The following is a 56293-nucleotide window of genomic DNA, read 5'->3' on the forward strand; positions in this document are numbered from 1 at the left end:
CCCCCCCCCCCGCCGATAGTCTGGCAAGGTCCAGCCCGGCGTCGGCGAACAGGCGCTTGGCCGCATCGCCGGAAATCCAGCCCTGCAGGGCCAGGCTCGTCAGGTCTTCGGGCCTGCGCACGATGTCGTAGTTCTCGCCGCCCGGACTGACGACGACGTTCCAGCCATAGCCCGCGGCTTGCGTTTCGTGCACGATCAGCGCGCCCACCGCGCCCTGCCGCGCGGCTTCCTCGAACTTGTAGGTCCAGCGTCCGTAGTAGGTCATCGTTCGGCCGCCGAACCTGCCTGCCGCCGGCTCGCCTTTCTTCGCCGCGAAGTCGGGGTCGTTGACGAGGAAGACGGCCAACTTGCCCTTCAGGTCCACGCCCTTGAAGTCGTCCCAGCCGCGTTCGGGCGCATCCACGCCATAGCCGACGAAGACGACGGGCGCGTCCTCGATCGTGGCCGCGTCGTCGGGGCGCACGGTCGAGATGTAGAGGTCCCTGGCCTGCTCCACCGGCATCGCGCCCTTGGGGCCGGCAAAGGCCAAGGTGCGCGCCTTTTCCAGTTTGGTGTGGAGCAGCGGGACGGTCTGGACCCAGCGCCCGTCGGGTCCGGCGGGCTGCAGGCCGAGGTCCTGGAACCGCGCGATCAGGTAGCCGATCGTGCGGTCCTCGCCCGCGGTGCCGGGCGCGCGGCCTTCGAAGGTATCGGAGGCGAGCGTCTTCACGTCGGTCGCGATGCGGTCGGCATCGACCGAGACTTTGGCGAGGGCAGGGTGGGAACTGGCAGCCAGTGCGGCTGCGGCGAGAACGGGGGGAAGTTTTCTCATGCCCCCATCTTAGGTTGGCCGCCCCATGAGGCAAGCCGCCCCCCCAAGGCAAAGCGGGCCGGGTAAAGCCGACCGGGCAAAGCCGACCGGGCAAAGCGGGCCGGGCAAAGTGGGCCGACGGGGAGCGCGCGAGGGGCAACGCCCCGCGACCGGCCCGAGTTGATCGCGCCTCATGATCGCGCGGGGGGATTGCCGCAGGGGGCATCCCTGCGGCGGGGGAGAGCGGAATTGCGTGGAGCCGAAGCCCGCGGCCCCGGCTGCAGGTCCGAAGGCAGGGAACCTTGCTGCGTTCCCTGCTTCCGGATCGGGCGCCCGCCCAGGACAATCGGGGCGGGGCCTCGATCAGCGCCCGGTCCTCAACGGGCGGCGATGGCAATGGAGGTGGTGAGCGCGGCCAGACGGCTCGGATCGTCCCTGGCGGCCAGGCGCGCGGCCATGATGGAATCGCGATCCGCAAAGGCGCGTTCCAGCGACTCGCTGCGGCAGGTGCGGGTCACGGCCACCTCACGCGGGATGCGGGCATCGGGTTGGCCGCAGACCGTCTTCACCGCAGAGGTGATGCGCATGTTCAGCCGGTCGATGCCCTGCGGGGTATCGAGGTTGAGGTCGTTGAAGCGCACTTCGCGATAAGGCAGCATGGACCAGCTCGTGTCCTTCACGACGACCTCGGCGAGTGACGGGGTGGCGATGGCGAACGCGATTACGGCAAGGGCGGCGGCATGGATCCTCTTCATGGTTCATCTCCTGACTCTGTGTAGCGCAGGGCAAGAACCGTCAGGTCTTGCGACCTGCGGCGCGGGGAGTTCCAGGCGACCCGGAAACGCGATGCTGAGGCAAATTGCCCGACAAGACGTGCGCGCCGCGTGAAGCGATCACTACGGCGCTGTAATCATTTACAGAATTCTGAACCCCTCGACTCACCCCCGTATTGAAGGACTGGTCGGCAATAAAATTACTTGGGATTACTATTGTTTGTAAAATTCGACTCGTCTTCTTGGTGTCCGGCGAAATCTTTACGCGCATTCGGGCGGGCGGGGAAGGGGGCGACTCACTTGTTTGTTCGCTTGCCTCCTGCGTGCGGCAGGCCGCTTGCGTGTAAACCGCGAAATCGCGGCGAGGGGAAAGGCAGTCTGTGCCAGTAGGTTGGATGGGGCGCGCACTGGTTTCGAGCCGCTGCGTCAAGCTGGATTCCCGCCTGCGCGGTAGCGACGCGAGCGGCGCACGTTCGTTCAGCCAATGGGCACCTTTTCGGAATTGTGACCTGGAACCTGCATCATAGCCGTCATCGCGCGAATGGCGGCTACGCGCCCTTGTCGCCGTTCAGGGGGCGATCCAGATTTACTCGGAAGCAGACATCCGTTTGTCCGATTGTTGCCTAATGTCTATTGGGCCAATCTCGTTGGGATTTCGGACGGGAAAATTGGATGGCTCAGGAAGAAAGCGACGAGTTTGATCGTCTCATGATGGCTCTTGGGAGTATTGTCGTCATGTGGGGCATGGTTGAGGATATGGTTCGTCAGTTCCTCCGTGACGTGGTCATGGAGGACGCGGAGGAGCCTGAAATCGAACGGATCATCATCAGCCAAACGTCATTCAGGAGCCAGTTGGATGTTCTCAAGAAGGTCGCCCATGTTCGCTGGCCGAACAGTGAATGGTTCGATGCCGTCAACGAGCAAGTGAAAGCTCTCAAAGGACCCCTTCAAGACAAACGCAATCGCTTCATTCATGACCTGTGGGAGAAAAATGAAGCCGGTCAGATGGTCAAATTCATCAGGGGGAAGGATGAAGCTGCTGTTCAAAAGAAGGAGGGCGAATGGCATCTGAAACTCACTGGTGAAGTGGCTGTACCTGTCGCTGAGGTGGAAGCCTTCTTTGAGGAAATCGCCGATACCCTTGAGGCGTTGCTTGCCCTGAAGTCCCAATATGTCGAGAAGACCTACAAAGCGAAAGCTGCTGCCATCATTTCGCGGATGTATGGCGAGTTGGCCGAGAAGGTGCATGGGAACGCGCAGGATGATGAGGGGGCCAAGTGAATTGCCTCTATCTATTCAAGGCGCAGTGATTGGCAGTTATTCACCACTTTCAATCCGAAAGTCGACATTCCGAAATCGGCCCCAATTGTTGTCAGGGAGTAGTCTTCTTCCCAGCGGCGAGCAGCCGCTTGGATTTTGCGGGGATACTTTTCTTGATGCCTAATGCCTTCTGGCCGACGATAAAAGCGCGATGGAGGAACACCTCTAGCGATGAGAGCAGTTCGGAAACCTCCTGACAGTCGGGCTCCCAGCCGCGATGCGCAGCCGCATTACCCGCATCCGTAACAACGCCGAGGATGTCCCGCTCAGTTTGCCCGATCCACCCTCCGTCGCGCAGCTCGTTCAGTTTCTCATCAAATGTCTTGGCCGGGTCGATGCCGAGGACTTCGGTTGCACGGTCCAGTGCCGTTCTAAGTCCTATCGCCGTGAGAATGTGTGCCTGGTTGTCGTGCGCTACGTACATCTGGCTCAGGATATTGTGCAGCTGGGGGTCAGCCTTTTGCATGGCGTCAAACCATACCGGCTTCGTCTTGGCCTCTGGCTTCGGATAAGTTTGTATCTCCCTCGGATGCTCATACTGCTCCTGCCCCATCGCATCGTAGTAGTAATCGATGTCTTCGCTGTTCCAGCTGGAAGTTTCGTAGAAGACCGTCTCGCTCCCTCGACATTCGAGCAAAGAGTGGTCGACACCGCCGTTGACCGAATGGCCATATTGCCTGTCCTCCCAATTCCAAGCCTTGTAGATCGAGCCGTGGATTTCGCAGGTGCGCTCGCCATCGCAGGTGGGACAGTGCCCCTTCTTCGTGGCGTTTGTTGCTGTCGGTGTCGTGGCCATAGAGCCCAATAGCGAGCACTGACGAACTTTTCCAACAGTGTGGATGTAAGTCGGCGCATCCTAAGTCCGCTTTTTGGGTTTGGCCGCTCTAGAGCCGCCATTCTGCTTCCGGCCCATTGCAGGCATTGGGGCGCTGGCGATCAATGACCGCTCACCCCGACAGAGCGGCCTTTCAACGGCGCGGTCCGCCTTGCTGAAAGCGGCCCTTCGTTTTCGAAATCGACTGAGTGAATGGACGGCGGCAAGGTCGGGTTAGCCGCCGCAGATGTGGAGCGCTCGAAGCCCCAAGTCCAACGCTACGAGGCCGAGCATCACGAGTACGCCCCACCTTAGTATACGCCTGTAAGTACGAAATTCTGGGCTCTCGGGCTCGTAGCTCATGCCGCAAGTGTAAGGCTCTAACCTACGCCTGCAATGTTGGCGGCTCCGGAAAGGCCGCTTTTCCGCGGAAAATTCCGACAACTGCCATTCCGCACCCGGCCCCTAGTCGACGCCTTGCCTCACCAAGCGTGGTGGCAGGAAGTCCCTGCGTTCCTTGCCGCCAAATACTTATACAACATGCTCTGAATGCTGGCGTTGCCACGGCGCAAGCAAACCGCCAGCCATCGCTCCGGCCTTGAACGCCGGGCGCAAGTATCACCGAGGGCGCGGGCCCTTGGCGCAGCGGGTGGGCCGCGTCAGGATCGGTCCGGATGGGGAGGGGGCAGTCTGCCCCGGCGCCTCAGCGGCGGCAGCGTGAATAGTAGCCGGCGCGGCAGGCGGCGACGTCTTCGCGCCAGTCGGCCATCGCCCGGTCGTAGTCGCGGCGGTCGGCCTCGTAGTCGCGCATCTGCTGTTCGTAGCGGCGGTCGCTGTAGCCGGACGAGCGGCGGGCGTCGTCATAGGCGCGCCAGCCCTTGGCGTATTGCGCGTCACGCTTGCGAACGTAGTCGAGCTGTTCGCGGTTGAGGCGGCGGATCGTCGCCTTGTCGCGGGCGAGTTCCTCGGGCGTCATCTTCTCGTAAGGATCGTCCGCATGCACCGGACCGGACATCGTCGCCACGGCCAGCGCCGCTGCGCACAGGAAACCAAAACGCTGCATGATCTTTTAGACCCTCACCTGAACCCTGCGCGCTATTTGCCAATTCGGCGGCGGCGATGCAAAGCCATTGCGATAAACCGTTTGCAACCCATCTTGCGGGCAAGCCACTCCGCCGCTTGATCGACGCGAACAAATCTGGAACACACGCTCCCCATGAGTCTCTCCCACATTACCGTGCGCGGTGCGCGCGAGCATAACCTCAAGGGCTTCGACATCGCGCTCCCGCGTGAGAAGCTGATCGTCATCACCGGCCTGTCGGGCTCGGGCAAGTCGAGCCTGGCGTTCGACACGATCTATGCCGAGGGCCAGCGCCGCTACGTCGAGAGCCTGAGCGCCTATGCGCGCCAGTTCCTCGAGATGATGCAGAAGCCCGACGTCGAGCATATCGACGGGCTGTCTCCCGCGATCTCGATCGAGCAGAAGACCACCAGCCGCAACCCGCGCTCCACGGTGGCGACGGTGACGGAGATCTGGGACTACATGCGCCTGCTGTGGGCGCGCGTGGGCATTCCCTATTCGCCCGCCACCGGCCTGCCGATCGAGGCGCAGACGGTGTCCAACATGGTCGACAGGGTCATGGCCCTGCCGGAAGGCACGCGCCTCTACCTGCTCGCCCCCGTCGTGCGCGGCCGCAAGGGCGAATACCGCAAGGAACTGGCCGAGTGGCAGAAGGCGGGCTACACCCGCGTGCGCATCGACGGCGAGATGTACGCGATCGAGGACGCCCCCGCGCTCGACAAGAAGTACAAGCACGACATCGAGGTGGTGGTCGACCGCATCGCGGTGAAGGACGGCATCCAGACGCGCCTTGCCGACAGCTTCGAACAGGCGCTCAAGCTGGCCGACGGGCTGGCCTACGTCGACCTTGCGGACGGCAGCGTCCCGGGTCGCGAGGAAGAGGAAGCGCAGGGGCGCAACCTCAAGGGCGCGGGCCTGCCGCCCAACCGCATCGTCTTTTCCGAGAAGTTCGCCTGCCCGGTCAGCGGCTTCACCATCGAGGAGATCGAGCCGCGCCTGTTCAGCTTCAACGCCCCGCAGGGCGCGTGCCCGGCCTGCGACGGCCTGGGCGAAAAGCTGCTGTTCGACCCGCAGCTCGTCGTGCCGAACGAGAACCTGACGCTCAAGCAGGGGGCGATCGTCCCCTGGGCCAAGTCCAACCCGCCCAGCCCCTACTACATGCAGGTGCTCTCCAGCCTTGCCGCGCACTTCGGGTTCGACCTCACCACGCCCTGGCAGGACCTGCCCGACGAGGTGAAGATCGTCGTCCTTTACGGCACCGCGGGGGCGCCGGTTCCGCTCACCTTCAAGGACGGGCGCAAGGAATACACCGTCAACAAGCCGTTCGAGGGCGTCATCGGCAACCTCAACCGCCGCATGATCCAGACCGACAGCGCCTGGATGCGCGAGGAACTGGCCAAGTTCCAGACCGCGCAGCCGTGCGAAACCTGCGACGGCAAGCGCCTCAAGCCCGAGGCGCTGTCCGTGCGCATTGCCGAAAGCGACATCGCCGATGCCGCGCGGCTTTCGGTGGCCGACGCCTTCGCGTGGTTCGGCGCGCTGGAAGGCAAGCTCACCGACCAGCAGCAGCAGATCGCCCGCGCCATCCTCAAGGAGATCAACGAGCGCCTCGGCTTCCTCAACAACGTCGGGCTCGACTACCTCAACCTCGATCGCACCTCGGGCACGCTGTCGGGCGGGGAGAGCCAGCGCATCCGCCTCGCCAGCCAGATCGGCTCGGGCCTCTCGGGCGTGCTCTACGTGCTGGACGAGCCGAGCATCGGCCTGCACCAGCGCGACAACGACCGCCTGCTGGAAACCCTCAAGCGCCTGCGCGACCTTGGCAACACGGTCATCGTCGTCGAGCATGACGAAGACGCGATCCGCGCTGCCGACCACGTGGTGGACCTCGGCCCCGGCGCGGGCGTCCACGGCGGCGAGGTGGTGGCCGAAGGCACGCTCAAGCAGGTGCTCAGGAACAAGCAGAGCCTTACCGCCCAGTACCTCACCGGCGCGCGCCGGATCGAGGTGCCGCAGACCCGCCGCAAGGGCAACGGTCACTTCGTCACGGTGGAGAACGCGCGGGCCAACAACCTCACCGGCGTGACGGCGAAGTTCCCGCTCGGCACCTTCTGCTGCGTCACCGGGGTTTCCGGCTCGGGCAAGTCCAGCCTCACGCTCGACACCCTCCACGCCGCCGCCGCGCGCACGCTGAACGGCGCGCGCATGATCGCCGGCCCGCACGACCGGGTGACCGGGCTGGAGATGTGCGACAAGGTGATCGAGATCGACCAGTCCCCGATCGGCCGCACCCCGCGAAGCAACCCGGCGACCTACACCGGCGCCTTCACCCAGATCCGCGACTGGTTCGCCGGCCTGCCGGAGTCTGAGGCGCGCGGCTACAAGCCCGGGCGCTTCAGCTTCAACGTCAAGGGCGGCCGCTGCGAGGCGTGCCAGGGCGACGGCCTGATCAAGATCGAGATGCACTTCCTGCCCGACGTTTACGTGACGTGCGAGGAATGCCACGGCAAGCGCTACAACCGCGAAACGCTGGAAGTGAAGTTCAAGGGCCACTCCATCGCCGACGTGCTCGACATGACGATCGAGGACGCGGAAGAGTTCTTCAAGGCCGTGCCCCCGATCCGCGACAAGATGCACATGCTCAACGAAGTGGGGCTGGGCTACGTCAAGGTCGGCCAGCAGGCGACGACGCTTTCGGGCGGCGAGGCGCAGCGCGTGAAGCTGGCCAAGGAACTGGCCCGCCGTTCCACCGGGCAGACGCTCTACATTCTGGACGAGCCGACCACCGGCCTGCATTTCGAGGACGTGCGCAAGCTCCTCGAAGTGCTCCACCGCCTCGTCGACCAGGGCAATTCGGTGGTGGTGATCGAACACAACCTCGACGTCATCAAGACCGCCGACTGGATCATCGACCTCGGGCCGGAAGGCGGCGTGCGCGGCGGTGAGATCGTGGCGGAAGGGACGCCCGAGCAGGTGGTGAAGAACAAGCGTTCATTCACGGGGCATTATCTGAAGCCGTTGTTGGGGAAGTGACCAATCGTCCCCGGAATGGTGGGGGGCTGGTGGTTTAAGCGAGGGAGAATAACAAGAATGAATGCGAGGGCCAACGCCCTCGCGCTTCCCCATGCTAAGAGAAGTTATTCCGATCAATAAAGTAAAAATATTGTAGAGGTGATTTGCGCTAAATTAGTTCGATATATTTCTAAACGGTTGATCTTCTTCCAGCTCGTACAAGTTGTTTAGATACTTAACAAATTCCTCTCGTAATATTTCCACGCGACCCTTGTGGCTTCCGAGATCATTTGTGCTTCTGTTTAAAGTGTCATATCTTGAATATATGGCATTTAGCCCTCGGCCTTCGCCATGAAGGCGCTCCTTCTCTCTATTCTCTTTCCGAGAGTTTTCAAATTCTATCAAAAAATGCCTTATATCATCTTGAAACTCGGATGAAACACCGCGAACAAACCAATAGTATACCGGGAACGTGCCCGCGGATCCCAGAAGAACATCGTTTGGGATAAATATTTCTGACATCTCATCAAAAATATCTATTGCTCTGCGGGCAGAAAGCTCAAGCCTCTCTCTATCTACGGTGCCTATTTTTGCAAAGTTATCTAAATCGATTTTCTTTGTTCCGGTAAGGTGGCCTCTATATTCAAATAGAAGTACCTTGGCCGCGGCATTATGATCGCCAGCTCGTTTGGTGCTGAAGCGTATGGTTTCTTTGAATATACTGTGCTGAGCAAGTTCGCGGATGACGTCTGTGACTGGACCTACGATTGCATTTCTGACTTCTGCGCCAGTGAGTGATTTGCTTCTATTCAGGCGTACAAATAAATCATTAATCAGCGTTTCATCATCTGTGAATACGCTCATAATTGTCAAATTTGCATTTTCAAATTCTTCGGCCACTTCTGGGTATTTTGAATATAGATCGCGAAGGCTCAGTCCTCCTAAAGATAGTGTGGCGTCATCTCGCCACTTAAATTCTTTAGCAAGAGTTAGTTTGTTATCGAAAAAATCAAATATTGCTTCAAGTCTTTGTTTTCCGTCAATGATTGCGTACGGCAATCTCTTTTCATTCAGTGATGATTCACCGAATTGAAAATCCGCAAGATAAAGCTTCGGAATGTCAAAACCATTCAAAATTGAATCGATTAGAAACGCTTTATCTTGATCTGACCATAGTCTCCCTTTTCGTTGATAAGGCGGGTCGAAATCAATTTTCTCGCGTCGAGAATTCCACCACTTCAACGTGCGCGTTTGGTGCTGCTCAATTTTCAGGACGCTTTTCATTTGTAGCCAAACTTTCTGCGAATCTCCAAAGCTAAGCCTTGGAGGTCGGGGAATATGACGCTTTCTGTAATGCCCTTTTGGAAGAGGGATTTTAGAACTCCGTCGATATGTTCTTTCTTTATTATCACTTTCGTAAGAATGTCCTTCGAGAACGCTTCGTCTTCGAATATTTTCTCCATCGGGGTTAGTCCTTTCCCAAAGAGCGCGAACACGCCTCTCTGCGCAACGATCCGAGGAGAGTTGTGAGTACCGTATATCATGACAGGCTTGGTGGCTCGATGATCTATCTCAGTGCCTGGCGAGTAGGCTTTGATCTCCTCGCAGTTTTCGTCGAGTATCTCGCCTTTGTATGTGATGTGACTAAGGGCCGTGCGATTCCATGCGATTGGATCGCATAGCCACATTGCAACATCCTTTTGTGGCTTACCAGTTTGTGTTCGTTGAACAGACGAAAGCGCGAAGTACAGTGCAACAAAAGGGCTTTCAGACCAATCCAATAGGCGGGTTGGGATTCCGTAGTGCTGCATGAAAAATAAACTTCTCCAAGAATTTGAGAAGTCTTTTTCTATAAATGGCGGTGATCTTTGGGAAAACGTGGCGTATATTTCTTTTTCAATTTTTATGATATCTTCTTCTTTTGGGCTATTAGGTAGCCTAACAATCGATGGAGCCAGATTGTGTGTCTCGTTATTTACACCGCGATACCAAACTACCTCACGAACTGACTGATAGCTCTCCACTATCGATAAAATTTCGGTCAGCGAATTTGGTTCGTGGGATTCGAATTTTGTCACATTACCCCCCAGGAAGACGCACTTACACGCTACAAGCTAGGACACAGTGGTCAATGTGCTGCTTAACAATATGCCTAGGTTTCAGCATTTTAATTTAGAATGCTTCGAAGCGTTGTGTTGTGATTCCGGAATCTATCGTTCGTGGATGAAATGTCATCTGTGCCGAAATCATGAAGAGTACGAAATCACCCAATAGAGTTCGTTAGAACGGTCCAATTGCAACCCACATCGGCGACAATATTTAGAGCGCGAGGGCGATGGCCCTCGCATCATCCTTCTTCCCTTCAAACCATTTTCCTACAGTCCCTGAACTGCGATAGATGGTTCGTTCACCTCGGTGCCGCCGTTTGGGCCGTGCCGTGACCTCTTTCTGCGGGTTTCCCGCTTTGTGCGAGGTGGACGATGACGGACTTTGCTGACGGTTTGGGTGCGGACGCGCCGCATCAGGGCGCATCACGCGGCAAGCTCAGGATGAGCGGTGATCCTGAAAGCGGGTGTGACGCGCCGCCCACGCGGTTCGGGCGGGGGTGGATACCGGCTTCGCGCGATATCGGCCTGCCGGGGGATGGGCCTTTCGGGCAGGGCGCCGCAACGCCTCTTGCGTCTGCGGGTGGGGAAAGGCCCACCGCTGACGCCTCCGCCGGGCGGGAGGGGGACGGCGTGCCCCACAATGGCTGGAGCGATGCGCGCAAGGTTGCCTTCCTCCACTACCTTGCCGACCGGGGCGATGTGCGCGCGGCCTGTGCGCGGGTGGGGATGAGCCGGACTTCCGCCTATCTCCTGCGGCGGCGCGATGCGGTCTTTGCGCAAGGCTGGTCCGCGGCGCTGCTGCTCGCGCGCGCCCATGCCGAGGAAGTGCTGGCGACCCGCGCGATCGACGGGGTGGACGAGGCGGTCTGGTTTCGCGGAGAGCTGGTCGGGCGGCGCAGGCGCTACGATTCCCGCCTGCTGCTGGCGCACCTTGCGCGGCTGGACCGGCTGGCCGAGCAGCACCACGTCAACGAGCAGGCCGGGCGCTTCGATGAAGTGCTGGCGCTGCTTTCCGGCGCGGCGCCGGACGAGGACTTTTTCCAGCCCTCCTTGGACCCGGCGCTCGATCCCTTGCCGGAAGAGGGCGCGCCCGACCCGTTCCTGCCGCTCTCGCGCCGCGACTACGTCGATTATGCGCCCGCTGACCCGGAAGGGGCCGGGGCGGACTGGGATGCATGGCAGGCCCGCGCCTGCGATCATGTCGACGAAGTGCTGCGGCAGGCGCGGCAGGAGCGCGCAGCGGACGCGCGCGACGGGCACTGCGTGGTCGCCTGGGACGGCTGGATCGGTCCGGGGCTGGACGAATTGCCCGAGGATCTGGCCGGGGAACCGGCCGGTCCCGCCGCGAGCGGGGGCGATGGCCTGCCGCTGGAGTACAAGTCGCTCGACGGTCCGGCGGCCTGTCCCCCTGGACCGTGTAAACCGTGTAAACCGGGCGGGCCTTCCGGCCTGTTTCGAAAAATCGGCTGGCGCCGGGAACGGATCGCCGGGCCTGTGGTTATCGCAAGTGAAGGCCGGCGCGGTGATGCTCCCACCCCCCTCCCACCACCGCGCTGGCCGACTTTTTGCGGGCCGGGGCCGATGGCAGGTTCGCAGGTCGCCGCAGGGCGGGGCGCGCAACGGCCCGGTACGGCCGCACGGGATGCGGCCGCTCGCACTGACGCTTTATGGGATTTCGGCTTTGGGGCCGTGGCCGCTCAGGCGCCGGACCCGCTTGGGCCGGGCCTGCCCAAGCTCAGTCGGCGAGCAGCGCCAGCTCCACGCGGCCCTTGCCGGCGCGGGTCAGGCCGATCTCGTCCGCGGCGGCGCGGCTGAGGTCGATCACGCGGTTGCCGTGGAACGGTCCGCGGTCGTTGATGGTGACGATGACCGAATCGCCGGTCGCTTCGTTGGTCACGCGCACCTTGCTGCCGAAGGGCAGGGTGCGGTGCGCGGCGGTGAGCGCCCGTGGGTCGAACAGGTCGCCGCTGGCGGTGCGGCTGCCGGCGAACTGGTTGCCGTAGTAGCTTGCCATGCCCGAACCGATCGGGTCGAACTCGGGCGCTTCGATCTCGGCGGCGTCGATCCCGGGAGCTGCCGGGGCGATGTCGGCGATGGTGACGGTGGAAACGGCGGGCGCGGTCAGCGCCGGTGCGGCCTGCTGCTGCGGGGCCAGCTCGGGCACGGCAACGTCGGCGGCGTGGATGGGGCCTGCAAGCGGAAGCGTGACCAGTGCCGCAAGAGCGACAAGCAGGCTGGCTTTCCGGTTGCCCGGTCGAACTGACAAGATTTCCCACTCCGTCCCGTTTCAGGTGACGGGACTCCTACATGCCGCAGCGCGAAAAGGGGACTCATGCAAAAGCGGCCCGTCGCGCTTTGGCAACGGGCCGCCGGAATGTGTTAACCGTTTGAGAGGATTCAGGAAGCGTCGCGCTGGGCCAGCAACCGCAGGCGCAGGGCGTTGAGCTTGATGAATCCGGCGGCGTCCTTCTGGTCGTAGGCGCCCGCATCGTCCTCGAACGTGACGTGGCGTTCGGAGTACAGCGAATCGGGCGACTTGCGGCCGACGACCGAGGCCATGCCCTTGTAGAGCTTGAGCCGGACGGTACCGTTGACGCGCAGCTGGCTGTGGTCGATCGCGGCCTGCAGCATCTCGCGCTCCGGGGCGAACCAGAAGCCGTTGTACAGCAGTTCCGCGTACTTCGGCATCAGCTCGTCCTTGAGGTGAGCGGCGCCGCGGTCCAGCGTGATCTGCTCGATCCCGCGGTGGGCAGCGGCGTAGATCGTGCCGCCCGGGGTCTCGTACATGCCGCGCGATTTCATGCCGACGAAGCGGTTCTCGACGAGGTCGAGGCGGCCGATGCCGTGCTTGCGGCCCAGCTCGTTGAGCTGGGTGAGCAGGGTGGCCGGGCTCATCGCCACGCCGTTGAGCGCGATGCCGTCACCCTTCTCGAAGTCAATGGTGATGTATTCCGGCTGGTCCGGCGCATCCTCGGGATTGACGGTGCGCGAGTAGACGTAGTCGGGGGTCTCTTCCCACGGATCCTCGAGCACCTTGCCCTCCGACGAGGTGTGCAGGAGGTTGGCGTCGGTCGAGAACGGGCTTTCGCCGCGCTTGTCCTTGGGCACCGGGATCTGGTGCGCCTCGGCCCAGGCGATCAGCGCGGTGCGCGAGGTGAGTTCCCACTCGCGCCACGGGGCGATGACCTTGATGTTCGGATCGAGCGCGTAGGCCGACAACTCGAAGCGGACCTGGTCGTTGCCCTTGCCGGTCGCACCGTGGGCGACGGCGTCGGCGCCGGTCTCGTGGGCGATCTCGATGAGGCGCTTGGAAATCAGCGGACGGGCAATCGACGTGCCGAGAAGGTAGTCGCCCTCGTAGCGGGCATTGGCACGGAACATCGGGAAGACGAAATCGCGCACGAACTCTTCGCGCAGGTCGTCGATGTAGATGTGCTCGTCGGGAATGCCCATGAGCTTGGCCTTGGCGCGAGCGGGTTCAAGCTCCTCGCCCTGGCCGAGGTCGGCCGTGAACGTCACGACCTCGCAGTTGTAGGTGACCTGCAGCCACTTGAGGATGACGCTGGTATCAAGCCCACCGGAATAGGCGAGGACGACCTTTTTGATATCGGACATGACGCTTGCGAGCTCCGCTGGAATCGACGCTGGAATTGCGACGCGCGCCTAACAGCGGGGGCGGGCCGGCGCAATGCCAGTGTTAAAAAGCGCCCGCAATCACTCGGCGCGAAGCAGGTCCCTTTCGCGCGCGGCCATGTAGTCGCGGGTGAGGGGCAGGGCGCGGCGGCTGCGGGTGTACTGGATCTGGTAGTTGCACATGCTCCCGCTCTCGAACGCGGCAGTCGCGCCGGCGAGGTAGAAGATCCACATGCGGTGGAAGCGCTCTCCGTAGAGGCCGACGATCTCGTCCTTGTGGGCGACGCAGCGCTTGTACCATTCGCGAAGGGTCAGTGCGTAGTGCAGGCGCAGGTTCTCGACGTCGGCTGCGATCAGGCGATAGCGTTCGCTGGCCGCGACGGTTTCGCTCAGCGCCGGGATGTAACCGCCCGGGAAGATGTACTTGCGGGTGAAGGCGTCGGTGGAGCCCGGGCCGCCCATGCGCCCGATCGTGTGCAGCAGCATGACGCCGTCGTCGACGAGCAGCTTCGCGCAGTCCCGGAAGTAGCGATTGAACTGCGCCTGCCCGACGTGTTCGAACATGCCGACCGAGACGATGCGGTCGAACTTTTCACCTTGAGCGGCAAGATCGCGGTAGTCGACGAGTTCGAAGCGGGTGCGACCGGCCACGCCTGCGGCTTCGGCCCGCTTGCGCGCGAGGGCAAGCTGTTCCTCGCTCAAGGTAATGCCAAGGACATGCACGTCGGCATGCTTGGCCAGGTAAATCGCCATGCCGCCCCAACCGCAGCCAATGTCCAGCACCCGCTGGCCGGGAGCAAGGGCGAGCTTGGCGGCGATGTGGGCGAGCTTGGCCTCCTGCGCCTGTTCCAGCGTCATGCTGCCGCTTCCGTCCGCATTCGGCCAGTAGGCGCAGCTGTATTGCATGTGGTCCCGATCGAGGAACAGCGTGTAGAGGTCGTTGCCGATGTCGTAGTGGTGGGCGACGTTGGCCTTGGCGCGGGCGGCCTTGTTGATGCCGTCGATTACGGTGAGCGCGCGCGTTCCGATCTTCTTGAGTCTCGATCCTTCGCCGAAACTGCCGCCGCGATCCCACGGGCGATTGGCGCGCAGGAGCTGGACCAGTTCCATGATGTCGCCGCGCTCAACCAACAGCTGGCCGTCCATGAAAGCTTCGGCAGCGCCCAGTCGCGGGTCGAGGATGATCTTGCGCTCGGCGGTGGGATCGGTGAAGCGCACGGCGACATCGGGATAACCGGGCTCTGGCGTGCCATTGCGCGTCCGGGAGCCGTCCGAATAGGTGATGTCCAGTGTGCCCTTGCGGACCGCCTTGCCGAGAAAGCGCTCAAGCAACATTTTCGACATTATGGTTTTGATCCCGCCCGATATTTCATATCCCTACGGTGGTCGAACCTGCCACAGGGAAACTGGTTCCTGAAATAATCGCAAGATCGAACCGCGCGGTCCTCTCCCGCTATTTCCGTTTCTTGTCTAATTCGGGCAGCGTAGCTGTAAGACTGCGCCTGACAAGAGGCATATACGGATGCAGAGCTTATTGCCGGGCGAGGAACAGGACGTCCCGTTCTTGGGCGAGCAGATGCTGGCCGGAATCGACGTACACCGTTTGCCCACTGGCTACCCATCCGTCGGCGAGGAACAGGGCGGTATCGGCGATGTCCTGAGGCGATGTTTTACGGCCCAGTAGGTTCATGCGATGCGAAACTTCGGTTTCGGCTTCCGTCTGGTCATGGCTGGCCAGGATCGCCCCGGGAGCAATGCCGTAGATGCGATCCTCGGCGCGGGTCCGGGCCATCGAAAGCATGGGAATGGTCGCCGCCAGCGCGTGTTTGCTCATCGTATAGGAGAAGAAATCCGGATTTGGATTGAGCAGTTTCTGGTCCGTGACATGGATCAGCCGCCGCCCGCCACGGGCTTGTGCATGGCGCAGAAAGGCCTGGGCTAGCAGGGCAGGTGTGCCGGCGTTAATCTGCATCGTCTTGTCGAAAGTGTGCTCGTCGAGGGCTTCGGCCGTATCGAGGTCGAAGACGCCAGCGCAGTTGATCAGGACCCGCCAGTCCTTCAGCCGCGCGGCAAGCCTTTCCACCATGGCGACAGCCGCCTGTCCGTCGCTCAGGTCGCAACTGACGATTTCGGCCGAGGACAGCTGTGCTTCCAGCGCCTCGGCTTGAGCGGTCGACTGGCCGTAGTGGATCACCACGTGCCAGCCAGCGGCTCCGAAGGCATGGGCAATGGCCGCGCCGATCCGCTTCGCGCCGCCTGTCACCATCATGGCCGGTCGCATGGTCATGTTGTGTAGGTCATATCGTGCCGTGTCATCGGCCCTATTGGAGCATATGCGGCAGACGGGGGAAAGCGCTGGAATTCCAGTCTTTCGCAATTTTCGCATCTGAGGTGGATGGAGAAATGAAAGAGGGCGCCCCGTCGAACTTGACGGGACGCCCCATGTTTGTGCCCGATAGTGTCGCTCAGATCAGCGGCACTTGAGATCGCCGCGATCGATCGTCCGGCCGAGCAGACCACCGGCAACGCCGCCGAGGATCGCGCCGAGCGTCTTGTCGCCGTTGCCAGCCAGTTCATGCCCGGCAAGGGCGCCGACGCCGGCACCGATGATCAGGCCGGTCGTGCCATTGTCGCGGCGGCAGTAATAGCGGCCATCGCGCCCGCGCCAAACGCGGTCGTGTCGGGAGATCCGGCGCGGTTCGTAATAGCGACCGCGCGAATCGTAGATGCGGTGGTGGCGTTCCTTTTCGCGATAGCCATGGGCGGGAGCCCATGGCGGCGGATCGGCGGCGGCCGGTACGGCCGGGATCGCCAGGGCGGCGGCCGTGATAGCCAGAATGGATCTCTTGAACATTGCGTCCTCCTGCAAGTGCCTGTCTTGAACCTTTGAATTGCTTTTTGGTTCACCTGAACCCAACGCTGGATGAACAATTCGTTGGATGGCCGGGACTGGAGACAGACCGATGTAATCCTGCGATGAAGTGAACTGCAATGATGAAAGGTGCGTTAGGTGCAAATTGATCTCGTCGACGTCTTCGGTTCCGGACCGCTGAGCGGCAATCCGCTCGCCGTCGTGCGCGGGGGTGAGGATCTGGACGCTGAGTCGATGCTGAAGCTGACGCGATGGCTGGGTTATTCGGAAACGACTTTCATTCTGCCGCCGACCGACACTGCCGCCGATTACCGCGTGCGCATCTTCTACCCGGCAGGTGAGCTGCCTTTCGCCGGGCATCCGACACTGGGGACGGCACATGCCTGGCTCACTTCGGGGGGTGTGCCCAAACAAGCGGGCCGTATCATCCAGGAATGCGGTATAGGTCTTGTCGAGGTCCGGCAGGATGCCGACCGACTGGCATTTCGTGCACCCGACCTCTTGCGCTCCGGCCCGTTGTCGGATGAGGATCGGGCCGAAACGATCCGCCTCACCGGTGTGGACGAAGACCAGGTTATTGCAGCCGTCCATGCCGACAACGGACCGGGCTGGAAGCTCCTGCATCTCAAGTCAGCCGAACAGGTCGTGGCCGCAGACCCGGTGCCGCGTGCGCCGATGCCTACCGATGTCGGCCTGCTTGGCGCTTGGGGGCCGGGGCATGACAAGCAATTCGAGGTGCGCGCCTTCTTCGCCGATCCGACCGGGGCGATGGTGGAGGACCCGGTGACGGGAAGTCTCAATGCCGCAGTGGCGCAGTACCTGTTCGGGCAAGGCATGGCGAGCGGCAGATACGTTGCCGGACAGGGGCAGAGGATCGGTGCGGACGGTCATGTCCACTGCTCGCAGGAAACGGACGGCTCGGTCTGGGTGGCAGGGCGCGTGGAAACGGTGGCACAAGGCGCAAGGCTGACGTTCTGATCGGGGCGATTGCCACCTAGGCATCGCGCGCGGTTGAAGGCCGCACGGTAATCTTGTGGGGTGCCCATCCCACGCGATTGCTTCGCGCGGCTGCGTCACCTTGCAGAGACGGGTCTGACAGGCTTGGTTCAAGCGCGCAGCCGATGTTGCGGTGTTGCGTCGCCGCGCTGTGCCATCCAGGGCAGGACATCCTCGTAGGGCATGGGGCGGCAGATCCCGTAACCCTGCCCGGCGTTGCAGCCCAGGGTGGTGAGCAACTGCTGCGTCTCGGGGGTCTCTACACCTTCGGCCACCAGCGAGATGCCCAGGTTCTCGCACAGCACGACAAGGCTGTTGACCAGTGACTGGTCGAACCGGCTTTCCGTAAAGCGCGAGATGAAAGAACGGTCTATCTTGATCTCGCTGATGGCGAATTCGCGCAAGTAGCCGAAGGAAGTGAAGCCCGAACCGAAATCGTCGATGGACAGGCCGATGCCGTTTTTGCGCAACCTTTCGATGACGCGTTGGGCTTGGGCGGGATTGGCGATCAGGGCGGTCTCGGTCAGCTCCAGGGTTACGCGCCGTGGTTCGACTCCATGGCGGGCAATCAGCTCGGGCAGGCTATCGATGAATTTCGCCCTCTCGAGCATCCGTGCCGATATGTTGACTGCGATGGACGCTTCGTCGATCCGGTCCTGTATCTGCGCGAACTGGCGCAGCACCTTGTTGAGGCAATGGTTGGTGAAGGATTCGAGCAGGGGCGATTGCTCGACGGTGTGGATCAGCTGGTCGGCTGGCACCGGCGCTCCGGTTGGATGGCGCCAGCGCACCAGTACTTCGAAGCCCAGGACGCGGCCCGATCGCAAGTCGATCTTGGGCTGCCAGTGCCAGTCGACCGCGTCGCGCGACATGGCGCTTTCCAGTTCCTCCAGCATGCCCTTGCGGTCGAGCGAGGGGCCGGGACGGGCCCGGCTGTCGGTGGCTATCACGACCTTGTCGATGCCGCGCTTGGCGAGGTACATCGCATCGTCGGCCGCCGAGAGAAGGGTTTGCGGTTCAGTGCCCATCTCGGGGCACAGGGCGATGCCGATCGACCCGCCCACGTTGAGCATGCGATTGCCGCAGGCGACCGGCTGTTCGATCAGGTCGGTGAGCTTCTGGCCCATCTTCAGGGCCAGTTCGGTGGAATCGATGGCCTGCAGGATGACGGCGAATTCGTCACCTCCAAGCCGTGCCACGGTGTCCACCTCGCGCAAGTGACTGCGCAGGCGCTGGGCGATAACGGTCAGGGTCAGGTCGCCGGCGGCATGGCCAAGGCTGTCGTTGATCTCCTTGAACCGGTCGAGATCGAGCATGAGCACGGCAAAGGCATCGCCGTGGCGTCGGGCCCGGGCGCAGCACTGGCCGAGGCGGTCGAAGAACAGCGTGCGGTTGGGCAGGTCCGTCAGCGGATCGTGCAGGCTGCGGTGGGTCAGTTCCTCCTCTGCCCGGCGCAGTTCCTGCCGGTACTTGCGCCAGGCCATCCCTTCCTCGATCGAGGCAAGGACCTGCTCCTGCGAGAGCTGACGCTTGGCGAGGAATTCGGTCATGCCCGACTTGATCGAATCCACCGCGATCTGTTCGTTGCTGTTGCCGGTCACGGCGACAATCGGGCAATCGGGATCGATCTCGTCGCGGATTGCGGGAATGAGATCGCGTCCGTCGCCGTCCTGCAGGCCGAAATCGAGGAAGACGATGTCGAAGTGGCTGGCCGGCATGCGGATCAGCGTCATTGCTTCGGCATGCGATGCGGCTTCGACAATCGATATGTCGCGCGGGCAGCGCCTGAGCATGCGGATCAGTCGCTCGCGATCGACGTCGTCGTCATCGACGATCAGGGCGGACAGCTCGTTACCGGTCTTGGGAAAGCCTTTCATCGTGGGGGGATCCTTGAAAGCCTGTCTTCACGGGAGTTCCTGGGTCAGGGTGTACTTGGTCATGAACTCGGCAAGGCGGGCGAACTGCGGCCCGACCTCGGACTTGACCATGTATCCGGCCACCTGTTCGTTGTAGGCGCGGCAACGGTCCTGATCGCGCGAGGAAGTGCTGAGCACGAAGATCACCGTGCGCCGCAGCTGTGGGTCCGCGCGTACGGCTTCGAGGAACTGGAAGCCGTCCATGCGCGGCATGTTGAGGTCGAGCAGGACGATCACGGGCGTTGTCAGTTTCTTGTCCGGGTGATCGCCCGAAAGGACGGCCAGCGCTTCCTTCCCGTCTCCGGCCGTCAGCGTCCGGCAGGGGACGTCATGCTTGCGAAAGCTGCGCAGCACGCCTTCGATGGCAACGTCATCGTCATCGACGATGAGGACCGTGCAGTCCGCCAGTACGGTGCATTCGCCGGTTTCAACCATTGTCCGTCTCCCGCAACAGGATGCGCGGCCAGTGCACTTCGAAGCAGGCCCCGCCCAACCTGCCCTTGCCGCGCACGACGGTGATCATGCCGCCATGCGCGTTGATCATGCGCCGGGTGAAGGCGAGTCCGACGCCGTCGCCGTCCGTGCCGGGGGAGGCGCGGTGAAACAGCTTGAAGATGCGCTCCTCATTGCCCTCGGCTATGCCGCGACCGTCGTCCTCGACGGTGAAGACGGCGAAGCGGCCTTCCTCGCGCAAGGCGATGCGCAGGTGTCCGCTGCGCTGGCCGTGGTGCTTCACGGCATTGCCGATCAGGTTGCGCAAGGAAGTGGCCAGCGGCGCGCGCGGGGCCGTGATGGGGCCGCCGGCGATGTCCATCTCGACAATGAAGCTCTCGGGCACCATCGCCAGGGCGAGCGCCTCCGCGACCAGCTCGTGCGGATCGATCACTTCGGTCATCGTGTCGCGCGTGCCGGCTCGCGCATAGTCGAGCAGGTCGTCGATCATCTGCTCGGCGCGGGCAATGCGCGAGGCGATGCGATCGAAGTTGTGGCGCACGTCATGCGGGAGGCTGTCTTCACCCAGATCCTCGCGGATCCAGCTCACCAGATCACCGATCCCGCGCAGGGGAGAGCGCAGGTCGTGGCTGGCGACATATGTGAATTCCTCAAGCTGGGCATTGGTCTGCTGCAGAGCGCTCTCGGCGTTCTTGCGCTGCGATATGTTGCTGACGATCGCCATGGTCAGGGGCCGACCGGGATGCTCGAGCCGGGTGAGGGCGATTTCGACCGGCAGCTCTTCACCGGAGCTGTGCAGTCCGGTAAGATCGCGGCCGGATCCCATCATGCGCGAGCTGGGTGCGGCGATGTAGCCCTCGACGTGGCTGGCGTGCCCATGGCGATAGCGGTCCGGCACCAGCAGATCGAGCGGTTGGCCGACGAGGCTTTCCGGGCTGTAGCCGAACTCGCTTGCCAGCGTCCGGTTGGCCTGGACGATGCGCTGCCGGTTGTCGACGATCAGAAGGCCGAGCGGCAGGTTGTCGAAAATCTGGTTGAAGCGCCGTTCCGCGACGACCTGCCGCATGAGGCTTTGGACATAGACGATAGTGTGCCGGCCAGTGTTCCCGGGACTGTCGCCAAGCGTCAGGTCGACCGGATGGCTGTTGCCGTCGATACCGAACAGCGCGGACTGCCATGTCCTGCCGGGGCGCGCTTCGACCGACATGTCCAGCATCTGGCGCAGCATGTCCGCGTCATCGTCGGCCATCCCGGCGTAGATCAGCCGATGGTGCAACGAGGCAGGATCGCTCTCTCCCAGGATCGCGGCAAGGGCGGCATTGGCCCAGGAGACAACACCGGTATCGTCGATGCACATGGCTCCGATCGGGGCATGGGCCAGCGCAGTTTCGAAGCCCGTATCGAGCTGTGTCACGAGAGTCATCGACGCTCCCTTCACCTTGTCGACCGGGGCACGTCAGGGTGCGGGGCGACGTATCTGCCGTTGCCGACAGCGGGGGGGAAGGCGAAGCCGTGAGCGGACACAGCCCGCGCCTCCTATCTGCAGGCTAAGGGCCTACCTATTGGAGAGGCGCGAACGGGTCGCTCCGGATCTTTGCGTATTCAGGGAGAAGATGGGTCCGTTTCGGTGCCGTATTGGACCTTACACGTCGGTCAGATTTCTACGAAAGTGCCTGCCTCACGGTCCTTGCGGACCTTCAGGCCATCGAAGACAGAACCGTTCATCGTGATCCACACACCCGGCTTGGCTGCCTGGCAGCAGGCGAAGGCCATGCCGAGGTTGAACGCGGCATCGCTTTCCGAGAACCGCGCCGGAGCCAGTGCGCCGGCAAGCACGACCGTCTTGTCGGTCAGGTGGCCCAGCGACTGGGCGGTTTGCGCCATCGTGTCGGTGCCGTGGGTGACGACCACGCGCTTCTCCGGCGCATTGGCGATCGTTGCGGCGATGAGCGCGCGATCCTCGTCGGTCAGCTCGAGGCTGTCCTTGCGCATCAGTTCGACGATCCGGAACGGATGCGTGACGCGCGAGATTTTCAGCAGCTTCTCGATCACGCTCTCGGTGATCTGGTACTCGCTCAGAGCGTCGAAATACTGCTTGTCAATGGTGCCGCCGGTAGTGACGACGAGAATGGGTGACCTGTCCATGGCGGTGCCTTTAGCCGGGAAGGAGGGGGAGGGGCAATCGTCAGCCGAGAATGCCGGGCAGGTCGAGCCCTTTTTCGCGCGCGCACTCCAGCGCAATCTCGTATCCGGCATCGGCATGGCGCATCACGCCGCTGGCCGGATCGTTCCACAGCACCCGCTCGAGACGCCGGGCCGCGGCCCCAGTGCCGTCGGCGACGATCACCATGCCGGCATGCTGCGAATAGCCCATGCCGACACCGCCGCCGTGGTGGAGTGAGACCCAGGTCGCACCGCTTGCGGTATTGAGCAGGGCGTTGAGCAGGGGCCAGTCGGACACCGCGTCCGAGCCGTCGCGCATGGCTTCCGTTTCGCGATTGGGGCTCGCGACCGAACCGGAATCGAGGTGGTCGCGCCCGATCGCCACGGGGGCCTTCAGTTCTCCGCTCGCTACCATCTCGTTGAAGGCGAGGCCGAGGCGGTGGCGATCGCCCAGACCGACCCAGCAGATGCGTGCAGGCAGGCCCTGGAAGTGGATGCGTTCGCGCGCCATGTCGAGCCAGCGGTGCAGGTGGGCGTCGTTTGGCAGCAGTTCCTTCACCTTGGCATCGGTCTTGTAGATGTCCTGAGGATCGCCCGACAGCGCGGCCCAGCGGAACGGGCCGACGCCGCGGCAGAACAGCGGGCGGATATAGGCGGGAACGAAACCCGGAAATGCAAAGGCGTTGTCGACGCCTTCGTCCTTGGCCATCTGGCGGATGTTGTTGCCGTAATCGACCGTGGGCACGCCCGCTTCATGGAAGTCGAGCATCGCGCGCACGTGGACTGCCATGGATGCCTTGGCAGCCTTGGCCACTACTTCTGGTTCGCGCTCGCGGCGCCCGATCCATTCGGCGACGCTCCAGCTCAGTGGCAGGTAGCCGTTCACCGGATCGTGGGCGGACGTCTGGTCCGTGAGCAGGTCGGGACGGATGCCGCGCGCAAAAAGGTCGGGCAGCACTTGTGCGGCATTGCCCAGCAGGCCCACCGAAACTGCCTTGCCTTCGGCGCGGGCCCTGTCGAGGATCGCCATCGCTTCCTCGATGGTCTCGGCGCGATAGTCTAGATAGCCGGTGCGCAGGCGCATATCGATGCGGCTTTCCTGGCATTCGATGGCAAGGCACGAAGCGCCCGCCATGACCGCGGCGAGCGGTTGCGCGCCGCCCATGCCGCCAAGACCGGCGGTGAGCAGCCAGCGCCCGGTGAGGTCGCCGCCATAGTGCTGGCGTCCCATTTCGACGAACGTCTCGTAAGTGCCCTGAACAATGCCCTGGCTGCCAATGTAGATCCACGAGCCGGCCGTCATTTGGCCGTACATGGCGAGGCCCTTGCGATCGAGTTCGTTGAAGTGCTCCCAGGTCGCCCACTTCGGCACCAGGTTCGAATTGGCAAGCAGCACGCGCGGCGCATCGGCATGGGTGCGGAATACGCCAACGGGCTTGCCGGACTGGATCATCAGGGTCTCGTCGTCCTTGAGGCGGCGCAGCGTCTCGACGATGCAGTCGAAGCTTTCCCAGTCGCGCGCGGCGCGGCCTATGCCGCCGTAGACGACCAGTTCCTCCGGACGCTCGGCGACGTCCGGGTGCAGGTTGTTCATGAGCATGCGCAAGGGGGCTTCGGTGAGCCAGCTTCGCGCAGTGCGTTCGGTTCCGGTGGCAGGGACGATCCGGCGCGAATTGTCGAGGCGGGTCATGGTCTTCCTTTCGCGAAGTCGAGGCAGGCTTCGATGATCTGGTGGAGCACGGGCAGCACGGCCGGCCGCGCGTCGAGCGGGGCGGGCCAGTTTTCGGGCGAGGGCGTTTCGGGCTCGGCCAGATAGCCGCGCATCGCCAGCTCCATCTGGATTGCGTGGATGCCGATGTCGGGCGCGCCGTAGTGTCGGGTGGTCCAGCCACCGCGGAAGCGCCCGTCGACGACATGGCTGTGCCCGCTTGCGGCGCAGATCGAGGCAACGGCCTCGCGCAGTGCCGGAGAGCAGGTTGCCCCGCCATTGGTGCCCACGTTGAATTGGGGCAGTTCGCCTTCGAACAGGCGTGGCACGCGGCTGCGGATGGAGTGCGTGTCGTAGAGGACAATGTCATCGTGGCGAGTGCGCAGGCGATAGATCTCGTCGCGCAGCGCCGCGTGATAGGGATCGAACCAGTGGGCCCGGCGACGCGCGATCTCGTCATCGGTGGGCCAGTCCCCGGCGTAAAGCGGCTCGCCGTCGAACGTTTCGGTCGGGCACAGGCCGGTCGTCGTCTGGCCGGGATAGAGCGAGAAACCGGAAGGATCGCGGTTGCAGTCGATCACGGTGCGTGAAACGGCAGTGCGGATCGTCGTTGCGCCCATGTCTCGCACGAAGGCGTAGAGCTCGGCGATGTGCCAGTCGGCATCCTTGCGGGCCAGCCAGGGCGAGGTCAGTCCCGCCTCGATGGTTTCGGGAATCGTGGTGCCGCCATGGGGAAAGCAGACGATCAGCGGTGCGTCGCCGCGCCGGATGTCGAGCCAGCCGCTCATGCTACGCCCGGCAGCTCGATGCCCGCCGCCGCAACGATTTGGCCCGAACGGATAAGGGCGTTGGCCGCTTCCATGTCGGGATGGAAATGGCGATCCGGCCCAAGCGCGGGGATCGTCGCGCGAACGGTCTTTCGTACCGCTTCGAGGGCTTCGCTTGACGTGAGCGGCGCATGGAAATCGCAACCTTGCGCGGCGGCCAGCAATTCGATGCCGACGACTGCAGTGGCATTGCGGGCCATGGCCACGAGGCGGCGGCTGCCGTGGGCGGCCATCGAGACGTGGTCTTCCTGGTTGGCGGAAGTGGGGATGGAATCGACGCTGGCCGGATAGGCGCGCTGCTTGTTTTCGGAAACAAGCGCAGCGGCGGTGACTTGCGGGATCATGAAGCCGGAATTGAGCCCGGGTTCGGGCGTCAGGAACGCAGGCAGACCGGAGAGCGCGGGGTCGACCAGCATGGCGGTACGCCGTTCGGAGAGCGAGCCGATCTCGCAGATCGCTAGCGCGATCATGTCGGCGGCGAAGGCGACCGGCTCGGCATGGAAATTGCCGCCCGAAAGCGCCTCGTCGGTCTCCGGAAAGATCAGCGGATTGTCGGAGACGCCATTGGCCTCGATGGCAAGGGTCCCGGCTGCCTGCCGCAGCACGTCGAGCGCGGCGCCCATGACCTGCGGCTGGCAGCGCAGGCAATAGGGATCCTGCACGCGAATGTCGTTCTCGACATGCGAAGCGCGAATGGCCGAGCCTGCCATGAGGTGGCGCAGGACATCGGCGGTGGCGATTTGTCCGGCATGGCCACGCAGCCTGTGGATGCGATGATCGAAAGGCGCGTCCGAGCCCTTGGCTGCCTCTGTGGAAAGTACGCCGGCAACCAACGCGGATTGCAGCAGCCGTTCGGCCTCGAACAGCCCCGCCAGTGCCCATGCGCAGGAGAACTGCGTACCGTTGAGCAGGGCAAGACCCTCCTTTGGGCCCAACTCTGCCGGTTCCAGCCCGGCACCGGCCAGCGCCTTCGTGGCCGCCATGCGTTCACCGCTTACGAAGACATCGCCGACACCCAGCATTGTTGCTGCCATGTGCGCGAGCGGCGCCAGGTCTCCGCTAGCGCCGACCGAACCCTGGCAGGGCACGACCGGCGTGATGCCGCGTTCGAGCATGGCCTCGAGCAGTGCTGCCGTGCGCGCCGAAATGCCCGAAGCGCCCTGTGTCAGGCTGGCCAGCTTGAGGGCGAGCATCAGCCGGACGACATCGACAGGCGTCGGCTCACCCGTACCGGCGGCATGGCTCAGCACGATGTTGCGTTGCAGCTTGGCAAGATCGGCATCCTCGATGCGGATGCTGGCAAGCTTTCCGAAGCCGGTATTGATGCCATAGACCGGTTCCCCGCGCGCGACGATACGGGCAACGGCATCAGCGCCGCGGGCGATGGCACCCTCCGCACTGGCATCGAGGCGGACCTGCGCGCCGCGGTAGATGGCGCGCCAATCGGCAAGCGGGACGCTGCCGGGCTTCAGGGTAACGGTACTCACTGGCCTCTCCGGATGCGGGCGTGAAGGGGATTGAAGCCGATGCGATAGACAAGCTCGGCCGGGGTCTCGATGTCCCAGATCGCAAGGTCGCAGGCCTTGCCTTCCTCCAGCGTGCCGATCCGGTCACCAAGCCCGAGCGCGAGGGCCGCATGGTGGGTGACGCCGAGCAGGCATTCCTCGACGGTCAGCCGAAACAGCGTCGCGCCCATGTTCATTGCCAGCAGGAGCGAGGTCATTGGCGAAGTGCCCGGGTTGCTGTCGGTGGCGAGGGCGATGGGCACGCCCGCGGCGCGCAGGGCGTCAATCGGCGGGACACGGGTTTCTCGGGTGAAGTAGAAGGCGCCGGGCAGCAGGGTCGCGACGGTGCCGGCGTGGGCCATGGCGGCGATGCCGGCATCGTCGAGCCATTCGAGATGGTCGGCGGACAGGGCGCAGAATTCTGCGGCGAGGGCAGCGCCGTGCTGGTTGGAAAGCTGCTCGGCATGGAGCTTGACCGGCAGACCGGCCTGGCTTGCCGTTTCGAAGACTCGGTGGGTCTGCTCGCGCGTGAAGCCGATCCCTTCGCAAAAGGCATCGACGGCATCGGCCAGCCCTTCGGCGGCGAGAGCGGGGATCATGTCGTGGACTACGGTATCGATGTAGCCATCGGCATTCCCGGCGAACTCTGCAGGCACGGCATGGGCGCCAAGGAACGTCGTGGTCACGTCCACGGCACGTTCGTCGGCAAGCCGCCGGGCAGCGCGCAGCATCCGCCGTTCGGCATCGAGCGAGAGACCGTAGCCCGACTTGATTTCGATGCTGGTGACGCCCTCGGCGATCAGCGCGTCGAGCCGGGGCAGGGCACTTGCAACCAGTTCGTCCTCACTCGCTGCGCGGGTTGCCGCCACGGTCGAGACGATTCCGCCACCGGCCCGCGCGATCTCTTCGTAACTCGCCCCGGCGAGGCGCAGTTCGAATTCCTGTGCACGGTTACCGGCGTAGACGAGGTGGGTGTGGCAATCGATCAGGCCGGGGGTGATCCAGCGGCCCGCGCAGTCGACCGTCTCCTCGGCCGTGAAGTCCGGGGCCTGCGTGCGCGGTCCCGCATAGGCGATCTGGCCGCCGCGCGCCGCCACGACGCCGTCTTCGACCACGCCGAGGCCGGGCCCGGCCATCGTCGCCAGACGCGCATTTACCCAGACTTTGTCGCACTTCACGAGAATCGCGGCCTCCATTTCGAGAGTGAAATCTTGGCATGGACGTGCAATAATGTATAGACATTAAATCGAGCCGACGGAGTCGCCCCATGAACACGGAAACGGTGCTGCATTTCGAACGCCTGCTTCTGCCCGGCGGCTGGCGGCGGGACGTGCGTCTCGAGCTGGAAGACGGGTTGATCGTGTCGATCACGCCCGATGCCGCGCCGCAGTCCGGCGACAAGCGGCACGCTATCGGACTGCCGGGCATGCCCAACCTTCATTGCCACGGCTTCCAGCGCGGCATGGCGGGTGCCGCAGAGTATCGTGGGGAGGGCGAGGACAGTTTCTGGACCTGGCGCGAGGCGATGTACCGCTTCGTCGATCGGCTCGATCCCGAAGCGATGCTGGCTATCGCCGCGCTCGCCTACATGGAGATGCTGGAGGCGGGCTTCACCCGCGTTGGCGAGTTCCATTACCTGCATCACGATCCTTCCGGGAAGACCTACGACGATCCGGCGCGCATGGGGGCAGCGCTTGCTGAAGCCGCTGCGGAGACCGGCATCGCACTCACGCTGTTGCCGGTCTTCTATGCGCAGGCAGGCTTCGGCGGATTGCCTCCGTCGCCGGAGCAACGGCGCTTCGTTACCGACCCCGAGAGTTTCGCGAGGTTGCTCGAAGCTTCCCGGCGCGCGCTGGCAGGACTGCACGACGCGCGCCTCGGCATCGCCCCGCATTCGCTGCGCGCGGTCACGCCCGCCGCGCTGGCAGAGGTTACCGCACTCGAACGGGATGGCCCCGTGCACATTCATGTTGCCGAGCAACAGCGCGAGGTGGACGATTGCCTTGCCTGGAGCGGCGCGCGGCCGGTGCAATGGTTGCTCGACAATGCCGATGTCGGGCCCGACTGGTGCCTCGTCCATGCCACCCATGTGAACGAGGCCGAATGGAAGGGAATGATCCGCAGCGGCGCGGTCGCCGGGCTTTGCCCCATGACCGAGGCGAATCTCGGCGACGGCATCTTTCCCGCCGCCGCAGCGTTGGCAGGCGGTCTGGGCTTTGGCATAGGCTCCGATTCCAACGTCCGGATCGACATGACCGAAGAACTCCGCCTGCTCGAATATGGCCAGCGTCTCTCGCTGCGCAGCCGTAACTGCCTGACCGGAACGCGCGGGGGATCGACCGGGCGGTTCCTCTATGAAGGTGCAGTGGTGGGCGGTTCGCAGGCACTGGCTGCCCCTGCGCCGCTCGCGCCGGGATCGCCGGCAGACCTGGTGAGCCTGCGCGCCGACGCGCCCTCAATGATCGGGCGCAGCGATGATGGCCTGCTCGATGCCTTCATATTCTCCGCCGGTCAGGGCGTGATCGAGAGCGTATGGCGCCGCGGCTGCCGGATCGTGCGGAATGGCCACCATGTCCGGCGCGAGGCGATCGTCGGCCACTTCGCGCAAACCATGAGGCGGCTTGCGCAATGACGCTGCCTCTGGGTGAACGCATCCGCGCCGAAGTGGAGGCGCGCATCGTCTCGGGCGAGCTGTCTCCGGGAGAGCGTCTTCCGACCGAAGCGGAATTGATGGCGCACTACGCTTGTTCCCGCATGACGGTGAACAAGGCGCTCTCCGCGCTTGCCGCTGCCGGGCTGATCGAGCGGCGCAAGCGTGCCGGATCGTTCGTCTCGCGCCCGCGGGTGCATTCGATGGTGCTCGACATTCCCGATCTGGCCGAGGAGATCGCGGCGCGGGGCCAGAGGCATCAATACCGCCTGCGCAAGCGCGAGATCACGGAAGGTCCTGACAGTCCCTTCGGACCGGACCGCGGCCGGGTGCTTTCGCTCGCCGGGGTTCACTACGCCAACGATGCGGCCTTTGCGGTTGAGCATCGCCAGGTCGACCTGACGGCAGTGCCGGACATCGAATTCGTTGATTTTGCGGAGCAGGCGCCGGGGTCCTGGCTGCTGCGGCACGTGCCATGGGATGAGGCCGAAACGCGCATAGCGGCGGAAGGGGCGGATGCCGAAGTGGCAAGCTGGATGATGGTTGCGCCCGGAACGGCGACGTTGCTGGTCGAACGCAGGACCTGGCGCGGCAAGGACAGCATCACCTTCGTGCGCCAGCACTTTCGCGGCGATCTTTACGATCTGGTTGCCCGCTTCGGCCAGTCGGGCGCGAGGCGCAGCTAGCGATCAGGACCCGCCCGGACGCGATCTGCGCCCGGACGGGAGAGTATCGTCAGAAGCCTGCCGAGATCGAGAACAGGATTGTCGAGTCGGCGATCTTCGAACCGTCCTTCGACGAAGCGAAGTTCGGCTGCAGGTAGGCGGCATCCGAGCGCGAGATGTCGGTATCGACATAGGCGACACCCAGCGTCACCGGGCCAAGCGCGAGATCGGCGCCGAGCGACCAGTCGAGGAACTCACCGGTTGGCGCGATGCTGGTGCCGTTCGGGCCGAGGCCCGAGTTGCCGTTCGAATAGCCCAGGTGTGCGTTGAGTGTGATCGGTGTGCTGGGCACGCCCACGCTGGCATCGGACCATACGTAGACGTTGTCGGACTTGGCGCCCGGGTTGTCGGGGATGCCCGCGTTGTAGCTGGCGGCGTTGTTGTAGACCTTGCCGAGTGCCTGCTGCTTGGGAGCATAAGCGACGCCAAGGAGGAAGTCGGCCGGGCCGAAGGTGGTCGAAGCCTTGGCGTAGAGTTCTGCGAAGTCGGTGTCTGAAGCGCCGCCCGGATACATGAACCAGGTCATGCCGACGTCGAGGTTAAGGCCACTGGCGATTTCGGTGGCATAGCCGGCGTAGAGGTCGAGCTCCATGTTGGAGCCACCGAAAGTGCCCCAGCCCGAAAGGTTGGAAGTCCAGGTGCCGGCGTAGAAGCCACTTTCATGCTCGACGTTGATGCCGCCCTGGATCGCCATTTCCTCGTCGGTCTGCGAGACGCCGCGGAAGCGGTAGTCCGAGACGAGGGCGACTTCGCCCGAAACGGTGATAGGACCGGGAGCGTCCTGCGCGAGGGCAGGCGAAGCCATGCCGAGGCAGGCAGCGGCGAGACCGGCAACGCCGGAAAGCAGACGAAACTTCATATTTGGAACACCCTCATGATGACTTGTGTCTTCGTGTTCCGTCCTGCGGTCACCTCGTCGCCTGTCGCTGCGTGGCGCATGCGTGTCGCGATGACTTAGCTGACACTATTGGCGAAGGTTGTCCGCAGGCTTGCTCGTTTGTGACAAAGTATTTCGCATCTGCAGCATGGAGTTTCGGGAGTCTGAATCCGGGGCCGGCATGGTGTGCAGCCGGCAAAAGAAGCGGGCGGACACGCCCGTGCGTGTCCGCCCGCAGATGGTGACCGAATGCCGAAGCGTTCGGTCACTCAGGGTCAGTTGCTTCAGGTTGCCAGCGGTAGCGGCTTCAGAATCGAGGCCGGGCCGGTCACGCGGTCCTGATGGCCGCGCTGGCGGCGGCGGGAGATCCACTCGCTGAGCGTTTCCGCGGTTGTGTGGTCCATCGCCCGCACCCGGTCGAGGTCGAGGTGGACCGGGCGGTCGGCGGGCTGGCGTTCCAGCACCGCATTGAGCCGCGTCAGGCCGAGGAACGTTGCCGCACCGTGCAGTTCGAGACGCGGGCCGGCCTCGTCCTCGTGCTCATGGACCTTGAGGCCGAGGTTGCGGCCGTGGGGCAGGAGCTCGACCAGCGAGAGGCCGAGGCCGACGAGCACGCCGGTCAGCAGGTCGGTGGTCACCACGAGGATGAAGGTCACCGCCCAGATTGCCGCGGGCAGGTACCCGTGGGCCTTGAGCAGGTGCTGCACGTGCTTGAGGCTGACGAGGCGCCAACCGGTGACGACGAGCACGCCGCCCAGTGCGGCCATGGGTACTTCGCGAAGCAACCAGGGCAGCAGCGCGATGAAACCGAGGATCCAAGCACCGTGCAGGATCGTCGAAAGGCGGGTCTTGGCGCCGGCCTGCACATTGGCAGAACTGCGTACGATCACGCCGGTCATCGGCAGCGCGCCAACCATGCCGCACAGGAAGTTGCCGATGCCCTGCGCCCGCAGTTCCTTGTTGTACTCGGTGCGCACGCCGTCATGCATGCGGTCGACAGCAGCGGCCGACAGCAGCGTTTCGGCGCTGGCGATGAATGCGATCGCCACGGCAGCGACGATCAGACCCGGATTGGCGAGCGGGGCGAACCACTCCATGCTGGTCGGCAGTGCGAAGGCCGAACCGATCGAGGCGGGGACCTCGATCCGCGCGACGCCAAGGCCCATGCTCCAGGCAACCGCCGTTGCGGCGACGACGCCAAGCAGGGCTCCGGGGACGAGAGCCATCGATTTGGGGCGCAGCTTTTCCCAGCCCAACATGACGCCGATGGTCAGCAGGCCGAGGCCCAGCGCCATCTCGGTGGCCGACACGCTGGAAAGGTCGAGACCCAGCACGCGGGCGGGCATCATCGCGATGTTCTCCAATCCGCTCGACATCGGCTTGGCGTCGAACAGGATGTGGAACTGGCCGATGACGATCAGCGCGCCGATACCGGCAAGCATGCCGTGGACCACGGCCGGGCTGATGGCACGGAACAGGCCGCCCATCTTGAGGGCGCCGGCAACCAGCTGGATTACGCCGGCCAGAAGCAATACCGGGCCCAGCGCCTCGAGCCCGTTCTCGCGGACGAACTCGAAGACGATAACGGCAAGGCCAGCGGCCGGGCCACTGACCTGCAACGGCGAACCGGCGAACAGACCGACGACAATGCCGCCGATGATACCTGTAACGAGGCCCTTCTCGGGCGGTACGCCCGAAGCGATGGCGATGCCCATGCACAATGGCATTGCCACGAGGAAGACCACGATCGAGGCCGTGAAGTCTCGCGCGAAAAAGGCAAATGGCCCAGTTCGCGTTTCGGCGGCGGGGGTACTCATTCCGCGGCCTCGGCGAGTTCGGTAGCGATGCGGGTGCGGGCCTTGAGCGCGACCGGAAGCTCGCGGTCTTCGCGCAGGGCCACGAACTCGCCGGTATCGCCGTCGAGGCCGAGGACCTGGCCGGCGTGAATATCGACGAACCAGCCATGTAGCGACATTTCGCCGCGGGCGATGGCCGCTGCGACCGAGGGATGGGTGCGCAAGTGGGCGATCTGCGCGATCACGTTCTCGAGACTGATGGCGCGGACGCGCTCCTGCTCGCCGAGCTCGGGGTGGCATGTGCTCACGATATGCTCGGCCGCCGAGCCGTGGCGCAGCCAGGCAGCGACGTTGGGCATCTTGTCGAGGCCGACCGGATTGCTCAGGGCCTTCATTGCGCCGCAGTCCGAGTGGCCGCACACGATGATGTCACGCACGCCGAGGGCGGCAACGGCATATTCGACAGTGGAGGATACGCCGCCGTTCATCGTTGCGAAGGGCGGGACGATGTTGCCGGCGTTGCGGCAGACGAAAAGGTCGCCGGGCTGGGCCTGCATGATCTGTTCGGGGACGATGCGCGAGTCCGCGCAGGAAACCATCAGCGCCTTGGGCTCCTGGCCATGGGTGGCCAGCTTGCCGAACAAGTCGCTGCTGGCAGGGAAGATCGTCTTCTCGAAACTGAAGACGCGACCGATCAACTCGTTCACGTTGCTTACCTTTCCTTGGGTAGAATCGCCCTGCGGGATTTCCCCTCAGGTTCTGCTCAAGAGCTAGGTGGCGCGCTTGTCCGTCATTGTTCGCAAACGTTACGAAGTTTTGCTGCGTTGCAGCGCTCTGTTATTTCGGCGCAAGCGGCAGGCGGATCGTCGCGCGCAGGCCACCCTCGGGACGATTTCGCAGGTCGAGCGTGCCGTTCTCAGCGCGCACGGCCTTCTGGACGATCGGCAGGCCCAGGCCCATGCCGGCTGTATCGCGACTGCGCGCCGTATCCAGACGCACGAAGGGCTGGAGCGCGTCGGCGATGCGGTCTTCGGGAATACCGGGGCCATCATCCTCGATGACCACCTCCGCGCCATCGCCATCGCGCCGCACGCTGACCCGGACGTTGCCGCCGTAGTGGATGGCGTTCTCGATGAGGTTGGAAAGCGCGCGGCGGATCGCCACCGGACGGGCCTTGATGACGATGCCAGGAGTGCCCTCGAACGTGGCATCGGCGCCATGGTCGCCAGCGGTATCGACCAGTGTTTCGGCCATGATCGAGAGATTTATCCGCTCGGAAGGGATCGTTTCCCCGCCATTGTCGATATAGGCCTGGATCGATTCGATCAGCATGCGCATCTCTTCGATGTCGTGGGAAATCCCTTCGCGCACCTCGGGGCCGATGCTGACGTCATCCAGGCGCAGTCGCATGCGCGAAAGCGGTGTCTTGAGATCATGACCGATCGCCAGCATCGTCTGGGTGCGATCGACCAGCGACTGGTGAATGCGTTCCTGCATGTCGTTGAGCGCGCGGATCAACTGGCGCATCTCGTCCGGGCCGCGTTCGGGCACCGGCTGGGGTGGCCCCGAGCCCAGTTCCCGGGTTGCACCAATCACCGAACGCAGCGGTTTGAGCGTCGTGCTGAGGAGTGCCCAGGCGAGGGCCATCAGCAGGAGTGTCGGCAGGATGAGGCTGAGAATGCGCCCGACTGTCAACTTCCACGCGGCATTGGCGTGTGTGTGGAACTTCAGGAGGCTGCGGTCTGACAGCAGCACGGAACCGCCGATGTTGCCCTTGCCCGGCAGTTCCTCAAGGTGCAGTTCGATGTCGCCGGTGGCAAGGGCAGGTTCGATCTCGACGACTTGCGCGCGCAAGTTGGCAAGGCCCAGCGAACCGCGTTTGCGGTCAGTCGGAGGCGACCATTCGAGAGAGAAGCGGTCGGTGCTCAGTGCATTGGCTATGGCGCTGCGCTCCATTCCCGGAGCGCGCTCGATGGCGCGCGTCGCCAGCACGAGGTTCTCGGCAATCCGCTCGGCATCGTCACGACGCAGTTCGAACGAGTTGACCCGCTCGAACAGCACCGTGTTGGCGATGATGTCGACGATGAGGACGAGCAGGAGAACGGCAAGCAGGCGCTCTGGCAGGCCAAGGCGCCGGAACAGTCCCATGCCGCTCTGGAGCATCAGGAACGGGTCACTTCCGCCCTGAACATGTAGCCGACGCCGCGCACGGTTACGATCGGCGACTCTTTGTCTTCAGTCTGGAGCTTGCGGCGCAGTCGGCTGACAAGGACGTCGATGCTGCGATCCGAGCTGTCTCCGATACGTGAGCGTGACAGTTCCATCAGTCGCTCACGCCCCAGCACGCGCTGGGGATAACCCAGGAAAGTAGAGAGGAGGTCGAATTCCGCTCCGGTCAGGTCGACCATGACGCCATTCGGCGCGCGCAGTTCGCGACGTGCGAGCGAGACCTGCCAACCATCGAAATAGAGCACTTCGGGCGCACGGCCGTCGGCCGGGCTCTCGATCGCGCCTTCATAGCCGCCGCGGCGCAGGACCGCGCTGACGCGGGCCGCGAGTTCGCGGGTGCTGAACGGCTTGGCAAGATAGTCGTCCGCACCCAGTTCAAGCCCGAGCACGCGGTCTTCCTCGCTGCCCCTGGCGGAGATGAAGATGATGGGAATGTCGCTTTCGCGGCGCAGGCTGCGGAAAAGGTCGAAGCCGCTGGTGCCCGGAAGCATGATGTCCAGCACGATGAGCTGGACCGCGGTTTCGCGCAAGGTGACCCACATCTCCGCCCCCGTTGCCGCGGTCAGCACGTTGAAGCCGCTCTGGCGCAGGGCCCGGGCGGTCAATGTGCGGAGCGCACCATCGTCCTCGACGAGAAGAATGGTGGGAGGCGTGGTGATCATGGCGTGGGGGGATCTGATTCTGTGTGCGAACGTCATCGTCTCTTGCATGTTGCCATGTAAATAGGAAGACCGGTGCGGTCAGGCAAACCGCACCGGCTCAAATAACGGGATGTTCGGATCAGCCCGACGTGTGAGGCAGGGCTTGGCGCACGGTCTCGACCGCATGGAGCAGACCCGCTGCCTCTGCAGGAGCAAGGCCGCCCCTGATCGACTTGCCGTCCTCGGCCTTGAACTTGAGCTGCCACGGCGAACGGCTTTGCGGCCTGTAGCCTTCGGCGATCTCGCTCACGACATTTTCGGGCAGTTCGAAGACGAGGCGGGTGTGGCGGTTGCACTCCCGGTGGATGGCGTCGACGGATGGGCAGTCCTCCTTCCACTGATCGGTGACGAGCAGGTCGGCCTGGGCGATCTGACCGCCGGCTTCATACTTCACGCCGACCACGCGCGGGGCCGGACCGGGGTGGACCAGCTCATGCCAGACCTGCCAGCGTACTGCGCCGGACTGACGATCGACGAGCGCGCGCAGGTGGACGTCGCGCGCATGGGCGCCGCCGATCGAGCGACCACGGTCCCATGCTTCGCGGGTCGAGACGACGACGTGGGGGGTGGCCGGATCGTCGTGTACTTCGACGCGCTCGCGCACCTCGTCCGGAGTGAGCTGCGCGAGGCCGGTCGGCAGCCGGTCGTAGGCCAAGGCGGAACCTGGCCAGGCGATCGGCGCTAGCACCATCGCCAGAGGGAGGAGCGAACGAGCGAGGGTCATTGCGCGCTCTTTTCTCCGGTTGCCTCAATCGCGAAATCGGAACGCGGCGTTTCGTTCTGCGCCTTTACCAGACGGTGGCGGCACGTGGGGTTCTTGGTCGGGTGCGCGGCGCAGGAAAGATTTGCCTGTTCGTTTCTGTTTGTTTCCGCGTCATTGGCGCGCCGCATGCCGATAACACCCTTGGCTTTCAGCATGGGACGGTGCGGAAAAGCCTCGGCGGCCGGTGCCACATCCACGCAGGCAAGGGTTGCCGATGAGCAGGATGCGCCCGGGTTTGCGAGGGTGGAAATCGCGAAAAGCGCTGCGGAAATCATTCTGTGCTCCCATGTGGAATCTCGATGGTTCCTGATTGGGAGTTCTTCGTGTCCTGGTTCCTTCGTCTCTGTGACGAATTGTTTCCGGACACAATTTTCGGAAATGAACGGGAAAGGCTTCGCTTGCGAAGGGAAGGGCCGCCACGCGGCTTGCGGACGGCTCAGCCCTTGGCGACAACTGCCGTGATACGGTCCGCCAGATCATCGAGATCGGCACGCGCCGTTGCGGTTTCGCCGGGTCGGTCGACGAGGCATTCCTCCAGCTTGCGCGCTGCCGCGCCCAAATCGGGAAAGCCCATGGTCCCGGCCATGCCCGCAATCTTGTGAACGATTGCGATCACTTCGGTGCGCGAGGCATCGTCTCCGAGCTTCGGGCGAAGCTCGAGGAGGGCCGGGAGATTGCCGTGCAGGCGCTCGATGAAGCGCAGGCGCAGCGGGGTTAACCGGTCTTCGAGGTCAGACACGGTCGACCAGTTCATGGACCTGTTTTGCCAGCGTCATTGCGTCGAAGGGCTTGGCGATCACGCCCAACGCGCCAAGCGATATCAGGCGCTGTCGTTCGTGTTCCTGCGCCCGTGCGGTGATGTAGACGATCGGCAGGCGGCTGCCGAAGCGTCGCCTGATCTCCGCATGGGTGGTCGGCCCGTCCATGTCGGGCATCATCATGTCGAGCAGTACGAGATCGGGCGTCCAGCTTTCCAGTATGGTCAGGGCTTCCGCGCCCGAACCGCAGGAACGCACATGAATCCCCGGATCGATTTCGAGCGCGATGGTTGCAACTTCGCGAAGGTCGGGCTCGTCGTCGACATAGAGAATTTCGATGGTCATGCGACGGTTTCCTGGGTGCGTGTGGGGGAGGTTAGGCTTTCGACGATGGCGACGAGCGCGCCGATCGGGGTGCGAGCCTTGGTGAGACAGGCATCGACCGATCCTGCGGTTTCGGGATCGGCATCCTGCGCGGAGAAGATCACAACCGGCAGCAGAGGTTCCCCGTCCCGGCGCAAGTCGGGAAGGAGGGCACTGCCATCGCCATCGGTCAGGGTGAGGTCGAGTATCGCGAGGTCGAACCGGTTACTCGCCAGTTCGCGCCGCGCCGCAGCCAGGCTGTCCACCGCAACGACATTCGCGCGTCCATCGAGGGCCTCCGTGACGATGCGGGCGATGTCGGGATCGTCCTCGAGATGGAGAATACGCGGACGCGCGCCATCGAGAACGCGGCTGGCGGCATCGACGCTGTCGATCAGGCGGCCCACTTCGATGGGCTTGCGCAGCCAGTCCAGCACCAGCGCAGCATCGCCTTCCAGTTCGCGGGAACCGGTCTTGCCGCCCAGCGCAAGGATCGGTGTGCCGCTGTGTCGCGCCGTTTCGCGGACCATGCGGATGATCTCGATGCCTGCGCCGCCCGACAGGCCCATGTCGACCACGATGCCGTCATAGTTTGATGAGGCGAGCGCCGCACGCACTGCCTGTACATTGCCGACGAGGCTGACCGTGTATCCGGCGCGGCGCAAGGCTTCGGTAAATGCGCTGGCAGCACCGTTGCCGCAGACGAGCAGGCCCGCTTCCTGGCCTCGGGTTCCGCGCCCGGGCCCGTCGTGCAGGGCGGGCAGGTCGACGTGGAAGCTCGTGCCCTTGTTCAGCTGGCTGTCGAAACTCACTTTGCCGCCAAGGCGCTGGACGATCTCGCGCACGATCGACAGGCCGAGGCCGGTTCCGCCCTTCTGCCGGGTGTCGGAGGAGTCCGCCTGCGCGAACTTGCCGAAGATGCGGCTGCGGAATTCTTCGGGAATGCCATGTCCTTCGTCGGTGAAGGAGACGCGGTGATACCTGGCCCCGGGAGAGACGGTGACGGAAACCGTCCCGCCGCTGGGCGAGAACTTGATCGCGTTCGACATCAGGTTGGCGAAGACCTGCGCCAGCCGGTCGGCATCGGCCCTGACCCACACGGGCACCTGGGGCGCCTGAAGCGCCAGCTTGACGCCGTAGCCATCGGAGAAGCTGCGGTTTTCCTCTATCGACGTCGCCAGCGCCGCGCTGAGGTCCAGCTCGCTGTTGTGGAACGGCATGCGGCCGGATTCCATCTTTTCGATGTCGAGAATGTCGTTGATCAGACGCACGAGGCGATTGGCGTTGCTCTGCGCGATCGAGATGAGCCGTCCCGCGCGCTCGCCCAGTTCGCCTGCGGCCCCCCCGCTGAGCAGGCCCAGAGAGCCAGCGATCGAGGTAAGCGGAGTGCGCAGTTCGTGGCTGACGGTCGAGACGAATTCCGACTTGAGCTGCTCTACCCGCTTGCGTTCGGTGATGTCGCGAATGACCGCGACGTAACGCAGTCCCTCGTTGAGGACCATTGCGGAAAGCGCGATCTCGATGGGAAACTCCGTGCCGTCCTTGCGCCTGCCGACGATTTCGCGCGCCGTTCCGGGACCGTCGCTCGACAGGTGCATTTCGCGCAATTCCCGGGCGAACTCGCCGATAGCCGGCTGGCTGGCGAAAAGCATGCCGACGTCGCGCCGGTCGAGTTCGACTTCCCGGTATCCGAACAGGCGTGTGGTCGCCGCATTGGTGGTTTCGATCGAACCGCTGGGGTTGAGGGTGAGAATGCCGTCCATCGCGTTCTCGAGCACCGCCTGGCGGCGCAGCGATACGTCTTCGAGCTGGATCAGCGCCTGTTCGCGAGCGCGCAGGGTGCGCAAGATCGCGATGCCGGCAATGATCAGCAGGGCCAGAAGCAGGAACAGCAGGCTGAAGGTCACCTGACGCAGGGCCGAGATCGCCTGCTGCGACCGTGCGGAAACTTCCGTGAGCCTGTCATTCTCGCGCTTGAGGAGACTGGTGATGTGGCTCCGAATACCGTCCATCAGCCGCTTGCCCCCCTTGTTGCGGATAAGGGCGACGGCGCCGGCATTGTCACCTGCTTGCTGCAGGGAGATGATGCGGTCGGTGAATTCGCGTTTGTTGTGCGAGAGCTCGGAAATGGCAGCCAGTTCGGTGAGGTCCTCGGGCTGACCGGCAAAGGCACGGCGAAGCGCAGGTTCGATCCGGCCAAGTTCGCGGGTGCCCTTGTCGAAGGGCTGGAGGAATTCGGGGTCGCCGGTCAGGACATAGCCGCGGCCTCCGGTTTCGATGTCCTGATGCGCGGAAAACACGGAGAGAATGAGGTTGCGCTTTTCCTGCGTCTCGGCCTCGGCTGCGGCGAGCCGGTCGGTTGTCTGCACCTGTTCCTGCAGCAGCAGCGCAACGCCGCCGATCAGCAGCGGCACGATCAGGGCAATGATCTTTGCAATGCGCTGGCGCCAGCTCTCGCGTCGTGCGGCCACCGAAACTGAGAGAGATGCCTTCACTTGGCGGCGCTCCTCTGGAAATCGTAGAAGCTCCCGAATGCCATGAGTGCCGGAACAGGCCGCGGCACTGGCGCGGCGGGTGGGCTAGAATACGCGGCTGACACCGAGAGCCACGTAAGGCTTGACGTTGCGGCCCGCCTGGTCGGTAATACCGCCCGAGACGAGGCCCTGCCATCGGCCGGTAATGCGGGTCGAGACGAAGCCGCCGACGCTCCTGCGGGTATAGCTGCGATCGCCCTGTATGCCCCCTTCGACGCCGATGCGCGTGTCGCTGCCGCCGTCGACCAGCGGGCCGAAGCGGGCCTGCGTGATGTAGGCGCGGTCGTTGATGCCCAGCGAGCCGAACCAGGTAAGACGCCAGGCATTGCCGAGCGCACCGTCGGTCTGAACTGCTGCATCGATCCTCGTGCCGCGCATGCGGTTGCCCGGATCGTCGGGCTTGAGGCTGGTGTCGGTGAGGCGTGGGCCGGCCGAGAAATTGGCCCAGCCCCAGTCGCCCGAGGTCTGGTAGACCAGCGCGACTTCGGCATTCACATATGTGGCGTCGATGCGCTGGCCATTCGCTTCGTAGCGGTATTCGCCGCCGCCGCCACCCGCGCGCAGGGCAAGTCCTTCGCCAAGGCGCGCGCCGGGCAGGGCCACGACCGCGCCGGCATAGCCGTTCGCGCCATCGCCCACCGATCCTCCGGCATAGGCAACGCCCGAATCCTGCGCGAGAGCAGGGACGGAAAATGCGAAAGTGCCGGCCGTAACGAGCCCGGCAGTCAGGAATTTGTTAGTGATGTTCATTCGGCATTCGATCCTGGTCGGCCGTGCCCCCGGCATTCGGAAAACACTGGCTCATTGCGGAACCTACCGAGAGTTGTTTGCCAAAAGGTAACCATTTCCGAAGATAATTTCCGAACGCTTTCGCAGTTTCCGGATCCGATGCAGAACTTCCCAGCCAGCCCCGTGCGCTATCATCTCGAAGTGCTTGTCGTCGATGACGACGACCTGATGAGCGACGTTCTGGCGGCACATCTCGAAGCGCTCGGCTGCAAGGTCGCTTCGGCGGCCAGTGGCGAAGAAGCGCTGGTACTGCTGGCAGGCAAGCCCGTCGACCTGCTCGTCACCGACTGGCAGATGCCGGGGATGGACGGCCTCGAACTCGTGCGGCAGGTTCGCGCCGGGCGCAGCGAGGACAGTTACCTGCATGTCGTGATGATGACCGCACGCAACGACGAAGTGGTTATCCGCAGGGCGATGGAAGCTGGCGTCGACGATTTCTTCTTCAAGCCCTTTGAGCAGGTCCAGCTTGAACTCGCAGTACAGAGCGCCCAGCGCAATCGCTTGCTTCATCGCCGCCTGCAGCGCCGCAACAGCCTTCTCGAAGTAGCCCATCGCCGCACCCAGGAGGCCCTTGAGCGGGTTCGGGCCGACCTTGACGCGGCTACGGCGCTGCATGAGCGCCTCCTGCCCACGGAAGGACTCGTAGGGGCGCTCAATTTCCGCCACCTCTACCGCCCTGCGGCCATGCTCGGCGGCGATTCCATCGGCGTATCGCCCTTGCGAGAGGGCGGAGCGCTGTTCTTCCTGATCGACGTGCGCGGCCATGGCGTGCCCGCAGCGCTCGATTCCTTCCATCTGCACCACCGCATCAAGCAGCTTCGCCCGACGTCGCCGCGCGATCTCGCCCGGTCGCTCGAAGCGATCAACCGCGAGATCCTCGACCGGGGTGACGAGAGCTATGCGACGATAGCCTGCGGCCTCGCCCGACCCGAGCGTGAGGAGTGCTGGATGGTCTGCGCCGGCCACCCGCGCCCCCTGATCGCGATAGACGACAAGGTCCTGATCCCCGAAGTCGATTACGGAATGCCGGTCGGCTGGTTCGACACGGCATCGTGGAAGCCGACACGCTTTGACTTCCCTCCCGGTGCGCGACTGGTGCTATATTCGGACGGCGTCACAGAATGCAGCAACAGTGCAGGGCAGGAGTTCGGCGTGGACAGGCTGGTACGGACACTGGCGAGCAATGCCGGAAAGCGGATACGCGATTTCGTGGGCGCCTTGGAACTGGGCCTGCTCGCAAGGCGCTCGAGCGCCGGCTTCGAAGACGACATCTCGCTCCTCGTGATTGAGAACAAGATTCCGGAGATACAATCGGCATGACGGGCAACACGCAGATCCTGAGGATCCTGATCCAGCATCCCAGGCTCGATGCCGCGGCAGCGCCGGCCTTTCGCGACGAAATGGCGGGGACTTTCGCGAACCGTCCCGAGCGCGTGCTGCTCGACCTTGGACAGGTCGAATTCATCGACAGCACCGGCCTTGGCGTGCTCGTCTCGCTGATGAAGCAGATGGGACCGGGCGGCAGGATCGCCGTGGTCGGCGCCAATGCGGCGGTGCGTCGCCTGTTCCAGATCACGCGGCTCGATACGCTGTTCGTGATCTGCGATACCGAAGAACAGGCAGATGTCACTCTCGGCTGACCGGCCCGGCGTCATCGCCATTGCGGCGAACCTCGCAGAGGTCCGCCGACTTGCCGCTTTTCTCAAGGACTTTTGCGTCCGTGGGGGAGTGGTTGAAGCCGCTTCTCTCGATCTCGAACTGGCGCTGGTCGAGGCCGCGAACAACGTCGTCGAACACGGCTACACGAATACCGGGCAGGGCGAGATGACGCTGGAGGTCAGCCTTGCAGGCGACGAATTGCGCCTGGTTCTGACTGACGGTGGCTCGCCGGTTCCGGAAGGGTACTTCAGCCAGTGCCGGGTGGTCGATCTCGACGCCACCCATGGGCGCGGTTGCAACATCATTCAGGCCTGCGTCGATGAGATAGACTATGTCAGTGCGGGGGGCTTCAACCGCCTCACGCTGGTAAAACGGCTTCAGTCCTGAACCTTGTCGAGCGCCGTCGCCGCATCCTTGATCGGGGCGGCGTGATCGGGCGCCGGCTTGCCGGCTTCGCGCTGGAGGTTGCGATCCTCGATCTGCACGACGAGAGCTCCGGCGACGATCAGTACCACGGCGGTGATGATGTGGCTGCGGCCGCGGCGCAGGTTCTCGCGAATGCTCATGCCACGCTCTCCAGCTTTGATGTTTCGTCCTCCGGCTTCCAGAAGGCTGCGCGCACCATGATCGACATGGCAAGGATATTGTTGAGGCCCCACAGACCGTTGGCGATCAGCCCGCCAAGGCTGTAGCCGCCGCCGACAGTGAAAAGCCGGAGGGCGCACCAGGCGAAGCTGAACAGTGTTGCCGCCATGATCGCAATCTGGGGCCAGACAAGGCGCAGGTGATTGCCTTCCTGCCGCTGCTTGGGCGTGACCGGGAAGGAGATCTTCCTGCGCCGCACGACTGCCCACAAGGCGCGCAGCGATATCGGGAAGCTGGCGAGATAGGAGACCTTGCCCTTGAACCCGGAGAGACCCCAGGTGCCCATCAGGAACGCCAGCTCGTTGAGGACGAGAAACGGCATCGCGCGCATGAAGAAGTCGCCGGTATAGGCACTGACCGGCGGGATGGCGGTGGTCATGTAGATGATCGGCGCCAGCAGGAAGACGAGATTCCACAGCGCACCGAGGTACGACCAGAAAGTCGTGAGATACATGACCCGCTGGGCCATCGACATGCCCGGGCGCGTTACCGGGTTGTCGTGAAAGAAGATGTCGAGGCTGCCGCCTGCATACTTGAAGCGCTGGACCGTCCAGGCGCGCAGGTCCTGCGGCGAGAGCATCTTCGATTCCACTTGCGGATGCAGCACTGTCTTCCAGGTGCGCTCCTTGTCCTGGTGAAGGACGATGGTCGAATAAATGTCTTCCGAAACGTGGAACTTGTAGGGCGTCAGTTCCTGTTCCTGCGCGGCCTGCCAGCGGGCGAGCGCGTCTTCGTCGGCATTGCGGGGGCGCAGCAGGCGCGCAATGCGCGAGCGCGCATTGGCGGGGTCATGGGCGATCGCATCGGCGTAGGCGCGCAGCGCGACGAACATGACCGCCTCGCGCCGGTGGATCGACCCGGCCCCGCAGCAGAACGCCGCGTTCCAGGGATTACGGCGGCGCTGGATGATATCGTAGAACATCGCCGGATCGTTGGCGAAGGGATCCTCTCCGACCCGGATTTCGCCGAAGACTGTCTCGATCGCCTTGCCGAGCAGTCGTCCCGGCGATCCGGCGTGGCGGCCCCAGACGTCTTGCAGCCGCTCGCCTTCGGGGATGTCGTAGAACCATTGCGGAGTCTGGACGATGGCGACGTCGGGATCGCGAAAGTAGCCCAGCGTATGCTCGAGCATCGTCGGGAAGGGTCGGGTGTCGGCATCGCAGATGACGATGAAGTCGCCGCTCGTGCGCTCCATTGCATTGCGCAGGTTGCCCGCCTTGAATCCTGCATTGTTGTCGCGGGTGATGTAGCCGACGCCTTCCTCTTCGCAGACCCGTTGCATGTCCGCGCGCCGGCCGTCGTCGAGGACATGGATGCGAAAGTCTATGGAGTGGGGGTAGGCGACCTGCCTCGCATCGCGGATCGAGAGGCGGACGAGTTCCACGTCCTCGTTATAAGTGGCGATGAACAGGTCGACGGAAACGGGACGATCGACGGCTTCGCCTTCGCGCACGCATTCGGTGATGGAAGCAGGCGGTTCCCGGCGCGGATAGTCGCGCGTCTTCCACAGGTTGGCCGTGAAGAGGAACAGGCCGAAGTAGGCGCAGGTCTCGGCCACGACCATCGGGATCGCGAACCACAGTGCGTCCATGTTGAGCGAACTGGTCCAGCGCCACCAGATGTAGACTGCACCGGCGACCAGGGAACAGATCGCCAGGAACTGCCATATCAGTTCGACGCTGCGCGATTGTGGCAGGGGCGCGGGCGGACGCCGGTTCTCGAACTTCGTAAAGTAGAAGTCTGCGCTCACGTTTGCCCCGTTTGCCTTGATCGCCCGGACCATGCTCCGGAACGGGCGTAAATATCTAGGGCAAGGGCTTGTAATGTCCACGAGTTTGGAGGCCCGGCAGACTCGCTTATCGACGAACCGATTCCGCTATTGGAACGGTTCGTTGAAGTTAACTGCGATGTAGTCACTTGCAGTTATCAGTTATATAACTGTGCGAAAGTGTCCGGAGTGCTTGCCATTGCGCGATGCGAAGGCGTATTGTCGGGCATCAATCGAAGCCTTGGGGGCAACCCCGAGCTGAGATTTTGACTGACCGCGCTTTCGCTTACCGGCAATGCGGTATCCGATTGACGCCCTTGGCCATGATCCCGGCTGGGAGTTGCAGGCAGAACATTTCCCCTCGGCTGAGAGCGTGGGAGAGATGTCCATGGCAATAGCGCGTCCAGCCGGCTCACTTCATGCCGGCGATGAGATCCACATCCGCAAGATCGGCCTGCATGACCTGATGACGGCCCTTGCCCAGGGATGGGACGATTTCCTCGACAAACGGGGAGATCTTGTTTTCGTCGGGCTGATCTATCCTGCGGCGGTGATGCTTGCGGGCATCTATGCCTACCAGGAATCGGTGCTGCCCCTTGTTTTTCCGATCGTGGCCGGTGCAGTCCTGCTTGGACCTGCCGTGGCGAGCGGATTCTATGAACTGGCCCGGCGCCGGGAACTGGGTCTCGATGCCCGCTGGCGGCACTTCCTCGATGTCTTCCATGGCCCTGCGGCCCTTTCGGTCATCAGCCTTGCCGCGGTGGTCGCGATGCTCTTCGTGGTCTGGCTGATCGCGGCCTGGTATATCTATGCCACGACCTTCGGCGCAGCCCATCCGGATGCGGCCCGCAACGTGGGGACCTTCTTTGAGACCGTGCTTTCGACTTCGGAAGGCTGGCGGATGATCGTCATCGGTAACCTCGTTGGTTTCGGCTTTGCCGTCGTCGTTCTGGCGATGAGCTTCATTTCCTTCCCGATGATGGTCGACGACCGCGTCGACTGGGGTACTGCAATGCGCACGTCGGTTCGCGTAGCCATGAAGAGCCCCGGCACGACGGCGATCTGGGGTGTCATGGTGGTCGCAATGCTGGTGCTGGGAGCGCTTCCCGCGCTGATCGGGCTGGCGGTGGTGCTGCCAGTGCTCGGCTACGCGACCTGGCACCTCTATACCCGGGCAGTGGTGCGCTGAGCGCCACTACTGTGCCGCCGTTTCCCCGATCGGCTGTTTGGGTCGTGGAAGCGGCGGCGCACTGCCGCCGAGCGTGGCGAGATAACGAATGACCGCGGCACGGTCCTCGGGCTTGCGCAGACCGGCAAAGCCCATCTTGTTTCCCGGAATGTCCCGCGCGGGTGAGGCGAGATAGTCGAACAGCTCGGCGTAGGACCAGTTGCCGGGTTCCGACTTCATGGCATCGGAATAGGCGAAACCGGCGTGAGAGCCGATATCGCGGCCGACAACGCCCCACAGGTTCGGCCCGATCCTGTTCGGACCGCCTTGGGTGAAATCATGGCAGCTGGCGCAGACCTGGGCCTTGGCCTGACCGACTTGCGGGTCGGCATCGGCGAGCAGGGTGCCCAGGTCGACGGGTGCGGCCTGCGGCTGCGTAGTGGGAGCGGCAATCGGCATCGGCTCGCGGCTGCCCATGCCGTGCATGAAGGCCATCATGCGCGCCCGCTCGCTTGGGTCATGCATGGCGTTGGGCCAGCCCCGTTGCACCGCGCCCATGTCCATCGGTGCCGCATTGTCGCCCATCGGATCGTAGCCGAGCTCGCTGGTCGGAGGCTTGCTCATGAGGTGATCGAAGAAGAAATCCAGTCCCCAGGCAACGCCGACCGCCGCCGCGATGCACATTCCCGCTGCCGTCCATCTCGACCGGATCATGGTTCAGCCTCCTCCGCCGAAGAAGATCGCCCGGGTCCAGAACGTGTAGTCGGACTCGAACAGCATGATCCGCACCAGCACCAGCAGGACCAGCGGTGGGACCAGGATCGCGTAGATCAGCGACAGTCGTTCCCAGGCCATGTGCATGAAGATCGACACGATCAGCCCGGCCTTGAGCAGCATGAACACGATGATCAGCGTCCAGCGCACGATCCCCTGAACGTGGAAGTAGTCCACGAGGTAAGACAGCGTGGAGAGTACGAAGAGGTAGCCCCAGACCTTGAGGTAGAGGCCCAGCGGGTGTTGTTGCCCCTCGGCATGGGCCGGAGCGGTCTGGGCCTCTTGGCCGGTCGCGGTGTCATGGTCCATGCCTTGCGTCCTTTCGCGTCACCACAGGTAGAAGAAGGCGAAGATGAAGACCCACACGAGGTCGACGAAGTGCCAGTAGAGACCGGCGATCTCGACGGCCGAGTAATCGCCCGTGCGGTCGTAGTGCCCGCGCAGGACCAGCGTCGCGACGATCAGCAGCATGATGACCCCGCAAGTCACGTGGAGGCCGTGGAAGCCGGTAATCATGAAAAAGCTGGCACCGAACTGCGGCGCACCCATCGGGTTCGCCCATGGGCGCACGCCTTCCTCGACGATCAGCTTGGTCCATTCGAACGCCTGCATGCCCACGAAGGTCGCGCCGAACAGTGCGGTGGCGAACATCAGTGCGGCGGTCTTGCGGCGGTCGCCGCGGTATCCGTAGTTCACCGCCAGCGCCATCGTGCCGCTGGAACTGATCAGCACGAATGTCATGATCGCGATCAGGATCAGCGGGATCGGTTGTCCGCCGATGGATAGCGCGAAGACTTCCGCCGTATTGGGCCAGGGCAGGCTCGCCGATGCGCGCATCGTCATGTAGGCGGTAAGGAAGCAGGAGAAGATGAAGGTATCGCTGAGCAGGAAGATCCACATCATCGCCTTGCCCCAATGGGTATGGCGAAAGACCTCCTGATCCGCAGACCAGTCCGCGGCAATCGACTGGATGCCCTGCGCGGCGTCGCGCGGTTCCAACTGGCTTGTGGTTACGTGGTCCATGATCCCATCGTCCCGCCTCTTCTCAAGTCACTACCAGCAGTGCAGCGAGCAGCAGCCACACCGCGAGCAGGTAGTGCCAGTAGATGGTGCAGAGCCTGACATTGCGGCAGATCCGCTGCCCGTCGGCGCGCATCGCCATCTGGCCCAGCGTGCGACCGCCTGCGAAAATCCCGCCCGCCAGGTGGAGGCCATGGATCGCGGTCAGCAGGTAAAAGAAGGCATTGGCGGGATTGGCTGAGAGGTAATAGCCCGCGGTCTGATAGTGCCACCACAGCAGGACCTGCCCGACGAGGAACAGGACTCCCAGCGCATTGCCGGCCATCACCATCGAACGCATCCGGGTTACGTCGTCCCTGCGCGAGGCGCGGGTCGCCGTTTCCCAGGCGAGGCTGCTGAGTACCAGAATTCCGGTGTTGATCCACAGCAGGGGCGGCTCGGGCATCGGGCTCCAGTCCTCGCCCGTCCCGTGATCGACTGCGCTGGGTATGCCCATGCGCACCAGATAGGCCGCCGCGATCAGGGTAAAGATGACGGTGGCGACGCCGAAATAGACGTAGACGCCGACCGTTGCCGCTGCCGGGCGATAACTGTCGGGCTCGCGATATTCGGCAATGCCGGGGGTCTCCCAGCTCTTTTCGGCAAGGCGCGAGATAAGGCTCATGACGCCGCTTCCTCGGAAGGCGCTTCGGCAGATGGTGGCTCATTCTGCGGGATGAAGTCGCGCGATGCATGGGGCACGCTGTAGTCGTAGGCCCAGCGGTAGACGGTGGGCAGGTGCGGCCCCCAGTTGCCATGGCCCGGCGGTGTCTGCGGCGTCTGCCATTCAAGGCTTGCCGCCCCCCAGGGGTTGGGATCTGCCTTGGGGCCGCGGAGCAGGTTCCAGATCATGTTGTAGAAGAACAGGAACTGCGCGGCGAAGACGATGATCGCGGCCACCGAGATTGCCTCGTTGGCCAGGTGCGCGGATTCGGGAATGAAGCTCGTCTCGCCCAGTGCGTAATAGCGGCGCGGAACACCCAGGATGCCGAGGTAATGCATCGGCAGGTACACCGCATAGACGCCCAGGAACGTGACCCAGAAATGGACCTGGCCCAGCGTCTCGTTCCACATCCTGCCGGTGATCTTGGGATACCAGTGGTAGATCGCCCCGAAGATCACCAGGATCGGCGAAACTCCCATGACCATGTGGAAATGGCCGACGACGAAGAAAGTGTCGCTCAAGGGCACGTCAACGCTGACATTGCCAAGGAACAGGCCGGTCAATCCGCCGTGGATGAATGTGAACAGGAAGGCGATGGCGAAAAGCATCGGCACACGCAGGTGGATGTCGCCGCGCCACAGGGTCAGCAGCCAATTGTAGACCTTGATCGCGGTCGGAATCGCAATGATCAGCGTCGAGGTTGCGAAGAAGAACCCGAAATACGGGTTCATGCCCGAGACGTACATGTGGTGCGCCCAGACCAGGAAGCTCAGCCCGCCGATGATCACGATCGCCCAGACCATCATGCGGTAGCCGAAGATGTTCTTGCGGGCGTGGACGCTGATGAGGTCGGATACGATCCCGAAGGCGGGCAGGGCGACGATGTAGACTTCCGGGTGGCCGAAGAACCAGAACAGGTGCTGGAACAGAAGCGGACTGCCGCCCTGCGTGTTGCTTTCCTGCCCCATCGTCATCATTGCCGGCATGAAGAAGCTGCTCCCCAGCAGATGGTCGAGCAGCATCATGATGGCCGCCACGAACAGCGCGGGAAAGGCCAGCAGGCCCATGATCGAGGCGATGAAGATGCCCCACACGGTCAGCGGCATGCGCATCAGCGTCATGCCGCGGGTGCGCGCCTGCAGGACGGTGGTCACATAGTTGAGGCCGCCCATGGTGAAGGCGATGATGAAGATCGCAAGGCTGCCCAGCATGGTTACGATGCCCCACTGGTTGCCGGGCGTGCCTTCGCTGATCGCCTGCGGGGGATAGAGCGTCCAGCCCGCGCCGGTCGGGCCGCCGGGCACGAAGAAGCCGGAAACGAGCACCAGTACGGAGAGCAGGTAGATCCAGTAGCTGAGCATGTTGACGAAGGGGAACACCATGTCCCGCGCGCCGATCATCAGCGGGATCATGTAGTTGCCGAAACCGCCCAGCAACAGCGCGGTCAGCAGGTAGACCACCATGATCATGCCGTGCATGGACACGTATTGCAGGTAGTTTTCAGGCTGGATCCAAGGGAACAAGCCTGGGAAACCGAGCTGCAGGCGCATCAGCACCGACAGCACCAGCGCGACGAGGCCGATGGCGATGGCCGTCACGCCGTACTGGATGGCGATGACCTTGTGGTCCTGGCTCCAGACGTATTTGCCGACCCAGGTCTTGGGATGATGCATCGGCCTCAGGTCGTCGGCAATCGTCGTAGCCATCAGCGCACCCCCCAGGTTGCTGGCGTCGAACAGGAATTGGCTTTGCGGAACATTTCCGTAACCGCATCGGGGCTGGACATCGCCAGGAGCTGGTTGAAGCTCTCCTGCTGGCCCAGCCATGCCTCGAAGCTCTCGCGCGGTTCGACCACAACGGTGCCGCGCATCTCGTGATGACCCACTCCGCACAGTTCCGCGCACAGGATGTCGAAAGTTCCGTTGGTCGTCGGCGTCATCCAGAAATAGGTGACGAGGCCGGGCACGAGATCCATCTTGGCCCGGAATTCAGGCACGTAGAAGTCGTGAAGCACGTCCTTGGAGCGCAGCACCAGCTTGACCGACTTGCCCTTGGGCAGATGCAGTTCGTTGCCCTGCACGAGAATGTCGTCGCGGCCGAACGGATCGAGCGCATTGACGCCGAAGGGGTTGTCCGGGGTCATGTACTGGACGCCAGCGGTGCCCAGCACGCCGTCAGGTCCGGGGTAGCGGAAGGTCCATTGCCACTGCTGCCCGATTGCTTCGACGACGGCGGCGTCCTTGGGCACGTCCACGTACTTGCCCCAGGCGACGAGGCCGGGCGCGAGCATTCCGACGATCCCGAGACCGGTCCAGAAGGTCAGCGTCTTTTCAAGGCGGGGGTTCTCGGGCGCATAGTGAGCGCGGTTACCGGGCCGGTGGCGGAAGCGGACAATCGCAAGCGCGAGGAACAGGTTGAGCGAGATGAAGGCAATCGCGCAGATCACCAGGGTGATGTGCAAGGCGGAATCGATCGAGTCCCAGTTCGACGCAAGCGGCGTCTGCCACCACGGACTGAGCAGGTGGAACACGATCGAGCCGAGCACGAGCGCCACTATGGCGATCGCAACGCGCATAGGCATCTCCCCCTATTACCGGGCGAGCCTTTGCCGTTTTCAGTGGCAAGTTTCGACTCGCCGGGTCGGAATTAACCGACGCGAAGAACTATAGAGAAAAACGCACAGATAAGGAAGCTTGGCGCGATTCGGCCCTGTTGTCCGGCGTTACTCGCTTTGGCTGGGCAGAGGCTCACGACGCAGCCCATCCTTGAGAAACGCGTATTCCTCGGATGCCTCGGCCTTGGCAAGAAGGTCCTGCAGGGCGCGATATCGCAGGAGGGCCTGTTCGCCCAGTGCGGAAAGCCGGGCCCCGCGTTCATGGCTGCCGCCGGCCACCGTTTCCACCAGCGGTTCGGCCCAGCAACGGTTCATCGCGTCGACCAGCAGCCATGCCCGGCGATAGCTCATGCCCATCGCGCGTGCCGCGGCCGAAATGGAGCCTTCGCGCCCGATCGCTTCGAGCAGGTCGGCCTTGCCCGGACCCATGGCGATTTCGTCTCCACAATAGAGGCGCGCGTGCAGCTTGAGGCGGGGCGTTTCGGGCATGCCGCAATAATGGCCTCAAATCCGGCGCTTTTCCAGCTTGCGTGCCAAAGTGCGACGATGCAGCCCCAGACGGCGTGCGGCTTCGGAGATGTTGAAGTCGCACTCGACAAGGGTCTGGTGGATATATTCCCACTCCAGCGTCTTGATCGAGCTCTTGCGCCCGTCGACCGGGACATTGGGATCGCCCTGTGCGCTGGAGAAAGCGGCTTCGATGTCGTCGGTATTCGAAGGCTTGGCAAGATAGTGTGCCGCGCCCAGCTTGATCGCCTCGACCGCCGTTGCGATGCTGGCATAGCCGGTGAGAACGACGATATGCGTATCGGGCCGCAGGGCGTGCAGCGACTGGACGACCGCTAGGCCGGAATCGTTGCCCAGCTTGAGGTCGACCACGGCATAGTCGAAGTCCCCGGCGCGGGCGAGTTCATCTGCCTCGGCGGCCGATGTGGCGGAGGCGACGACATAGCCGCGTCGCTCGAACGAGCGGCGCAAGGTGCGCCCGAAGGCCGGATCGTCCTCGACGATCAGTAGGGTCGGCTTGTCTTCGCGCGGCTCGCTCGTGCTCATGCCTGATTGTCCTTGCCATAGGCCAGCGATTCAAGCGGCAGGATCAGCCGCACGGTCGCGCCGCCCGCTTCGCGGTTCTCGACGATGACCCGGCCGCCCAGCTTGCGCACGACGTTGACGACGAGAAACAGGCCGAGGCCGCCGCCGTCGCGTCCCTTGGTCGAGGAATAGGGCTGGCCGACGCGCCGGAGCATCTCTTTCGGGAAACCCGGCCCGATATCGCTGACTGCGATGACGATGTCGCCGTTTTCGCGCGCGATCTCGAAGATGACAAGGTCCGGCGAGACTTCCTGCGCGTTATCGATGACGTTGCCGATGACCTGTCGCAGGCCGGGGTCGGCGACGATCGTCTCATCCTCTCCGAAGCGGTTCACGAAGCGCAGCTCGCCGTCCGTCCGGCTCTGCCATTCCTCGACGATCTCTCCGAACAGCGCATGGACCGTCGAGACGCTGGGATTCTCACCCCGCATTTCGCCGGCCGACATGAGGATGCCGCTGACAATGGTCTTGCAACGTTCCAGCTCGACTCGCATGTCGGCAAGGTCCTCGCCGAGTTCGCCATTGGCCCTGATCTCGGGCAGGTGGGCCCAGTCGCCAAGGATCACCGACATGGAGGAGAGGGGGGTGCCCAGTTCGTGCGCCGCGCCCGAGGCGAGCAGGCCCATGCGGATGATGTGGTCTTCCTCCGCGGCCTGCTGGCGCAGTGCCGCCAGCGCCTTGTCGCTCTCGCGCCGGTTGCGGTCGAGCCGCACCACGAAGAAGACGAGCAGCACCGCGGCGAGCAGGAAGCAGAACAGGCTGCCGAAGATGTAGAGCCGGAACGGGTTGTCGGAATGCGGCGCGGGCAGTTCGAGCGGCACGTACTGGAAGGTGAGCAGCACCATGCACAGGCAGGTGTTAAGCGCGACCAGCCAGCTCCAGCGGGGTTCGAGGATGACGGCGCCGATCACGATCTGCAGCAGGAACAGGAAGGTGAAGGGGTTGGTTGCGCCGCCGCTGTGGTAGAGTTGCCAGCACAGCGCGACGACGTCGATCATCAACGCCACGAACAGCTCGGCCTGCGAAAACGACCGGCGGCGACGGATCACGCTGGCTGAGCCGAGGTTCACAAGGATCAGCACCAGCGGAGCGATCAGCAGCGCGGCCAAGGGCAGGTGGACGTGCAGGAACTGCTTGACCGAGACGATGGTGATGAGCTGGCCGATCACCGCGATCCAGCGCAGTTGCATCAGAAGGACGATGCTGCGCCAGGTCTCGCTCCCGGAAGTCGGAAAGGCGGCGAGCCTCAACACGCCTGCCTGCTGCCTTTGCGCGTCCAGACGAAAATCATCGCGGCAATCGACATGATCGCCATGGCGAACCAGGTCAGGGCATAGCCGAAGTGATTGTCGGGGAAGTGGATCACGGTAAGGCCCGGCTTCGGAGTGAGCCCGCCGTGGGCCTTGCCGGCGGCGTTCTCGCTCTGGGCGTCGATGAAGACCGGGGCTGCCGGTCCAAGATGGCGCGACCGGGAAAGGGCCGCGATGTCGCGCGAATACCAGCGATCGTTGCCGGGCCGGTTCGATTGCAGCAGGCTCCCGCCCGGCTCATCCTCACGCACCAGCCCGATGACCGAGACGCGGCCTTGCGGCACGCCCTTGCGGACTTGCGCCAGCTTGCTCCCTTCGGGAACGAAGCCCCGGTTAATCCAGACCAGCCTGCCGTCGTCGAGGCGCATCGGCGTCATCGTCCAGTACCCGGTTCCCAGTTCGGTGGCCGCCCGCACCAGTGCGGAGGCCCGGCCGATATAGGTGCCGCGTGCGTTTACGCGAAGATATTCGGCGCTGTCGCTGCCTTTCGCGATCAGGTCAGCAGTGTCGGGCAGGGCGGCGGGCGCGGCATGGACGCGCGCGTCGACGCGGGCGATCAGCGCGTGCTTCCAGTGCATGCGCTGGATTTGCCACACGCCAAGCGCGGCAAAACCGACCGTCAGCAAAAGCAGAAGCGCGGCGAACCCCCAGGGCCGCCGCGCTTGCTTGATGTCCGGCCCTGCTGAGCGGGGCCCGGTCAGGGCAACTGCCCCATATCGTGGCTCATCGGCATCATGTTGTGATTGAGGTGGTACATGACCCAAAGCGAACCGGAAAGCGCGATCACGACTATGATGATCGTGAAGATCAGCGCCATGACCGTCCAGCCATTCTCGGCCTTCGTGTTCATGTGCAGGAAGTAGATCATGTGGACCACGATCTGCACGATGGCGAAAGCCATGATGACAAGGGCCGTCGCCTGCTTGTCGGCGATGGCCCCGGTCATCACCAGCCAGAACGGGATCGCGGTCAGGATGACCGAGAGGAAGAACCCGATCAGGTAGTCGCGCATGGAGCCGTGGCTGCCGTGATCATCGTGGTGATCGTCGGCGTGCGGGTGCGGGTGGACGTGGTGGTCTGCAGCGCTCATCACAGCATTCCCATGAGATAGACGAAGGTGAAGACGCCGATCCAGATGACGTCGAGGAAGTGCCAGAACAGCGAGAGGCACATCAGGCGGCGCTTGTTGGCCGGGATGAGGCCCTTCTTTGCGATCTGGGCTACCAGCGTGAACAGCCAGACGAGACCGAAGGTGACGTGCAGGCCGTGAGTGCCCACCAGCGAGAAGAACGCGGTGAGGAAGCCCGAACGCATCGGCGTTGCACCTTCGTGGATGAGGTGCGCGAACTCGTAAAGCTCGATCGCGAGGAACGCGGCGCCGAACACTGCGGTGACGAGCAACCAGATCTGGGTCTGGCCGACGCGGTCCTTTTCCATCGCCAGCATGGCAAAGCCATACGTGATCGAGGAGAAAAGCAGCATCGCGGTGTTGAGCGCGACGAGCGGCAGCTCGAACAGGTCCTTGGGCCCGGGCCCCGCTGCGAAGCTGCCGCCCAGGACACCGTAGGCCGCGAACAGCATCGCGAAGATGAGGCAGTCGCTCATCAGGTAGATCCAGAAGCCGAGCATGGTGCTGCCGCCTTCGGGATGATCGTGCTCGTTCAGGTCGTAGAACGCGGCAGTGATCTCGACCGCGCTCGCCTCGGGCGATGATTGCATGGTGGTGGCGTTCATGTCTCAGGCTCCCGCCGCCGCAAGCTGGCGATCGCGCGCCGCCTCGGTCTCGATGACCGTTTCGACCGGGATGTGATAGTCGCGCTTGTAGTTGAAGGTATGGGCGATGGCGTAGCCGATGACTCCGGCGAACGAGAGGGCTGCCAGCCACCAGATGTACCAGATCATCGCGAAGCCGAGGACCAGCGAGAGACCGGCCAGGATCGCGCCTGCGCCCGTACCCTTGGGCATATGGATCGGCCGGAAGCCGCTGGTCGGACGCTGCACGCCGCACCGCTTCATGTCGTCCCAGGCGTCGATGTCGTGGACGATCGGCGTGAAGGCGAAGTTGTACTCCGGCGGCGGCGAACTGGTCGACCACTCGAGCGTGCGGCCATCCCAGGGATCGCCGGTCTCGTCCTTCAGTTCCTCGCGCTTCCAGATCGAGACGGCGAACTGCACCAGCATCGCGGCAATGCCGAGAGCGATCAGGAACGCGCCGAAGGCCGCAACGATGAAGAAGGGCTGGAGCGAAGGATCGTCGAACACGCGCATGCGGCGGGTAACGCCCATCAGGCCCAGGATGTAGAGCGGCATGAAGGCGAACCAGAAGCCGGGGATCCACAGCCAGAAGCTGACCTTGCCCCAGAATTCGTTCAGCTTGAAGCCGAAGGCCTTGGGCCACCAGTAGTTGATCGCCGCGAAGATGCCGAACAGCACGCCGCCGATGATCACATTGTGGAAGTGGGCGATCAGGAACAGCGAGTTGTGCAGCACGAAGTCGGCAGGCGGCACTGCGAGCAGCACGCCGGTCATGCCGCCGACCACGAAGGTCAGCATGAAGGCGACCGTCCACATCATCGGCAACTCATAGCGGATGCGGCCGCGGTACATCGTGAACAGCCAGTTGAAGAGCTTTGCGCCGGTCGGGATCGAGATGACCATCGTGGTGATCCCGAAGAACGAGTTGACGCTCGCGCCCGAACCCATCGTGAAGAAGTGGTGGAGCCACACGAGGTACGAGAGGATGGTAATGACCAGCGTCGCGTAGACCATTGACGAGTAGCCGAACAGGCGCTTGCCGCAGAAGGTCGAGGTGACTTCAGAGAAGACGCCGAAGAGCGGCAGGATCAGGATGTAGACCTCGGGGTGGCCCCAGATCCAGATCAGGTTCACGTACATCATCGGCGAGCCGCCGAAGTCGTTGGTGAAGAAGTTGAAGCCGAGATAGCGGTCGACCGTCAGCATCGTCATCACAGCCGTCAGCACCGGGAAGGCGGCAACGATCAGGACGTTGGTGCACAGCGAAGTCCAGGTGAAGATCGGCATGCGCATCATGGTCATGCCCGGCGCGCGCATCTTGACGATCGTCGCGATCAGGTTGACGCCTGATAACAGCGTGCCGACACCGGCTATCTGCAGGGCCCAGATGTAGTAGTCGACGCCGACCCACGGGCTGTAGGCGAAGTTGGACAGCGGCGGATAGGCCAGCCATCCGGTCTGCGCGAACTCGCCCACGAACAGGCTCATCATGACGAGAACCGCGCCGGCCGTCGTCATCCAGAAGCTGAAGTTGTTGAGGAACGGGAACGAGACGTCACGCGCGCCGATCTGCAGCGGCACGATGTAGTTCATCAGGCCGGTGACGAAGGGCATCGCCACGAAGAAGAT

54 protein-coding genes and 1 pseudogene (1 of these 55 cut by a window edge) are annotated in these 56293 nt (G+C 63.5%); 10 read left to right on the top strand and 45 right to left on the bottom strand.

The window, feature by feature from the left end; translation table 11 throughout:
* Both SPHV1_RS14195 and SPHV1_RS14200 read right to left on the bottom strand, forming a co-directional pair.
* A pseudogene (locus SPHV1_RS14195) lies at positions 1 to 811 on the bottom strand (peptidase M20); the annotation flags it as partial.
* 356 nt (positions 812 to 1167) lie between these two features.
* Positions 1168 to 1545: a UrcA family protein gene (locus SPHV1_RS14200; protein WP_054946694.1), complete on the bottom strand. Its 378-nt coding sequence runs from the start codon at positions 1543 to 1545 to the stop codon at positions 1168 to 1170.
* Between the two features lie 690 nt (positions 1546 to 2235).
* Here SPHV1_RS14200 and SPHV1_RS14205 point away from each other — a divergent pair.
* Positions 2236 to 2844 (top strand): hypothetical protein, encoded by a 609-nt coding sequence (locus tag SPHV1_RS14205; RefSeq protein WP_054946695.1) that lies wholly within the window; start codon positions 2236 to 2238, stop codon positions 2842 to 2844.
* Positions 2845 to 2935: 91 nt separating this feature from the next.
* Here SPHV1_RS14205 and SPHV1_RS14210 read toward each other — a convergent pair whose 3' ends face one another.
* A complete protein-coding gene (locus SPHV1_RS14210; RefSeq protein WP_054946696.1) occupies positions 2936 to 3679 on the bottom strand; it encodes a DUF4145 domain-containing protein in 744 nt (247 codons plus the stop codon).
* A gap of 721 nt (positions 3680 to 4400) precedes the next feature.
* Positions 4401 to 4760, bottom strand: a complete 360-nt coding sequence (locus SPHV1_RS14215) for a hypothetical protein (protein WP_054946697.1) — start codon at positions 4758 to 4760, stop codon at positions 4401 to 4403.
* A 153-nt stretch (positions 4761 to 4913) separates the two neighbouring features.
* Between SPHV1_RS14215 and uvrA the strand changes: the two genes are divergently transcribed.
* Positions 4914 to 7811 (top strand): excinuclease ABC subunit UvrA, encoded by a 2898-nt coding sequence (gene uvrA / locus SPHV1_RS14220; RefSeq protein ID WP_054946698.1) that lies wholly within the window; start codon positions 4914 to 4916, stop codon positions 7809 to 7811.
* Positions 7812 to 7964: 153 nt separating this feature from the next.
* Here the strand turns inward: uvrA and SPHV1_RS24470 are convergent, their stop codons facing one another.
* A complete protein-coding gene (locus SPHV1_RS24470) occupies positions 7965 to 9074 on the bottom strand; it encodes a DUF262 domain-containing protein (RefSeq protein ID WP_082431015.1) in 1110 nt (369 codons plus the stop codon).
* Positions 9071 to 9868: an FRG domain-containing protein gene (locus SPHV1_RS14225; protein WP_197277728.1), complete on the bottom strand. Its 798-nt coding sequence runs from the start codon at positions 9866 to 9868 to the stop codon at positions 9071 to 9073. The genes SPHV1_RS24470 and SPHV1_RS14225 overlap by 4 nt, the downstream gene beginning before the upstream one ends.
* Before the next feature lie 402 nt (positions 9869 to 10270).
* Here SPHV1_RS14225 and SPHV1_RS14230 point away from each other — a divergent pair, with 402 nt between their 5' ends.
* Positions 10271 to 11713 (top strand): hypothetical protein, encoded by a 1443-nt coding sequence (locus SPHV1_RS14230; protein ID WP_054946700.1) that lies wholly within the window; start codon positions 10271 to 10273, stop codon positions 11711 to 11713.
* Here SPHV1_RS14230 and SPHV1_RS25485 read toward each other — a convergent pair.
* The 5 genes from SPHV1_RS25485 to SPHV1_RS14255 all read right to left on the bottom strand — a co-directional run bounded on the left by SPHV1_RS25485 (position 11634) and on the right by SPHV1_RS14255 (position 16385).
* The gene (locus SPHV1_RS25485) at positions 11634 to 12164 is read right to left on the bottom strand and encodes a septal ring lytic transglycosylase RlpA family protein (protein WP_054946701.1); all 531 of its coding nucleotides are present in this window, start codon (positions 12162 to 12164) and stop codon (positions 11634 to 11636) included. The two genes, SPHV1_RS14230 and SPHV1_RS25485, sit on opposite strands and share 80 nt — an antisense overlap.
* 131 nt (positions 12165 to 12295) lie before the next feature.
* Positions 12296 to 13513, bottom strand: coding sequence for an argininosuccinate synthase (locus tag SPHV1_RS14240; RefSeq protein ID WP_054946702.1), 1218 nt, complete (start codon positions 13511 to 13513; stop codon positions 12296 to 12298).
* A 99-nt stretch (positions 13514 to 13612) separates the two neighbouring features.
* Complete coding sequence (locus SPHV1_RS14245) at positions 13613 to 14875, bottom strand: cyclopropane-fatty-acyl-phospholipid synthase family protein (RefSeq protein WP_054946703.1); 1263 nt, start codon at positions 14873 to 14875, stop codon at positions 13613 to 13615.
* 187 nt (positions 14876 to 15062) lie between these two features.
* Positions 15063 to 15818: an SDR family oxidoreductase gene (locus tag SPHV1_RS14250; protein ID WP_054946704.1), complete on the bottom strand. Its 756-nt coding sequence runs from the start codon at positions 15816 to 15818 to the stop codon at positions 15063 to 15065.
* Positions 15819 to 16001: 183 nt separating this feature from the next.
* Entirely contained in the window at positions 16002 to 16385 is a 384-nt protein-coding gene (locus tag SPHV1_RS14255) for a glycine zipper 2TM domain-containing protein (RefSeq protein ID WP_054946705.1), read from the bottom strand.
* Positions 16386 to 16541: 156 nt separating this feature from the next.
* On the opposite strand from SPHV1_RS14255, the gene SPHV1_RS14260 reads away from it, so the two are divergent.
* Positions 16542 to 17381 (top strand): PhzF family phenazine biosynthesis protein, encoded by an 840-nt coding sequence (locus SPHV1_RS14260; RefSeq protein ID WP_054946706.1) that lies wholly within the window; start codon positions 16542 to 16544, stop codon positions 17379 to 17381.
* A 128-nt stretch (positions 17382 to 17509) separates the two neighbouring features.
* On the opposite strand, the gene SPHV1_RS14265 is transcribed toward SPHV1_RS14260, so the two are convergent.
* From SPHV1_RS14265 to hutI, 8 genes are all read right to left on the bottom strand, one after another.
* A complete protein-coding gene (locus SPHV1_RS14265) occupies positions 17510 to 19276 on the bottom strand; it encodes a bifunctional diguanylate cyclase/phosphodiesterase (RefSeq protein ID WP_054946707.1) in 1767 nt (588 codons plus the stop codon).
* A 27-nt stretch (positions 19277 to 19303) separates the two neighbouring features.
* Complete coding sequence (locus SPHV1_RS14270) at positions 19304 to 19750, bottom strand: response regulator (protein ID WP_054946708.1); 447 nt, start codon at positions 19748 to 19750, stop codon at positions 19304 to 19306.
* Positions 19743 to 21191, bottom strand: a complete 1449-nt coding sequence (locus SPHV1_RS14275) for a PAS domain S-box protein (protein ID WP_156367355.1) — start codon at positions 21189 to 21191, stop codon at positions 19743 to 19745. The genes SPHV1_RS14270 and SPHV1_RS14275 overlap by 8 nt, the downstream gene beginning before the upstream one ends.
* 230 nt (positions 21192 to 21421) lie before the next feature.
* Entirely contained in the window at positions 21422 to 21913 is a 492-nt protein-coding gene (locus SPHV1_RS14280; protein WP_054946709.1) for an asparaginase domain-containing protein, read from the bottom strand.
* Between the two features lie 40 nt (positions 21914 to 21953).
* Positions 21954 to 23621, bottom strand: a complete 1668-nt coding sequence (gene hutU, locus SPHV1_RS14285; protein ID WP_054946710.1) for a urocanate hydratase — start codon at positions 23619 to 23621, stop codon at positions 21954 to 21956.
* A complete protein-coding gene (hutG, locus tag SPHV1_RS14290; RefSeq protein WP_054946711.1) occupies positions 23618 to 24427 on the bottom strand; it encodes an N-formylglutamate deformylase in 810 nt (269 codons plus the stop codon). Before hutG ends, hutU begins: the two co-directional genes overlap by 4 nt.
* Positions 24424 to 25953 (bottom strand): histidine ammonia-lyase, encoded by a 1530-nt coding sequence (hutH, locus tag SPHV1_RS14295; RefSeq protein WP_054946712.1) that lies wholly within the window; start codon positions 25951 to 25953, stop codon positions 24424 to 24426. Before hutH ends, hutG begins: the two co-directional genes overlap by 4 nt.
* Positions 25950 to 27149 (bottom strand): imidazolonepropionase, encoded by a 1200-nt coding sequence (hutI, locus tag SPHV1_RS14300; RefSeq protein WP_197277729.1) that lies wholly within the window; start codon positions 27147 to 27149, stop codon positions 25950 to 25952. Before hutI ends, hutH begins: the two co-directional genes overlap by 4 nt.
* A gap of 89 nt (positions 27150 to 27238) precedes the next feature.
* On the opposite strand from hutI, the gene SPHV1_RS14305 reads away from it, so the two are divergent.
* Positions 27239 to 28603, top strand: a complete 1365-nt coding sequence (locus tag SPHV1_RS14305) for a formimidoylglutamate deiminase (RefSeq protein ID WP_054946713.1) — start codon at positions 27239 to 27241, stop codon at positions 28601 to 28603.
* The gene (locus SPHV1_RS14310) at positions 28600 to 29307 is read left to right on the top strand and encodes a GntR family transcriptional regulator (RefSeq protein WP_054946714.1); all 708 of its coding nucleotides are present in this window, start codon (positions 28600 to 28602) and stop codon (positions 29305 to 29307) included. Before SPHV1_RS14305 ends, SPHV1_RS14310 begins: the two co-directional genes overlap by 4 nt.
* A 49-nt stretch (positions 29308 to 29356) precedes the next feature.
* Here SPHV1_RS14310 and SPHV1_RS14315 read toward each other — a convergent pair whose 3' ends face one another.
* The 11 genes from SPHV1_RS14315 to bcsS all read right to left on the bottom strand — a co-directional run bounded on the left by SPHV1_RS14315 (position 29357) and on the right by bcsS (position 40117).
* Positions 29357 to 30205, bottom strand: coding sequence for a TorF family putative porin (locus SPHV1_RS14315; RefSeq protein ID WP_054946715.1), 849 nt, complete (start codon positions 30203 to 30205; stop codon positions 29357 to 29359).
* A gap of 302 nt (positions 30206 to 30507) precedes the next feature.
* A complete protein-coding gene (locus SPHV1_RS14320) occupies positions 30508 to 32040 on the bottom strand; it encodes a SulP family inorganic anion transporter (protein ID WP_054946716.1) in 1533 nt (510 codons plus the stop codon).
* Positions 32037 to 32726: a carbonic anhydrase gene (locus SPHV1_RS14325; protein WP_054946717.1), complete on the bottom strand. Its 690-nt coding sequence runs from the start codon at positions 32724 to 32726 to the stop codon at positions 32037 to 32039. Before SPHV1_RS14325 ends, SPHV1_RS14320 begins: the two co-directional genes overlap by 4 nt.
* Before the next feature lie 130 nt (positions 32727 to 32856).
* Positions 32857 to 34182 (bottom strand): ATP-binding protein, encoded by a 1326-nt coding sequence (locus tag SPHV1_RS14330; RefSeq protein WP_054946718.1) that lies wholly within the window; start codon positions 34180 to 34182, stop codon positions 32857 to 32859.
* Positions 34182 to 34910: a response regulator transcription factor gene (locus SPHV1_RS14335; protein ID WP_054946719.1), complete on the bottom strand. Its 729-nt coding sequence runs from the start codon at positions 34908 to 34910 to the stop codon at positions 34182 to 34184. Before SPHV1_RS14335 ends, SPHV1_RS14330 begins: the two co-directional genes overlap by 1 nt.
* Before the next feature lie 118 nt (positions 34911 to 35028).
* Positions 35029 to 35673 (bottom strand): hypothetical protein, encoded by a 645-nt coding sequence (locus SPHV1_RS14340; RefSeq protein ID WP_054946720.1) that lies wholly within the window; start codon positions 35671 to 35673, stop codon positions 35029 to 35031.
* The gene (locus tag SPHV1_RS14345; protein ID WP_054946721.1) at positions 35670 to 35987 is read right to left on the bottom strand and encodes a hypothetical protein; all 318 of its coding nucleotides are present in this window, start codon (positions 35985 to 35987) and stop codon (positions 35670 to 35672) included. Before SPHV1_RS14345 ends, SPHV1_RS14340 begins: the two co-directional genes overlap by 4 nt.
* Before the next feature lie 161 nt (positions 35988 to 36148).
* Complete coding sequence (locus SPHV1_RS14350) at positions 36149 to 36466, bottom strand: Hpt domain-containing protein (protein ID WP_054946722.1); 318 nt, start codon at positions 36464 to 36466, stop codon at positions 36149 to 36151.
* Positions 36444 to 36815: a response regulator gene (locus SPHV1_RS14355; protein ID WP_054946723.1), complete on the bottom strand. Its 372-nt coding sequence runs from the start codon at positions 36813 to 36815 to the stop codon at positions 36444 to 36446. Before SPHV1_RS14355 ends, SPHV1_RS14350 begins: the two co-directional genes overlap by 23 nt.
* On the bottom strand, positions 36812 to 39328 hold the full coding sequence (locus tag SPHV1_RS14360) for an ATP-binding protein (RefSeq protein ID WP_054946724.1): 2517 nt from the start codon (positions 39326 to 39328) through the stop codon (positions 36812 to 36814). Before SPHV1_RS14360 ends, SPHV1_RS14355 begins: the two co-directional genes overlap by 4 nt.
* A gap of 84 nt (positions 39329 to 39412) precedes the next feature.
* Positions 39413 to 40117, bottom strand: coding sequence for a cellulose biosynthesis protein BcsS (bcsS, locus tag SPHV1_RS14365; protein WP_054946725.1), 705 nt, complete (start codon positions 40115 to 40117; stop codon positions 39413 to 39415).
* Positions 40118 to 40255: 138 nt separating this feature from the next.
* Between bcsS and SPHV1_RS14370 the strand changes: the two genes are divergently transcribed.
* The 3 genes from SPHV1_RS14370 to SPHV1_RS14380 are packed head-to-tail and all read left to right on the top strand — an operon-like array spanning position 40256 to position 42202.
* Positions 40256 to 41476: a PP2C family protein-serine/threonine phosphatase gene (locus tag SPHV1_RS14370; RefSeq protein ID WP_082431018.1), complete on the top strand. Its 1221-nt coding sequence runs from the start codon at positions 40256 to 40258 to the stop codon at positions 41474 to 41476.
* Positions 41473 to 41796 carry an STAS domain-containing protein gene (locus SPHV1_RS14375; protein WP_054946726.1) on the top strand — a complete coding sequence of 108 codons (324 nt, stop codon included), beginning with the start codon at positions 41473 to 41475 and terminating at the stop codon, positions 41794 to 41796. The genes SPHV1_RS14370 and SPHV1_RS14375 overlap by 4 nt, the downstream gene beginning before the upstream one ends.
* Positions 41780 to 42202, top strand: a complete 423-nt coding sequence (locus SPHV1_RS14380; RefSeq protein WP_054946727.1) for an ATP-binding protein — start codon at positions 41780 to 41782, stop codon at positions 42200 to 42202. The genes SPHV1_RS14375 and SPHV1_RS14380 overlap by 17 nt, the downstream gene beginning before the upstream one ends.
* Here SPHV1_RS14380 and SPHV1_RS14385 read toward each other — a convergent pair.
* Together SPHV1_RS14385 and SPHV1_RS14390 are read right to left on the bottom strand one after the other, a co-directional pair.
* Positions 42193 to 42381, bottom strand: coding sequence for a hypothetical protein (locus SPHV1_RS14385; protein WP_054946728.1), 189 nt, complete (start codon positions 42379 to 42381; stop codon positions 42193 to 42195). The genes SPHV1_RS14380 and SPHV1_RS14385 overlap by 10 nt on opposite strands.
* The gene (locus SPHV1_RS14390; RefSeq protein WP_231634685.1) at positions 42378 to 44210 is read right to left on the bottom strand and encodes a glycosyltransferase; all 1833 of its coding nucleotides are present in this window, start codon (positions 44208 to 44210) and stop codon (positions 42378 to 42380) included. Before SPHV1_RS14390 ends, SPHV1_RS14385 begins: the two co-directional genes overlap by 4 nt.
* Before the next feature lie 406 nt (positions 44211 to 44616).
* Here SPHV1_RS14390 and SPHV1_RS14395 point away from each other — a divergent pair, with 406 nt between their 5' ends.
* Positions 44617 to 45417, top strand: coding sequence for a DUF2189 domain-containing protein (locus tag SPHV1_RS14395; RefSeq protein WP_054946803.1), 801 nt, complete (start codon positions 44617 to 44619; stop codon positions 45415 to 45417).
* Positions 45418 to 45423: 6 nt separating this feature from the next.
* Here the strand turns inward: SPHV1_RS14395 and SPHV1_RS14400 are convergent, their stop codons facing one another.
* The 13 genes from SPHV1_RS14400 to cyoB all read right to left on the bottom strand — a co-directional run.
* Complete coding sequence (locus SPHV1_RS14400) at positions 45424 to 46110, bottom strand: cytochrome c family protein (RefSeq protein WP_054946730.1); 687 nt, start codon at positions 46108 to 46110, stop codon at positions 45424 to 45426.
* Positions 46111 to 46113: 3 nt separating this feature from the next.
* Complete coding sequence (locus SPHV1_RS14405) at positions 46114 to 46479, bottom strand: cytochrome C oxidase subunit IV family protein (protein ID WP_054946731.1); 366 nt, start codon at positions 46477 to 46479, stop codon at positions 46114 to 46116.
* An 18-nt stretch (positions 46480 to 46497) separates the two neighbouring features.
* Complete coding sequence (locus tag SPHV1_RS14410) at positions 46498 to 47193, bottom strand: heme-copper oxidase subunit III family protein (RefSeq protein WP_054946732.1); 696 nt, start codon at positions 47191 to 47193, stop codon at positions 46498 to 46500.
* A 22-nt stretch (positions 47194 to 47215) separates the two neighbouring features.
* Positions 47216 to 47854, bottom strand: coding sequence for a heme-copper oxidase subunit III (locus SPHV1_RS14415; protein WP_054946733.1), 639 nt, complete (start codon positions 47852 to 47854; stop codon positions 47216 to 47218).
* Entirely contained in the window at positions 47851 to 49599 is a 1749-nt protein-coding gene (locus tag SPHV1_RS14420; protein WP_054946734.1) for a cbb3-type cytochrome c oxidase subunit I, read from the bottom strand. The genes SPHV1_RS14415 and SPHV1_RS14420 overlap by 4 nt, the downstream gene beginning before the upstream one ends.
* A complete protein-coding gene (locus SPHV1_RS14425; RefSeq protein ID WP_054946735.1) occupies positions 49599 to 50468 on the bottom strand; it encodes a cytochrome c oxidase subunit II in 870 nt (289 codons plus the stop codon). Before SPHV1_RS14425 ends, SPHV1_RS14420 begins: the two co-directional genes overlap by 1 nt.
* A gap of 147 nt (positions 50469 to 50615) precedes the next feature.
* Positions 50616 to 50996, bottom strand: coding sequence for a winged helix-turn-helix domain-containing protein (locus tag SPHV1_RS14430; RefSeq protein WP_054946736.1), 381 nt, complete (start codon positions 50994 to 50996; stop codon positions 50616 to 50618).
* Between the two features lie 15 nt (positions 50997 to 51011).
* Complete coding sequence (locus SPHV1_RS14435; RefSeq protein ID WP_054946737.1) at positions 51012 to 51560, bottom strand: response regulator transcription factor; 549 nt, start codon at positions 51558 to 51560, stop codon at positions 51012 to 51014.
* Positions 51557 to 52852 (bottom strand): ATP-binding protein, encoded by a 1296-nt coding sequence (locus SPHV1_RS14440; protein ID WP_054946738.1) that lies wholly within the window; start codon positions 52850 to 52852, stop codon positions 51557 to 51559. Before SPHV1_RS14440 ends, SPHV1_RS14435 begins: the two co-directional genes overlap by 4 nt.
* Positions 52846 to 53535, bottom strand: coding sequence for an SURF1 family protein (locus SPHV1_RS14445; protein ID WP_054946739.1), 690 nt, complete (start codon positions 53533 to 53535; stop codon positions 52846 to 52848). The genes SPHV1_RS14440 and SPHV1_RS14445 overlap by 7 nt, the downstream gene beginning before the upstream one ends.
* 71 nt (positions 53536 to 53606) lie before the next feature.
* Positions 53607 to 53999: a cytochrome o ubiquinol oxidase subunit IV gene (gene cyoD / locus SPHV1_RS14450; protein WP_054946740.1), complete on the bottom strand. Its 393-nt coding sequence runs from the start codon at positions 53997 to 53999 to the stop codon at positions 53607 to 53609.
* Entirely contained in the window at positions 53999 to 54643 is a 645-nt protein-coding gene (gene cyoC / locus SPHV1_RS14455; protein WP_054946741.1) for a cytochrome o ubiquinol oxidase subunit III, read from the bottom strand. Before cyoC ends, cyoD begins: the two co-directional genes overlap by 1 nt.
* A gap of 3 nt (positions 54644 to 54646) precedes the next feature.
* Positions 54647 to 56293: the 3' portion of a cytochrome o ubiquinol oxidase subunit I gene (gene cyoB, locus SPHV1_RS14460; RefSeq protein ID WP_054946742.1), read on the bottom strand. 360 nt of this gene lie beyond the right edge of the window; only the last 1647 of its 2007 coding nucleotides appear in the window; the start codon falls outside the window, past its right edge — the gene reads right to left on this strand; the stop codon is at positions 54647 to 54649.

This window comes from Novosphingobium sp. KN65.2, assembly GCF_001368935.1.
Lineage (GTDB): Bacteria > Pseudomonadota > Alphaproteobacteria > Sphingomonadales > Sphingomonadaceae > Novosphingobium > Novosphingobium mathurense.

Coding starts and splice junctions, on each gene's coding strand:
- SPHV1_RS14265 (WP_054946707.1), bottom strand. CDS start 19,276: ATGAAAGGCTTTCCCAAGACCGGTAACGAGCTGTCCGCCCTGATCGTC.
- SPHV1_RS14430 (WP_054946736.1), bottom strand. CDS start 50,996: ATGCCCGAAACGCCCCGCCTCAAGCTGCACGCGCGCCTCTATTGTGGA.
- SPHV1_RS14340 (WP_054946720.1), bottom strand. CDS start 35,673: ATGACCCTCGCTCGTTCGCTCCTCCCTCTGGCGATGGTGCTAGCGCCG.
- SPHV1_RS14350 (WP_054946722.1), bottom strand. CDS start 36,466: ATGAACTGGTCGACCGTGTCTGACCTCGAAGACCGGTTAACCCCGCTG.
- bcsS (WP_054946725.1), bottom strand. CDS start 40,117: ATGAACATCACTAACAAATTCCTGACTGCCGGGCTCGTTACGGCCGGC.
- hutU (WP_054946710.1), bottom strand. CDS start 23,621: ATGACCCGCCTCGACAATTCGCGCCGGATCGTCCCTGCCACCGGAACC.
- SPHV1_RS14405 (WP_054946731.1), bottom strand. CDS start 46,479: ATGGACCATGACACCGCGACCGGCCAAGAGGCCCAGACCGCTCCGGCC.
- hutG (WP_054946711.1), bottom strand. CDS start 24,427: ATGAGCGGCTGGCTCGACATCCGGCGCGGCGACGCACCGCTGATCGTC.
- SPHV1_RS14415 (WP_054946733.1), bottom strand. CDS start 47,854: ATGAGCCTTATCTCGCGCCTTGCCGAAAAGAGCTGGGAGACCCCCGGC.
- SPHV1_RS14395 (WP_054946803.1), top strand. CDS start 44,617: ATGGCAATAGCGCGTCCAGCCGGCTCACTTCATGCCGGCGATGAGATC.
- SPHV1_RS14355 (WP_054946723.1), bottom strand. CDS start 36,815: ATGACCATCGAAATTCTCTATGTCGACGACGAGCCCGACCTTCGCGAA.
- SPHV1_RS14280 (WP_054946709.1), bottom strand. CDS start 21,913: ATGGACAGGTCACCCATTCTCGTCGTCACTACCGGCGGCACCATTGAC.
- SPHV1_RS14380 (WP_054946727.1), top strand. CDS start 41,780: ATGTCACTCTCGGCTGACCGGCCCGGCGTCATCGCCATTGCGGCGAAC.
- SPHV1_RS14425 (WP_054946735.1), bottom strand. CDS start 50,468: ATGCGCGTTGCGATCGCCATAGTGGCGCTCGTGCTCGGCTCGATCGTG.
- cyoD (WP_054946740.1), bottom strand. CDS start 53,999: ATGAGCGCTGCAGACCACCACGTCCACCCGCACCCGCACGCCGACGAT.
- SPHV1_RS14315 (WP_054946715.1), bottom strand. CDS start 30,205: ATGAAGTTTCGTCTGCTTTCCGGCGTTGCCGGTCTCGCCGCTGCCTGC.
- SPHV1_RS14435 (WP_054946737.1), bottom strand. CDS start 51,560: ATGAGCACGAGCGAGCCGCGCGAAGACAAGCCGACCCTACTGATCGTC.
- SPHV1_RS14200 (WP_054946694.1), bottom strand. CDS start 1,545: ATGAAGAGGATCCATGCCGCCGCCCTTGCCGTAATCGCGTTCGCCATC.
- SPHV1_RS14305 (WP_054946713.1), top strand. CDS start 27,239: ATGAACACGGAAACGGTGCTGCATTTCGAACGCCTGCTTCTGCCCGGC.
- SPHV1_RS14230 (WP_054946700.1), top strand. CDS start 10,271: ATGACGGACTTTGCTGACGGTTTGGGTGCGGACGCGCCGCATCAGGGC.
- SPHV1_RS14245 (WP_054946703.1), bottom strand. CDS start 14,875: ATGTCGAAAATGTTGCTTGAGCGCTTTCTCGGCAAGGCGGTCCGCAAG.
- SPHV1_RS14255 (WP_054946705.1), bottom strand. CDS start 16,385: ATGTTCAAGAGATCCATTCTGGCTATCACGGCCGCCGCCCTGGCGATC.
- cyoC (WP_054946741.1), bottom strand. CDS start 54,643: ATGAACGCCACCACCATGCAATCATCGCCCGAGGCGAGCGCGGTCGAG.
- SPHV1_RS14330 (WP_054946718.1), bottom strand. CDS start 34,182: ATGCTCCAGAGCGGCATGGGACTGTTCCGGCGCCTTGGCCTGCCAGAG.
- SPHV1_RS14240 (WP_054946702.1), bottom strand. CDS start 13,513: ATGTCCGATATCAAAAAGGTCGTCCTCGCCTATTCCGGTGGGCTTGAT.
- SPHV1_RS14410 (WP_054946732.1), bottom strand. CDS start 47,193: ATGGACCACGTAACCACAAGCCAGTTGGAACCGCGCGACGCCGCGCAG.
- SPHV1_RS14310 (WP_054946714.1), top strand. CDS start 28,600: ATGACGCTGCCTCTGGGTGAACGCATCCGCGCCGAAGTGGAGGCGCGC.
- SPHV1_RS24470 (WP_082431015.1), bottom strand. CDS start 9,074: ATGAAAAGCGTCCTGAAAATTGAGCAGCACCAAACGCGCACGTTGAAG.
- SPHV1_RS14345 (WP_054946721.1), bottom strand. CDS start 35,987: ATGATTTCCGCAGCGCTTTTCGCGATTTCCACCCTCGCAAACCCGGGC.
- SPHV1_RS14275 (WP_156367355.1), bottom strand. CDS start 21,191: ATGACTCTCGTGACACAGCTCGATACGGGCTTCGAAACTGCGCTGGCC.
- SPHV1_RS14210 (WP_054946696.1), bottom strand. CDS start 3,679: ATGGCCACGACACCGACAGCAACAAACGCCACGAAGAAGGGGCACTGT.
- SPHV1_RS14205 (WP_054946695.1), top strand. CDS start 2,236: ATGGCTCAGGAAGAAAGCGACGAGTTTGATCGTCTCATGATGGCTCTT.
- SPHV1_RS14370 (WP_082431018.1), top strand. CDS start 40,256: ATGCAGAACTTCCCAGCCAGCCCCGTGCGCTATCATCTCGAAGTGCTT.
- SPHV1_RS14385 (WP_054946728.1), bottom strand. CDS start 42,381: ATGAGCATTCGCGAGAACCTGCGCCGCGGCCGCAGCCACATCATCACC.
- SPHV1_RS14335 (WP_054946719.1), bottom strand. CDS start 34,910: ATGATCACCACGCCTCCCACCATTCTTCTCGTCGAGGACGATGGTGCG.
- SPHV1_RS14420 (WP_054946734.1), bottom strand. CDS start 49,599: ATGGCTACGACGATTGCCGACGACCTGAGGCCGATGCATCATCCCAAG.
- uvrA (WP_054946698.1), top strand. CDS start 4,914: ATGAGTCTCTCCCACATTACCGTGCGCGGTGCGCGCGAGCATAACCTC.
- SPHV1_RS14400 (WP_054946730.1), bottom strand. CDS start 46,110: ATGATCCGGTCGAGATGGACGGCAGCGGGAATGTGCATCGCGGCGGCG.
- SPHV1_RS14320 (WP_054946716.1), bottom strand. CDS start 32,040: ATGAGTACCCCCGCCGCCGAAACGCGAACTGGGCCATTTGCCTTTTTC.
- SPHV1_RS14375 (WP_054946726.1), top strand. CDS start 41,473: ATGACGGGCAACACGCAGATCCTGAGGATCCTGATCCAGCATCCCAGG.
- SPHV1_RS14215 (WP_054946697.1), bottom strand. CDS start 4,760: ATGCAGCGTTTTGGTTTCCTGTGCGCAGCGGCGCTGGCCGTGGCGACG.
- SPHV1_RS14270 (WP_054946708.1), bottom strand. CDS start 19,750: ATGGTTGAAACCGGCGAATGCACCGTACTGGCGGACTGCACGGTCCTC.
- SPHV1_RS14250 (WP_054946704.1), bottom strand. CDS start 15,818: ATGACCATGCGACCGGCCATGATGGTGACAGGCGGCGCGAAGCGGATC.